We start from the raw sequence: 56,037 nt of genomic DNA on the forward strand, positions 1-56,037 counted from the left end.
CTGGTGGCGCTGCCGTTGCCCCAGGTGTCGGAGGACTTGGTGAAGACCTGGCCGGTGGCGTTGTCGGCGCAGCTCAGGCCGGGGCGGCCGGGGTCGCGCAGGGAGTAGGAGCTGCCGGAGCCGGTGGTGTTGATGGTCGGCGAGGGGCCGTTCCATTTGCTGTTGAGGGTGCCGGCCCGGACGTCGTCGTAGCTGTCGATGACCTCGCCGGTGGCGGCGTCGACGAAGACGTGCAGGGTGCTCGGAGCGGTCGCGGTGCGGCCGGTGAGCACGGTCTCCCAGGCGAGCCGGCCGCTGTCGCCGTCCTTGACGCGCACGACCAGGCGGCGGGACTCGACGGAGTCGACGACGGCGAGCTTGGTGCGCGCGGTCTTCTCGGCCTTCTGGGCGCTGATCCGGGCGCTGGTGGCACTGCCGATCCGGCCGGTGGCGGCGGACTGCAGGCCGCGGACCCTGCCCTGGGAGTCGGCGAGCACGACGGCGTCGCCGCCGACCACGGGCAGGCCGTGGTAGCTGCGCTCGTAGGCCACGGAGTAGAGCCCGCCGACCCAGGGGGTGACGTTGGTGCGCTCGTAGGTCTCGTCCGGGCCCTTGGCCAGCGCGTCCAGGCCGGCCGCGGCCGCGGCGTCGGCGGCGTTGACGGCGGCGGCCAGCGCGCTGGGCGGCGTCGGGGCGGGGGCGGCGGTGGCCGGGCCCGCGGTGGCGGCGATCGTGCCGGCCAGGACGGTCAGGGTGGTCGCGGCGGTCAGCAACCGGCCCGCGGTGGCACTGCGTTTCATCGAGGCTCCTAGCGTGTGGGGGTCCTCGATCGCGGAAGGAACGGCTCATGGCGCACCGCGGGGCCGTGTGTGGGGACGGCCGTGCGGGCCGTCCGCGCTCGGGTGCTCGAACCCTCACATGGCGTCATGCTCCGGTCAACGATTGGTGCGTGTGAGACGACGGGTTGGCAAGTTCCGTCAAGCCGCCGACCGGTGGCGCGCGGCTGCCCGAACGGGCCGGGGATTGGGGGTCCCGGACCGGCTGCCGGTAGCGTGAGCTGCGGGTTCGGCGGGATGCCGGGCCGGATCGCGGTGCGGGGGAGTCAGAGTGGGCGTGGAGACCGACGAGTTCGCCGGGATGCTGAGGGCGCTGAAGGAACGCTCGGGCCACAGCTACGGCGTGCTCGCGGCCCGGCTGCACACCAGCACCTCCACCCTGCACCGCTACTGCAACGGCGCGGCCGTCCCCACCGAGTACGCGCCGGTGGAGCGGTTCGCCCGGGCCTGCGGGGCGAAGGGCGAGGAACTGGTCGCGCTGCACCGCCACTGGATCGTGGCGGACGCGGCGCGGCGCCGGGAGGCGGGCACGGCGGCACCGAAGCCCCGGCCGGCTCCGCCCGCGCCCGCCCCGGCGACGGCACCGCCCGCCCCGGCGCCGGCGCCGGGACCGGTGCAGCCGCCGGGGCTTCCCGCGGCGCCCCGCCGACGCCGGGTCAGGGCGCTGCTCGGCGCGGTGCTCGCGGTCGTCCTGGTCGCCGCCGTCTCCGCGTTCGTCCTGCACGGCCGCGGCGGACCCGTCGCCCTCCCGCCCGCCGCCCCCGACACCCCGGCGGCCGAACCGTCCGCCACCCCGACCCCGTCCGCCACGCCGACCGCCACCCCGACCCCGAGCGCCACGCCGCCGGCCCCGGCCCCCGCCGCCCCGGCACCGGTCGAGGAGGCCCCCGCCCCCTTCCACGTCAACGTCCTGACCGACAACTGGGGCAGCCCCTGCGGCCAGTGGTTCCTCTCCGCCCGCTCCCCGTCCCAGGTCGCCGCGCCGCCGGACAACCCCGCCGACATCGACAGCTGGGCCGCCGCCCAGCAGGGCGTCCCCGGCGGGCACCTGCGGCTGCAACTGACCGCCCAGGGCGCCGGTGCCACGCCCGTCGTCCTGCACGCCGCGTACATCCAGGTCGTCAGTACCCGCCCGGCCTCCAAGGGCAACGCCTACACCCCCGGCGCCGGCTGTGGCGGCGGCCTCACCCCGGCGGCCTTCGCGGTGGACCTCGACTCCTCCGCGCCCCGGGCCACCCCGGTGCCGGGCCTGGACGACACCGGCAAGCGCACCCGCTCCGACTTCCCCTACCGGGTCTCCGCCACCGACCCGCAGGTCCTCGACATCGACGCCACCACCGTCTCCCAGGACGTCTCCTGGTACCTCGACCTGGTCTGGAGCAGCGGCGACCGCCAGGGCCGGCTCCGCGTCGACGACCACGGCCGCCCGTTCCGCACCACCGGCATCCGCGACGCGGCCGCCTGGTCCCACGACGGGAAGAGCTGGTCCCGGACCGAACCGGACCTCTGAGCGGAGCCGGGCGCCGCGCCGGCGTCCCGGGGCGACCGCGGTGGCCCACCCGAGGCTTGCCGGGCCGGGTGGGTGGGAAAGGACGGGCCAGGGGCCCGGGGCGGGCGGCGGGGCGCGGAACAGGGGGAGGGCGCGTGACGAGTCGTGGTGTCCGTGCGGCGCGGCGCGGAGCGGTGGGACTGGCGGCCTGGTGGCTGTGGATGCCGCTGCTCGCGCTCGTCGTCCGGCTGGTCAAGCACGTCGTGTTCGGCGGGTTCGGTCAGCAGGACCAGAGCTATGCGCTGCTGATCGAGCGGGAGTTCCTGCCGCACGGCGGCGTGCTGGACGCGGCGCCGCTGTTCTGGTTCTGGATCGCCGTCGGGCTCTGCGGCACGGTGTGGGCGGTCGTGGCCGTCGCGGAGGACGCCGGCGCCGACCTCGGCGGGTGGAAGGTGCGCCTGACGGTGGCGGTGGTGGCACTGGCGGTGGTGGGCTCGCTGGTGCGTGCCGGCACCGGGCTGTGGGACGACGACAAGGACGAGGGCCGCTTCTACGCGGCGGCGACCGTGCTCGACGTCCCGGCCACCGGCGCCGGCACCCCGCGCTCGGTGCTGCCGGTGACCGAGCACACCCGCCCGGGCGACGGCGGCCGCTGCGACCTGGTGGGCACGGCGGACGTACCGGCCTGCGTGAAGACCGCGCCGATGCCGGACTTCGACTTCGAGGCGCGCACCGCCTCCTACGCGGCGGCGACCAAGGCGCTCACCGACAGCGCGGGCCTGACCTCCGGCGTCCACCTGCTGGGCCGCAGCCTGCACTACCTGCCCGACGCCGCGCGCGGCGGCGGGGTGTGGACGGCGGTCCTGGACGGCTCCGGCGAGCAGCCGATGGAGGGCGTCGCCGTCTGGGACGGCCGCTCGAACTCGGTGTCCACCTGCGCCTTCGGCGGCGAGCACGCCTTCGGCCGGGCCTTCGCCGGGACGGGGGCCGTCAGCCTGCGCAACCTGCTGGCCGAGCGCTTCCCGGAGCTGGTCTACGGCGACAACGACATCCAGGGCTACTGCGACGGCGCCGAGCCCCGCACCGCCCGGCCGGTGGTGGTGATCTCGGTGTCGCGGCAGATCGGCTTCCGGCAGCGCACGGTGCGCGAGCCGGCCGGCGTGCTGGTGCTGCGCGGCTCCCCGGACGGGCGCCCGGACGTGACGTACCGGCCGACCGTGGCCCCGGGCGAACTGCCGACGGCGGTGTACCCGACCTCGGCGGTCCGCTCGCAGATCCACGAGGTGCAGTGGCTCGGCGGCCGCGGTGCCAAGGACGACCGGGGCTTCGGCTACGCGCACACCTCGGCGGCGACCAACGCCACCAACCCGGGCGAGTTCCTGCTGCGTTCGAAGGCGGACGGCCACCTGTACTACGTCACACCGCTGGTGCCGAGGGAGAGCTCCTCGCAGCTGGTGGTGGCGTTCGCCGTCGTCCAGGCCGACCGCGCCGGCGGGGGCCTCAACGACCTGCACGTCCATGTGCGCGGCGACGACGCCCCGTCGGTGAACCTGGACGTGCTGGCCAGCCGGATGGTGTCGTACATGGCGCAGCAGACGGCGATCACCATCAGCGCCGGGCCGGGCGGCGCGCTCCAGGAGATCATCCCGTTCGGCCGGGACATGTGGCGCGGCTTCGTGGACTTCAACGGGCAGACCCAGGACTACATCGACCTGTCGGGCGACGCCACGGTGACGCCGAACCTGGTGTCGCTGAACGGCAGCATCACCCCGCCCGGCAGCCAGCCGTCCCCGGCCCCGTCCCAGTCCCAGTCCCAGTCCCCGGGCCCGACTCAGTCCCCGGCCCAGCCCGTCCCACCGGCGGGCGGTTGCGGCGACGATCCGGCCCGGCTGACGACCGCACAACTCGCCGCCTGCGTCGCGGAGTTGTCCAAGACCCTGCAGGGGCGGGTCCAGGACCAGGCGAGCCCCCACCCCTGACCCGCCGCCGGCCCCCCCGGGGACGGTCCCGCCTCAGCGGCGGCGCCGTCCCCGGGGCGGCGCCGGATCCAGCGGGAGCCGGTCGCCGGTGGCGCCGACCTCCAGCCGTCCGTAGTCCGGGTGGTCCAGCCGGTGGTGGACGTAGATCTGATCGGCCCACGGCGGGTCGAACGGGGTGAACGCCCGCAGGCCCAGGACCCGTCCGATGGGCCGGTCGGGATGGGCGGCGTTGAAATCGGCGACCGCGGCGCCCTCGCCGATCCGCTCGACGGTGCCCGGCAGGTCGTCGAGGTAGCAGGTGACCCGGGGCAGCAGATGCCCGTGCGCGGGCCCCCGGAACAGACCGAGCGCCGTCGCCGTCGAGGAGCAGTAGTCCAGATCGAGGGCGATGAAGCCGACCGGATGGTCGCGCAGCACCTCGGCGTGCGCGTCCAGGTACGCGGGCAGCGTCCGCGCGAGGTCGCCGATCACCAGCTCGGTCGCCCCCAGCCGGGCGCGCAGCCGGTCGTGGTCCATCGGGTAGTAGCCGGGGGCGAACAGGTACGGAAGGTCCCGGGGGTCCGCGGCGGCGGGCAGCCCCGCCCCGCTGTCGAAGCCGACCACCCGCACCGCCACCCCGGTGGCGGCGGCGTAGTACCGGGCGTGCTCGGCGAGCGCCAGCAGCCCGTTGCCGCCGGCCACCCCGAACTCCACCACCGTGACGCCCCGGTGCCCCAGCCGCGCCGCCGACTCGGTGGCCCGCCGCACGCCGTACGCGTAGTGCGGCCGCTCGACCAGGCCGAACCGGTACGCCGACGCCGTCCCGACACCGGGCAGCCGGCGCAGCAGCCGGTTGCGCGCCGCGGTACGGGTACCGGACTTCGACCAGTCCCACAGCACGTCCGCCAGCCCTCCGGAGGGCCGCCGGCCGAACGGATGCCCCTTCTGGGCGGTCGTCCTCGAACCCCTGCTGCGCACCACGGTCCTCCCTCAGCGCGACGACGCGTTCGAAGCCATCCTTCCCTTCCGCGCCCCGCGCCGAATCGGACCTCCGGCCGTCCGCTCCGGGCCGGGCACCGGTCCGTCGGCGTTTCCGGGCAGCCTGTATGTTGATCACCCGCCGGTGCCCATCACCATCGTCAACACCGGCTCGCAGAACGCCTCGCTCCAAGGCGCGGCCCTGCCCTTCGTCCGCGCCGCCGACGGCGGTCTGCTGACCCTGCTGATCGACGGAAGCGGACGGATGAAGCTCCCCACCGGGGTCGTGGCTCCCGGCCAGGAGGTCACCAGTCTGACCGCGTACGCCCTGCCGGCCACCGCGGCCGACTCGTTCTCCGTCGAGTTCGCCTACGGCTCCGGCACACAGCGCAAGAACGTCGTCTGGTCCGGCCCGGCCGGCTGACCCGGCCCGCGGCGAGTGCCGACCCCGTCATGCCTCGTCAGCCCTCGTCAGCGGCTCGCGCGGTAGGACCGGAAGCACAGTCGATCATCCTTGTCCGGCGCCTCCGCGACCCCCCCAGACTCGACGTCCTCCACTCTCCCCGGCTCCGTGCTGCCCCGCGCGGCCGCCGGGAGGTGGCGTGGCAACGGACGAAGGGGGTTCAGGTGGATCAGGACGCGGTGCTGCGGGCGCGGATGCTGCTGCTCAGCACGGACCGGCGGGTGCTGCGGGGACCGCGGGGGCTGTGGGCCTCCCGGGTGCTGACGCAGGTCTCGCCCGAGGTGTGCGGATCGAAGTCGAAGCGGGTGCCGGTCGACGCGACGCGGTTCCCCGAGGTGAGCGGGCTGCCGCGGGCCCGCCTGGCGCTGCTGGAGGAGGCGGTCGCGACGGCCCGGGCGCGGGATCGGCAACCCGTTCCGCGACCGGGTGCTCGCCCTCGCGCCGGCGGCCCGCGAGGCGGAGCCCCGGGCCGCCGGGTAGCCCCGCCGCCCGGGCCGCACGGTCACCCGTCGGACGCGTGTCACCGGCCGGGCGGCCCGGTCGTGCGTAGCGTTGGTCCGGTGGTGATGAACGAGGTGATGGCGTGAGTTCCGACGGGCGGCCGGCCGGGTCACCGGACGAGGGGGAGCGGCCGGAGCTGCGGCTGGACCTGGGGGAGCAGCTGGAGGGCGTCGCCGTCCAGCTGCGCGCCCTGGCCAGGGCGAAGAACCGGCTGCAGGGGCTGCTGTCCGCGGTGCTGGCCATCGGCGGTGACCTGGACCTGCCCGTGGTGCTGCACCGCATCGTCACCACGGCCATGGACCTGGCCGGCGCCCACTACGGCGCGCTCGGCGTCCTCGCCCCTTCGGGTGACCACCTGGAGCGGTTCATCACCGTCGGCCTGACGGAGGAGGAGTACGCGGCGCTCGCCGGGATCGACTTCCCGCACGGGCGCGGCGTGCTCGGCCACCTGATCCGCCACCCCGAGCCGCTGCGGGTGGACGACATCCCCGCCCACCCGGCGTCGGTGGGCTTCCCGCCCGGCCACCCGCCGATGCGGACGCTGCTCGGCGTGGCGATCACCGTCCGCGGCGAGATCTACGGCGACCTCTACCTCGCCGAGCGCATCGACGGCCGGCCGTTCGACGAGGACGACGAGGAGATCGTCCGGGCCCTCGCGGGCGCGGCCGGCATCGCCATCGAGAACGCCCGCCTGTTCGGCTACATGCGTGACAGCGCGGAGCAGTTCCAGCGGCTGCTGCTGCCCACGCTGCCGGACCTGGTCCCGTTCTCCGGGGCCGCGGTCTACCGCACCGCCGCCGAGCCGGCCGGCGTCGGCGGCGACTGGTACGACGCCGCCGTCCTGCCCGACCGGGCCTGCGTGGCCGTCATCGGCGACGTGGTCGGCCACGACCTGCAGGCCGCCGCCGCGATGGCCCAGGCGCGCAACATGCTCCGCGCGCTGCTCTACGACCGCAGGACCCCGCCCAGCTCGGTGCTGACCCAGCTCGACCACACCGTGGGCGCCATCACCGACCTGCCCGTCACCACCGCGTGCCTGGCCCGGATCGAACCCGCCGCCGACGGCTGGACCCTCCACTGGAGCACCGCCGGCCACCCGCCGCCCCTGGTCCTCACCCCCGACGGGCGCGCCCGGTACGTGGAGGGCGAACCCGGCATCCCGCTGGGTGTCGACCCCGACCTCCACCGCCCCGACCACACCCACCCGCTGCCCTCCGGCAGCACCGTGGTGCTGTTCACCGACGGCCTCGTCGAACACCCGGAGCGCTCCCTCGACGAGGGCCTGGCCGCGCTGGCCGCGCTCGCCGCCGCCCACGCCGACCGGCCCCTGGACGACCTCGTCCGCATCCTCGCCGACCACCACCCGAGCGACGGCCACGACGACATGGCCATCCTCGCCATCCGCACACCCGTCCCCACCGCCACCCCCACCGTCACCCCCACCGAACAGCCCTGAGGGGCGGGAGGGCCGCCATGTCCGTGTCCCGTTCACGCGCCGTCGCCCGTGCCGTCGCCCGCGCCGCGACCGTCGCCGCCTCGGCCGCCGCCGCGCTCGCGCTGACCGCCGCGCCGGCCCTCGCGCACGTCGAGGTCGAGTCGGACGACGCCCGGGCCCTGGCGGCGAACGTCACGGTCACCTTCACCGGTGAGGCGGAGTCCGACACCGCGGGTCTCGCGAAGGTCCAGGTCGTCCTGCCGGAGGGGATCGCCCCCGGTGACGTGGCCCTCGCCGGCGCCCCCGCCGGCTGGACCTTCGCCGCCACCGCGGACGGCTACACGGTCGGCGGCCCCGCGCTGGCGGTGGGCCAGGACGCCGTGCACCGGATCACGGTCAGGCGGCTGCCCGACACGGACCGGCTGGTCTTCAGGACGCTGGAGACCTACGGCGACGGCCACGTCGACCGCTGGATCGAACCGCCGGGGGACGACGGCGTGGAGCCGGCCCACCCGGCACCCGTCCTGAGGCTCGCGCCGGCCGCGGCCGGTACCACCTCGCTGCCCCCGACCACGGCCGCGCCGAGCCTCCCGCCCGCCGCCGCCGGTGAGGGCGGCGGCTCGTCACCCGCGGTCCCCGTCGCCCTCGCCGTCGGCGCCGCCTTCGTGCTCGCCGCCGCCCTCGGCGTCCGGCGGTGGCGGCGCGCACACGGCCGGGGTCCGGCGGGCTGACCGGGTCGCCATGGCCGGGGGCCGTACCCGTCCGGACTCCCCGAGCGGCGTACGGCGGCCCGGCCTACCGTGGAAGGGGAGCCCGCCGTGGCCCGGCTCCACCGGGCCGGGGACGCGCCCGTGGAACGGGGGCCGCCGTGCATGAGCCCGTGATCGCCACCGCCCTGCTGATCGCCCTGACCGCCTGCTGCACGGTCCACTGCGTCCTCGGCGCCGTGGGCCGTGGCTGCCCGGACCGCCGGCTGGAGCCGAGCGAGATCGTCATGGCCCTCGCCATGGCCGGGATGATGGCACCGGCGTTCGACCCCCTGTCACCCGTCCTCTGGGCGGCGCTGCTCGCCGCCTCGGTGGTCCGGCCGGCACTCCTCCTGGCGGGGCGGCTGTGCCGCCGACCCCGCACGGCGTTCGCGGGCGCCTGGGGCCACTACCCCCACCACGTCCTCAGCGCGGCCGCGATGGCCGCGCTGGTGCTGTGGACGGAACCGGCGCACCGGCACGCCGGTGGCGCGGCCGCCCACGGCGCTGCCGCCTCCGCCGCGCCGCAGTGGGCGCTGCTCGCCCTGGCCGGGTACTTCCTGCTCTACGCCGTCCGGGCGGCCGGCTCGCTGCTGCCCCGGCCGGCCGCCGGCGCCCGGCTCACCCGGGTCGGTGAACCGGCCGTCCTGGCCTCCTCCGGCCTGGTCGCCGCCCGGCGCACGGTGATGGCGGTGGGCATGTTCTACATGCTGCTGGCCATGAGCTGACGGCGCTCCGGCCGCCGGCCGGGTCACGCGCCCTCGCGCCGCACCGCCAGGAAGCTCGCGGTCTGCCCGGCCGGCGCGCCCCCGTGGGGCTCCGCCCGCAGCACCGTCCCGGCGAGGACCACCCGCTGGCCGACACCGGCCTCCCAGTGGGGCAGGATGCCGCCGTCGTACTCGTAGTGGAAGTCCGCGATCGGCGGCCGGCCCCGGCCACTCAGGGTGAACGAGACCCGGGACGAGGCCGACGCCTTGCCGGTCACATCCATGACGATCAACGGCTGCTCGCCCGGATCCGAGAGGATCAGCTCGCCGCTCACCGTGCCGTCCGGTACGGCCGTCAGCTCCAGCTGGGCCTGCGCGAACCGGAGCCGGTTGAAGTCGTCGACGGGGTCCGGCAGGTCGAGGAAGCTCCGGTAGGTGTACGTACCGGTCAGATCGGTGACGTTCATGTCGTCCTCCTGGACGGGGGTGAGGGATCGGGCACCTCGCTCCAGACTCCTGCGGTCACCGGGTTCCGCCAGCGCTGCGCGTCCGGACAGCGCCCGCGGTTCACCCGCTCGAACGCTTGTCGGCGAAATGCCTTTGGGGCGGTCGCCGCCACCGGTACGAATCCGGGGCGCCCCCCGAGGGCGTCCCGCCCAAACCCAGGAGTGACATGTCGAACGGTACGTTCGTGCGACGAGACGCGAGCAAGATGACCGAATGGGACCCGGTGCTGTACTGGTACGCCCGGGCCGTGGGGAGGATGCAGCAGCGGGCCCTGCCCGACCCGACCGGCTGGGTCTTCCAGGGCTGCATCCACGGCGTCCCGCCCACCATCACCGAGACGAACGAGGCCTTCAGCCAGTGTCCGCACGGCGGCTGGTTCTTCCTGCCGTGGCACCGGGGCTACCTCTGGTACTTCGAGCGGATCGTCCGGGCCACCATCAAGCAGATCGCCGCCGAGGAGAACATCACCCCCGACCCCTCCGCCACCTGGGCGCTGCCCTACTGGAACTACGCGCTGGACGCCCCCAGCGGGATCCCGCCCATCAAGTTCACCTCGCGCGCGCTGCCGGCGGCCTTCCGCAACCCGAAGATGCCCGACCACCCGGGCAGCACCAACCTCACCGTCGACAACCCGCTCTTCCTGCGGGACGACCTGGAGCCGGCCACCGAGGACGACTTCTGGCAGACCCCGCACCGGGCCAAGGGGAAGAACTCCGCCTTCGAGGTCCTCCGCTACCCCGACCTCAACCCTTTCACGGCGATGAGCGAGACGATCTTCTCCTCCACGAAGAGCCGCTCGACCGTCCAGCCGACCTTCGGCAGCGAGATCAGCTACACCGTCATGCCCCACTTCCAGCGCGGCTTCGGCGAGCTGGAGAACGTCCCGCACAACCAGGTCCACGGCGGTGTGGGCGGCTGGATGGGCCGGGTGGAGGGCTCGGCCCGCGACCCGATCTTCTGGCTCCACCACGCCAACATCGACCGGCTCTGGTCGGGCTGGCTGGGCAAGGGCAACAAGAACCCGGACCACACGTCGTGGCTGGACCACGAGTTCATCTTCTTCGACGAGACCGGGCAGCAGAAGCGGACCACCGGCAAGGCGGTCCTGAACGACGCGGGCAACTACTCGTACGAGTCGCTGACCGAGGGGTCGGGCACCCGCGTGCTGCTCGCCCCGCCCGCCACGGCCCCGCAGCCGGGCTCCCGGGTCCTGGCGGCCTCCGCCGCCAACCCCCGCCGGCAGCTCGACGTCCAGGCCGCGACGACGGTGTCCCTGGAGCCGGGCGGGGTCCAGGAGGCCATGCGCTCGCTCGTCGCCGCCGACGAGCCGCAGACCAACCTCATCCTCACCGTGCACAACGTGCACACCAACCTGCCGCCCGGGACGCCGTTCCACGTCTTCCTCAACGGCCCCGAGGGCGACCTCGACCCGGAAGGCCCCTACTTCGTCGGCTGGATCTCCTTCTTCGGGATGTCCGGGGACGAAGGCCACGACGCGAGCTACGACGTCACCGAGCAGGTCCAGCGCCTGACGGAGCAGGGCCTGCTGCCCGACGGCCCCCTCACCGTCTCGATCGTGCCGTCCATCCCCCAGCCCCCGACCGCCGGCCCGAAGCCCGGCTTCGAGAGCGTCAGCCTCACCAGCATCTGAGCGACCGCCGGCCTGGTCGAAGGCTGGACGCCCGCCTCCCGATCGAGCTGTACCTGTGATTCCGGAGCCGGGTGCCGCAGGCCCGCGGCACCCGGCTCCGGAACGCGCCGCGGCTCAGCCCCCGGCGGGGGTGGGGACGCCGGGGCCGCTGCTCGGGGGCGTGGTCGGCCGGGGCATGCAGGGCTTGGTCGAGGTCGGGGCGGGCGAGCCCGGCGTGGGCGTGGGGAAGTCGCACTCGTTGGGGTACATCGGCCCGATCATCGAGACGCGCTGGACCTGGTAGGGGCCCTGCCCGTACCAGCCGTGGAAGGTGACGGTCACCTCGTGCACGTCGCCGATGACGAGGGTCGTGGCCAGGGACTTCGAGGCGGGTCCGTTGTCCCAGAGCGTCACCTCGCCGGTGTCCGTCCCGGTGCCGGAGACGGTGACGAAGGTGTACGCGCCGGACATGCGGGCCGAGAAGGCGTACCTGGTGCCGGGCACGACCGTGACTGTCTGCGTGCAGCCGGCGTAGTCCTGTCCGTCGGGACGGCCCTCGATGCCCTGGTCGGTCCGGACGAACTCGCCCCGGCAGGACCAGCCCCGCTCCAGCGGGCCGCTGAAATCGCCGTTCTTGATCCAGTCCAGGGGCGCCGGCTGGGCGGTGGCGGAGCCGTGCGCGGCGAGGGCGGCCGTGCCGGCCAGGACGACGGCGGTGAGGCCGGCGCCGAGCGGTGCGCCGCGGGCGTGACGCGGGCGGGGGCGGGATGAGCGCATGGCGTCTCCGAAGGTGGGGGAGTGTCCGGACGGTCCAGGGGGCGGCCGGCCGTCAGGGGATGTACGTGCGCCGGCAGCTGGGGGTCGGCGACGGGGTGCCGTTGCCGCCGGTCGGCGACGGCGGCCGGGTGCTCGGCTCGCCGCACGGGCTCGGCTCGTAGCCGGGCCCGATGAAGGACACCCGCCCCACGTCGTAGAACGCCTGCTCGTACCAGCCGTGGAAGTAGACGGTCAGATCGGTGGTGTCCGGCCCGGTGGTGACCTGCAGCGAGAGGCTGTTCCAACCGCTCTGGCTCGACCAGGTGTAGGCGCTCTCGCCGGCCGTGCCGGTGACGCCGACGAAGGCGAACGAGCCGCGCACCGTGGCGTACAGCGTGTAGCTGGAGTTCGGTTCGACCCGGACCCGCTGGGAGCACTTCGCGTTGCTGTCGGCGGTCGGAAGGCCGTGCACGTAGTGGTCGTGGGGGATGCTGCTGGGCCAGACGTTGGGCTCGCAGTTCCAGACCCACGGGAACGAGTCGAAGGCCCCGTTGACGATCAGGTCGACCCTGGGGAGCGGGTTCGCCGCCGTGGCGGCCAGTCCGACGGTGGAGGCGGCCGCGGTCAGCGCGGCGACGGCGAGGCCGACGGGCAGCCGGGAGCGTCGGCTCCGGTGGACGGGGCGGGGGCGGGCGGGTGCACGCATGCCATCTCCGGGTGGGGGAGTGCCGATGGGGGCAGCAGTGCGAGGGAGTGGTCCACACCATGGTGGACGCGCGCGCCACCGTCAAGGGTCCGGACCGCTACCGTCCGTCTGTGAAGTACGAGATGACGTCGCGTCAGATCGACGAGGCGCCCGATCGCGCCACGGCCGGCGGCCGCTCCTCGGCACCCCCGGTCACGCTTCTGCGAGGATCGATCCTCAACGGCGTGGATCCCGACACCGCCTGGGAGCGGATCGAGCGGGCTCGCGGGCTCGCCGTGCCGGACACGGCCGAACAGCGGGAGTGGACGGTGGGACTGCTCGCCCACGTGTGAGCCGGGTGCCACTCCCGCTGTTCGGCCGCCGTCGTCCGCCGGGTCAGTACGAACCCGATCCGATCTCCGCGACCGCGCCCGGCCGCTCCGGCCGCCAGCCGAGGGCGGTGCGGGCGGCGGCGCCGCTGACGCTCTGGTCGAGCGCGAGGGCGTCCGCGAAGAGCGGGCCGAAGATCTCGGCGGCCTGCTCCACGGGCACCGCGTGCGGGGCGACGGGCACCCCGGCCGCCTGGCCGGCGGCGCGGGCGAGCTCGCGCACCGGGACGGACGACTGGCCGACGCCGTGCCAGACGGTGCCGGCCTCGGCCCGTTCGACGGCGGCCACGAACAGCTCGGCCAGGTCGTCCACGTGGACGGTCGGCCAGCGCACGCCCTCCTCGCCGTAGTACTCGGGCGCCCCCTGCCGGCGTGCCCGGTCGACCAGGATGGCGGGGATGCCGCCGCCGCGGCCGTACACGATGCCGGGCCGCACGACGACCGCGCGCACGCCCTCGGCGGCCTCGGCCAGCACCCGCTGCTCGATCCGCGGCCGGTAGCCGACGATGCCGATCGGGTCGGTCGGGGTCTGCTCGCCGACCTCCTGGGCCTCGCCGGTGGCGCCGAGCACCCAGACGCCGCTGGTGTAGACGAAGGGGCGGCCGGTGCCGCGCAGGGGAGTGGCGAGTGCCTCGATCACGGCGGTGTCGACGTCGACGTCGCCGCTCGGGGGAGCGAGGTGGATCACGGCCTCGATGTCGGGGGTCACCGCGCCGGCCAGCGAGGCCGGGTCGGCGGTGTCGCCGACCAGCTGGGCGTGCCAGCCCCGGCCCGGCCGGGGCTCGGCGCCGCGGGTGAGCGCGACGACCTGGTGGCCGGCGGCGACGAGGTGTTCGGTGACGGCGGAACCGATGTAGCCGGTGGCGCCGGTGAGCAGGACCTTCATGAGAATCCCCCAATGTCAAAAATTTCGATGTCGAAATTATAGGCACGGGTGATCCGTCGCGTCAAATACTTCCACGTCGAAATGTTAGACTCCCCGCATGACGGAACAGCAGCCGCACCAGCACGACGGGGTCGACCGCATCACCGCGCAGTGGTACGCGGTCCGGCCCGACCTGGACACCTCGCCGATGGCCGTGATCGGCCGCGTCTCACGCGCCTCGCGTCTGCTGGAGCGCGGGATCAAGGAGAACCTGGCCCTCCACGGCATCGAACCCTGGGAGTTCGACGTGCTGGCCACCCTGCTCCGCTCCGGCCCGCCGCACGTGCTCACCGCCGGCGAGCTCAGCTCGGCCGCGATGGTCAGCTCCGCGGCGCTCACCAACCGCATCGACCACCTGGTGGAGAAGGGCCTGGTCGACCGGGCCGTCGACCCCGCCCACCGCCGCCGGGTGCTGATCTCCCTGACCGACGGCGGCCGGGAACTGGCCAACCGCCTCGTCGAACACCACCTCGCCGGCGAGGAACGCCAGCTCGCCGGGCTCACCGCCACCGAACGCGACCAGCTCGCCGGCCTGCTGCGCCGGGTCCTGGTCACCCTCGGCGACCACGTCGAGGACCCGGCCCGGCGGTAGTCCGGAAACCCGCGGTCGGCCGAGACGGCGACCACCGCCGCGCCGGGGGCGGCCCCTCCGGTGGCCGGAGCCGCCCGGGCGTGCTCGGCGGAGCTCCAGCAGGACCGCCGGGAGGGCGGCCTCCCGGCGGCCGTGCGGCGCACTGCGGGAACTCCTCGACGACCCGGGCCACCGGTTCTATGGCGGCCGTCCGGTCGCACCGGTCCGACATCTCGGCCCACCGTGCGCCCGGCTCCACCGGTGGAAAGGGAGGGCCGCGGTCCGAATGGTCCCGGAGCCGCATTCGATCATTGCTTCGGAGATCACCGGACTCGCGCACCCGACGCACCCTTGCCGGTATCCCTCCCGTGACTATCATGTTCACACACTGGATATCCGTGGCCAGGGGGGATGGACCATGTCCGATGGGTATGCGGCAGGGCCGACGTCGATCAACGGAAATGCCAACCTGTTGCTGGAGATCGCCGGCCTGCTGCGCGCCGGACGCCTCGACGGGGAGCTCGGGACGGCCGCGCGCCAGCCCCGGTCGCACGCCGAAGTCGCGGCCAAGGTCGAGGAGTTCGCCCGGTTCGCGGTCGACAACTACGACGACCTGGTGGTCCTGCTGGCCGCGCTGTCGACCGCCCTGAAAACCACCGGAAGCGGCTACACCCAGGTCGAGGCCGCCATCGCCGCCAATCTCGCGGAATTCGTCGACTCCTCCCGCTACACCCCGCCGACCTCGGTCGGGATGGTCTGACCGGTGACCTATTACGCGGACGTCAAATTCCTCGACTCCTGCAATGCGCCGCTCATCGAGCGCAATGCCGCGGAATTCAAGCGGATGTGCACGCTGCTGCACTCCGTGCGGCCGTCGGTGAAGAAGGCGAACGAGCTGCACTGGACCAGTGACCACCGGCCGCAGTTCGACGCCCGTCTCAAGGACGTGGAGGGCCTGGTCAACGGCCTGTACGCCGGCTTCGAGCTCGCCTACCACGCGCTGCTGGAGTACGCCGACGCCGTCGAGCTGGCGCAGGGTCACCTGAAGGCCGGCCAGGAGGCGTCGCGGCTCCTGGCCGGCGTCATCGCGCGCAAGGGCACCGCGGTGACCCGGGAGGCGCAGAAGGCCGAGCCGATGCGGCAGTGGGAGGACCTGCGCGCCACCACCGGGTTCCTCGACTTCCTCGCCGAGCTGACCGTCGACGTCGACGACATCAGGGACGAGGCGAACCGCCTGCACGACCAGGCCTCGGAGGCGTTCACCAGGGCCCGGGACGTCGAACTGGAGGCCCGCAGGACCTGCGTCCTCAATCTGAAGACCGCCCGCGAGGCCGTGCCGGACTTCCGCGTCACCTACCCGGACGCCAGGGCGCTGATGGAACGCGTGGACGCGCTGGTGGCCGCCGAGGTCGCGGAGGCGGGCGCGGACCCCAACGTCCGGCTGCCGGGCAGCGGACCGAAGAGCGACGTCATCCCCATGACGGGCCCGAACGTCGTGGTCAGCGCACAGCTGGCGCGGATCAACGCCCTCTGCGACGGGCTGCCGCCGGGCGTCAACAACAGCTACTGGCACACCACCACCTCGGACCAGGACCGCCAGGAGTGGATCAAGGCCAACAGCACGATCATCGCCGCGGCCGCCAGGCAGAGCGGGCTTCCCCCGGACATGCTCGCCGGGATCGCCTGGCAGGAGGTCGGCGGGAAGGGCCGGGTCTGGGACGATCTGGCGGGCGCGGGCAGGTACGTCGCCGACCAGCCCTGGTTCCCGGTGATCCCGGAGAACCTCCCGGGCCGGCTCGGCGGTGCCCCGGACACCACCTCGTACGGGCCGCTGTCCATCCAGGTCCGGCGGGCGGCGGAGGTGCTCGGCTACAACCCGGCGACCCTCAGCGACGACCAGCGCCACGAGGTGGTCAGGGCGCTGCAGAACCCGGCCACCAACATCTTCATCGCCTCCGGTTACCTGGCCCAGCTGAAGGCGGAGAGCCCGTTCGCCGACGTCCCCGCCGACCGGATGACCCCTGCCCAGTACCAGGAACTGGCGGCCCGCTACAACGGCGGTCCCTACTACGCGGGCGGCGACGCCCAGGCGTACGGCCGGGGGTTCATGAACGACCTCGACCGGGCCCGGGAGGCGATGAAGTGAGCCCGTCCCCCGGGAGGGCCCGGCGCGCTCCCTCGGCCGGCACCGTCACCAGCGCCGCCGTCCTCGGCCTGCTGCACCTGGGGGCGGCGTTCGGCGTGTACTCGGCGCTGGCGATGCGCCCGGCCGGGCCCTGGGACGACGACGTGCTGCTCGCCGTCGAGGTCGCGTCCTACCTGGCGATCGGGCTCGCCGTGCCCGCGCTCGCGCTCACCGCCCTGGCGGTGCGCCGGCGCTGGCTGCGGGCCTGGTGGTTCGTGCTCCCGGCCCTGCTGGTGGCGCTGGCGGCGGCCCGGCTGCTGTACGTCGACCGGACGTACCCGGCGGCCGCCGGACTGCTCCTGCCGGGCCGGGGCTGAGGGCGGACGGACGGGAACCCGGCCTCACCGTTCCCGGGGCAGGGCGCTGCCGGAGATCTCCGGGCGCCGGCCGGTGGCGGCCACCCGCGGGTGCAGGGTGAGCTTGACGGTCTGGGTGTCGGCGCGCCGGTGGTCGGCGTCGCCGCCGAGTTCGACCACCCAGAACCGCACCTTGGCCCCGGCCCGGCCCGAACTCTCGACCGCCACCGAGAGCTCCAGTTCGATGTCGCCCAGTTCGAACGCGAGGGTCTGGCCGACGGCGTCGGCCATGGCCTGTTCCAGCTGACCCCGCAGGTCACGGATGACATCCGACAGTTCGATCACTCAGTGCTCCCAGGACGGCTCGGGCGGTGGACGCGACCCCACTATAGGACTTCTCGAAGCCGCGCATGAGGCGCTGCGACGTTGGGCAACTCCGGGGCATGACCGTTGAGTTGAGACTCCATGGCGCCGCCGTCCGAGCGGCCTGGGCAGCGCGGTGACGGGGCTGCGCGGCGAGCGGGCCGCGGAAGTGATCGTCCGGCACGCGGGCGGCGGCGAGAGCCGCGGCTCCGGCTACCTGGTCCGCGAGGGGGTGGTGCTGACCGCCGCCCACGTGGTGCGGCGGGCCGCCGACGTCACGGTGCGCTTCGAGGCGGACCGCCCGGCGCAGTGGAGCGCCCCGGCACGCGTCCTGTGGTCGGACGCGCGGGCCGACGCGGCCCTGCTCACCCTGGAACCGGCCGACGGCGCGAGCGGGACGGGAAGCGGAGGCGGCGCCCGGGGCGCGCGCAGGAGCGCACGGCGCGTCAAGGCGGCGCGCTTCGCGGCGGTGCGCGAGCGCGACGCCGGCCTGCGCTCCAGCGCGCTCGGCTTCCCCTTCTTCAAACGGCGCGACGACCCCGACGGCCTCACCCGGTACCGCGACTCCTGTCACGCCCGCGGCGAGATCGCGCCGCTCGCCGACCGCCGCGAGGGCACCCTGGAACTGCGGGTCCAGGAACCCGACCGGGACCCGGACCCGGCCCGCTCGCCCTGGGAGGGCATGTCGGGATCGGCGGTCTGGGCGCACGGCCGGATCGTCGGGGTGGTCTCCCTGCACCGCCGCGAGGAGGGTCTGGGAACCCTGACCGTCAGCCGCGCCGACAGATGGGCCGAGTCGGCCGACGACGCCGGCCGCGAGGCGCTGCGCGGCGTCGGCGTCACCACCACGCTGCCACCGGCCGCACCCCGGTGGCGCGAACCCCGGCTGCTCCTGTGGTGCGGCGCCGGTGCGCTCGCCCTCACCCTGGCCGCCTGGTCCGCCACCGCCACCCTCACCGCGCGGCCGGCCCTGCGCTTCCGGGTCGTCGGCACCTGCGAACAGCCCGGGACGACACTGGAGAACGAGTCGTCCGGCTTCACCCCCGGCGGCCGCTACACCAACGAGATCCGCTCACCCGACGGAAACCTCTTCCCGCTCGGTACCCGCGACAGCAACGTGGTGACCGACCGCGGCTCGCTGCGCTGGCAGTGGCCGTGCGCCCGCACCGACAAGCCGGGCACCTACCTGGCCCGCGTCACCGACGAGACCACCCACCGGCGGACCGGCTGGACGCCGTTCACCGTCCGCCCCTTCGCCCCGTACGCGTGCGTGTTCCAGCAGGAGAAGGGCCTGTGGTTCGCCGGGATCAGCCGGACCACCATCACCCCCCTCCCGCCTCCGGTGGCCGGGACCTCCATGGACGAGGTCGCCGAGGCCCAGTGCCTCCTCCAGCGCCTGGGCTTCGACCTGGGGAAGGGGAAGGTCGACGGCTGGTACGGCGAGCGCACCCGGCAGGCCGTCGTCGATCTGCAGCGGCAGGCCGGCACCGACCAGGACGGCCTCATCGGGCCGACCACCTGGCAACTGCTGCGCACCCGCGCGCCCGTGACCGGATGAGGACCGCCGCCGGGACCGTTGCCGCCCGCTCAGCCGCGGGCGGTGAGGTGGCGGAGCTTCTCGGCGGTGTCGGTGCCGGGGAGCGGGTTGTAGAGGACGACGGTGAGGTCGGGGCGGGCGGGCAGCACGAGCTGGCTGCTCTCGAAGGCGAGGGTGCCGGCCACCGGGTGCTCGGCCTCCTTCACCAGGACGCCCGCGGTGGCGACGTCCCGCCGTTCCCAGAGCGTGCGGAACTCCTCACTGTCGGCGGAGAGTTCGTCGACCACTTCGCGGAAGCCCGGGTTCTCCGGGTACCGCCAGGCGGCGGCCCGGAAGCCCGCCACCACGGTGGGTGCGATCCGCTCCCAGGCTGCCCCGCGCCCCCGGTAGAGCGGGTCGCGGAAGAACGCCACCAGGCAGTTCCGCTCCGCCGTCCCCGCCCGCAGGGCGAGCCGGGCGGCCTCGTTGCCCGCGACGTAGTTCCAGCTCTCGTCCAGCAGGGTCGCGGGATTGGGCCCCCAGGACTCGATCAGGCGCTGCAGTTCGTCGCAGTACGTCTGCGGTGCCGCGGCGGCCGGGCCGGGCGGCGGGTTGAGGCCGGCCAGGGTGTAGAGGTGGCGCTGCTCGGCGCCGTCCAGCCGCAGGACGTCGGAGACGGCGTCCAGCACCTTCGCGGAGACCGTGATGTCCCGGCCCTGTTCGAGCCACTGGTACCAGGACGGGCTGACCCCGGCGAGGACGGCCACCTCCTCCCGGCGCAGTCCGGGGGTGCGCCGCCGGTCGGAGCCCGCGGGCAGGCCGACCAGGGCGGGGCTGATCCGCTGCCGCCGACTGGTCAGGAACGCCTGGAGCTCCTTGCGGCGGGCCCGTCCGAGGGTGTCCACAGTGTCGAGTTCCTTCCCGGGGGTCCGCGTAGCTGGTGGTGCGGCCACCAGGATAGGCTCTGGCTCCCCAACCCGGCCCCGGTGCAACCAGACTGACGCCATGACGACCACGTCCGACTCCCCGGCGGCACCCGGCACCGAGGGCGCGGCGAGCGCGCCCGACGCGGCGGGGGCGGCCCTGGCCGCCCGCGCCAAGCTCGTCCTGATCGTGCTCTGCGGCGCCCAGTTCATCATCGCCCTCGACTTCTCCATCCTGAACGTGGCCCTGCCGGTGCTCGGCCGCGACCTGGACATGGGACAGAGCGACCTGCAGTGGGCCGTGACGGCCTTCGCCCTGCCCTCCGGCGGCTTCCTGCTGTTCTTCGGCCGCGCCGCCGACGTGTACGGCCGGCGCTGGCTGTTCCTGGCCGGGCTGGCCGTGTTCACGCTCGCCTCGGTGCTCGCGGCGGTCGGCTGGAACCAGTTCTCCTTCCTGACCGCGCGTGCCGTGCAGGGGCTGGGGGCGGCGGTGGTCGTCCCGGTCGGCATGTCGCTGCTGACCACGATCTTCCCGGAGGGCCCGCAGCGGAACCGGGCGCTCGCGGTCAACGGGGCCCTGCTCTCCCTCGGCTACACCGTCGGCATGGTGCTCGGCGGCACGATGACCGACCTGCTCGGCTGGCGCTCCACGATGGGGATGCTCGCCGCGGCGGGCGCGCTGGCGGCGGTGGCCGCCGCGTCCCTGCTGGGCGCGGACATCCGTCCGGAGCGGCGTCCGCGGCTGGACGTGCCGGGTGCGGTGACGGTCACCGGCGGTCTGCTCGCGCTGATCTACGGCGCCTCGGTGTCCGCCGACCCGGCCACCCCGGCCGTTGAGGTGGTGGTGGCGCTGCTGCTGGCCGCCGTCCTGCTGACGGCGTTCGTGCTGATCGAGCGGCGGACCGCGGAGCCGCTGGTGTCGCTGTCCATGCTGCGGCTGCGCACGGTGGCCTGCGGCAACCTCGGCGGGCTGACGACCTTCGCGATGATGAGCGCGCTGATCTTCCTGCTGACCCTCTACCTCCAGCAGGCGGTGGGCCTGTCGACCTTCGAGACCGGGCTGTTCTTCGGCGCGCAGGGCCTGGTGCTGGCGGCAACCGGGATGTCCGCGTCCCGGCTGATCGGCCGGCTGGGCGCCCGTACGACGCTGGTCGCGGGGCTGTCGGTGCAGGCGGCGGGCACCCTCGGGCTGATCGTGCTCGGGGTGCGGACGCCGGTCTGGCTGACGCTGGCGATCCTGCTGTTCGCCTCGGTCGGCCACATGTCCGCGGTGGTCTCCTACGGGGTCAACGCGAGCGCCGGCCTGCCGGACGAGCAGCAGGGCCTGGCGGGCGGCCTGATCACCAGCGCCCAGCAGATCGGCATCACGGTGGGCATCCCGATCCTCAGCGCGGTGGCGACCGGCGGGCTGGCCGAGCGGGACGAGGCCGGCGACGGCTTCGCGGCGGCCCTGACGGACGGGGTGCGCTTCGGGATCGTCTGCGACGCCGTGGTGGTGGTCGCGGTGGCCGTCACGGTGGCCGTCGGCCTGACGGCCCGTCAGTCCGACAGGGCGTCAGTGAAGCTCTGAGCAGCCCGGATTGAACGCTTGATCGATTCCCGTCCCTCCTGGTGGACACCCGGGGCGCGGTGGCGGAGGAGTCTGTATGGTGTGGCGCTATGCGCGATTCCTCCACGCGAGTCCTCCTTCTTAGCCGCCGCGGCGAGAGCCTCTGACGGCCGGTCTCCTCGTCGCGGCGTGCGGGCCCCAACCGGCCTCCGTCCGAACCCTGTCCTGGAGGACACCCCCGATGCACCCGATGCCCCACCAGAACCACGACACCGCCGCACGGCCCGACTTCCCGCACCAGCTCCCCTCGGGGATGCCGTTCCAGCGGTACACGCCGTTCCGGCCGATCGACCTGCCGGACCGCACCTGGCCCGCCAAGACCATCACCCGGGCCCCGCAGTGGTGCGCGGTGGACCTGCGGGACGGCAATCAGGCGCTGATCGACCCGATGGGCCCCGACCGCAAGCTGCGGATGTTCGAGCTGCTGGTCGCCATGGGCTACAAGGAGATCGAGGTCGGCTTCCCGTCCGCCAGCCAGACCGACTTCGACTTCTGCCGCCAGATCATCGAGGAGGACCGGATCCCCGACGACGTGGCGATCCAGGTGCTCACCCCGGCCCGCGGGCCGCTGATCGAGCGGACCTTCGAGGCGGTGCGCGGGGCCGGCCGGGCGATCGTCCACCTCTACAACTCCACGTCCACCCTGCAGCGCCGGGTGGTCTTCGGGATGGAGCGCCCGGAGATCGTCGCGCTGGCCGTCAAGGGCGCGCGGATCTGCGCGGACCTGGCCGAGCGGATGCCGGACACCGGTGTCCGGCTGCAGTACTCCCCGGAGTCCTACAGCGGCACCGAGCTGGAGTTCGCCGCCGACATCTGCAACGCCGTCACCGCCGTGTGGCAGCCCACCCAGGACCGCCGCACCATCGTGAACCTGCCGGCCACCGTCGAGATGGCCACCCCGAACGTCTACGCCGACTCCATCGAGTGGATGAGCCGGCACCTGGACCGGCGTGACGCGGTGGTGCTGTCGGTGCACCCGCACAACGACCGGGGCACCGCGGTGGCGGCGGCCGAACTCGGCTACCTCGCGGGCGCCGACCGGATCGAGGGCTGCCTGTTCGGCAATGGCGAGCGCACCGGCAACGTCTGTCTGGTGACCCTGGGCCTGAACCTGTTCAGCCAGGGCATCGACCCGATGATCGACTTCTCCGACATCGACCGGATCCGCAGTTCGGTCGAGTACTGCAACCAGCTCCCGGTGCACCCCCGCCACCCCTACGGCGGCAGCCTGGTCTACACCGCGTTCTCCGGGTCGCACCAGGACGCGATCAAGAAGGGCTTCGACTGGCTGCAGCGGGACGCCCGGGCGGCCGGCACCCCGGTGGACGCGTTCACCTGGGCCGTGCCGTACCTGCCGATCGACCCGAAGGACGTCGGCCGCAGCTACGAGGCGGTCATCCGGGTCAACTCGCAGTCCGGCAAGGGCGGGGTGGCGCACCTGCTGCGCACCGAGCACCAGCTGGACCTGCCGCGCGGGCTGCAGATCGAGTTCTCCCGGGTGGTCCAGGCCCGCACCGACGCGGGCGGCGGCGAGGTGACCCCGGCCGAGCTGTGGGCGCTGTTCGCCGAGGAGTACCTGCCGGCCGGCTCGCCGGAGGCGGGGGAGGCCACCCGCACCGTGCCCGCCTGGGGCCGGGTGCACCTGGTCTCGCACCGGACCTCGGCGGTGGTGGACGAGAAGGACACGCTGGTCGTGGACGTCCGGCTGGACGGCGCCGAGCGGCGGCTGGAGGCGGTCGGCAGCGGTCCGATCGACGCCTTCGCGGCGGCGCTGGCCGGCCTGGGGATCGACGTCCAGGTCCGCGACTACGCCGAGCACGCGCTCGGCCAGGGCGGCGACGCGCGGGCCGCCGCGTACGTGGAGTGCGCGGTGAACGACCGGGTCTTCTGGGGCGTGGGCATCGACTCCAGCATCGTGTCGGCGTCGCTGAAGGCCGTGGTCTCGGCCGTCAACCGGGGTTTCCGGGACTGATCCCGGGCGCACCCCCCGCCCGTTCCGCGGCCGGCTCCCCTCACGGGGGGCCGGCCGTTGCCGTGCCGGCCGGTGGGGGAGCCGGCCGCGCCGGAAGGAAGGTCCACGGGCGAATACTTGTCCGGATTCTGAGACAAAAAGCCGAATGGGTAGCTGATGTCATCTGGGCTGTGCAGGATGACACGAGGGCGACAACAACCTGTGGTCCGCAGCTGCGCCGCCGCACCCCGGCGTGCGCCGGCGTGCGCCGAGCTCGGTCACCCCCTGTGTCTGCACCCGCGCCACTCCCCGGTTCACTCGGCCCGTGACGGAGGCAAGCACCCGTGTACGCCCGTGCGTTCGTTCACTTGGAAACGTCACCCCCGCTGCCCCCCGCCGGCGCATTTCCCGCAGCGGCGCGGAAGTGACGGAATGCCGACCGACATCGAATTCCACTTACCCTTCCCGGCCCCGCGCGCAGATTCCGACCAGCACGACCGGGCCGCCCGCCGCGGCGTCGACTGGGCCCGGGAATTCGGCCTCCTGGAACCGACCGAGAAAGCCCTCCGGTACTTTCTCGGCCTGCGGTTCGCGGACGTCGCCACCGGATTCGCCCCGGACGCCCGGGGCGCCGACCTCGACGTGATGACGGACCTGATCACCTGGACCGCCGTCTGCGACGACTTCTTCGACGGCCGCGCCGGGGACGACCCGGACCTCGCCGCCCGCACCGTCGCCGCCCTCACCGAGGTCACCCGCGGCGGCCGGCCCACCACCCCCGCGACGGCCCTCCCCGCCGCCCTCCGTCCACTGGCGGCCGCCACCGCCGACCTGTGGAACCGGTCGGCCGCCCCGATGTCGGAGCACTGGCGGGCCCGGGCCGGCCACGGCTGGCGGCGCTTCCTCCGCTCCTTCCTCGCCGAGGCCGAGACCCGCCGGCAGGGCCGCGTCCCCGGCCTCACCGCCTACCTGGCGCTGCGCCGCGAGACGATGGCGATGTACGTCTACCTCGACGGCGTCGAACGGGCCGACCGCTTCGAACTGCCCGCGCGCCTGCTCGCCGACCGCTACCTGCGCCGGATGGCCGAGCTCCAGATCGACATCCTGGCGCACTGCAACGACGTCCACTCGGTCGAGCACGAGGAGGCCCGCGGCGACACCCACAACCTCGTGCTGGTCCTGGAACGGCGCCGCGGCGGCCCCCGCGCCGAGGTGATCCGGGAGATCCAGCAGCGGGTCCGGCTGCTCTCCGAGGAGTTCCTGGCCGGCGCCGCCGGCCTGGACGCCCACGGCACCCGGCTCGGCTGCACCCCCACCGAACGCGCCGACCTGCGCCGCTATATCGCCGCCATGGCCCGCCAGCTGCGGGTCACCTACGACTGGTCCCTGGCGACCGTGCGCTACGCCGCCGGCCCCGGCCGGGACCTGCGGCCCGTCTACCTGAGCCCCGCCCACCCGCCGGCCGGTCCACTGCCGGCCCGGACCTGAGCAGGAGCCCCATGACCCTCACCCGGGAGGCGCGCCCCTACCCCGGCGCACTGCCGCTGCTCGGCCACGCCCTCCACCTGGCCCGCGACCCGCTCGGCTTCGTGGAACGGCTGCGCGACCACGGCCCCGTCACCGAGTTCCGGCTCGGCACCCGCCCCGCCCGCATGGTGGGCACCGGCGAGCTGGTCAAGGAGGTGCTGATCACCCAGCAGTCCGCCTTCGAGAAGGGCGGACCGCTCTTCGACCAGGCCACCCGGCTGCTCGGCAACGGCCTCGCCGCCGCCAACGGCGAGCTGCACCGGCGCCAGCGCCGGCTGCTGCAGCCCGCCTTCCACCACGGCCGGATGGCCCGCTACGCCGAGGCCGCCTCCGACTCCGCCGAGGCGCTGTCGGACCGCTGGCGGCACGGCGCCGTCGCCGACGTCGGGCGCGACCTGCACGACATGACCATGGACGTCCTCACCCGCACCGTCTTCTCGGCCGTCACCCCCACGACCGCCGCCGAGATCCGCAGCTGCATCCCCGCCCTGGTGGCCGGCGTCGCCCGGCGGGCCTTCGTGCCGATCGACGTCGTCCACCGGCTGCCGCTGCCGGTCAACCGGCGGGAGGCCGAACGCCTGGACCGCCTCTACCAGGTCGTCGACGGCCTGATCGCCGACTACCGGGCGCACCCGCCGGAGCAGGAGGACATGCTCGCGCTCCTGCTGGCCGCCCGCGACGAGACCACCGGCGAGGGCGTGGCCGACCGGCAGATCCACGACGAGATCCGCTCCATGATGGTGGCCGGCACCGAGACCTCGGCCACCGCCCTGCACTGGTCCTTCCAGGTCCTCGCCGCCCGGCCCGACCTCGAGCGCAAGCTGCACGCCGAGCTCGACGAGGTGCTCGGCGGCCGGCCCGTGGAGTACCCGGACCTGCCGAAACTGGAGTACCTCGGCCGGTTCGTCCAGGAGATCCTGCGGATGTTCCCGACCGGCTGGCTGCTCACCCGCCGCGCCGCCGCCGATGTCGACCTCGGCGGCCACCGGATCCCCGCCGGCGCCGACGTCTTCTTCAGCCCGTACGCCCTGCACCGCGACCCGGCGGTCTTCGCCGACCCCCACCGCTTCGACCCGGACCGCTGGCTGCCCGAGCGGGCCGCCGCCGTGCCCCGGCACGCCTACCTGCCGTTCGGCGCCGGCGTGCGCAAGTGCATCGGCGAGTCCTTCGCCTGGACCGAGATCGGCATGGCCCTCGCCACCCTGGCCGCCCGCTGGCGGCTGCGGTCGACCGAGGCCCGGCCGCCCCGCCCGGTGGCCGGCTCGACGCTGAGACCCAGCAGGTCCGTCCTTCGGACAGAGGCCCGAACCGGCTGACTCCATCCCCCCACAGGAGGCTGCACCATGGCTGCGTCACCTGCTCCCGCACCGTCCGAGCTGGACGACGGATCCGGACTGCGCTCCCTGCTGGAGCGGGTCGAGGAAGGCCTCACCGCCTTCCTCGCCCGCGAACGGGGCCGCCAGGAGACCGTCACCCCGCGCGAGGCCGACCCGGCCCGCGCCGTCGCCGAACTGGTCCGCTCCGGCGGCAAGCGGATCAGACCCCGCTTCCTGCTCAGCGGCTACCTCGCCGCCGGCGGCACCCCCGGAGAACGCCCGGTCCGCGCCGCGATGGCCCTCGAACTGCTCCACACCGCCGCCCTGCTGCACGACGACGTGATGGACGACGCCGCGCTGCGCCGCTCGGCCCGCAGCGCCCACGCCTGGCACGCCGACCTGCACCGCACCCGGGGCTGGCGCGGCGAGCCCCGCCGGTACGGCGAGTCGATGGCCGTCCTCGCGGGCGACCTGGCCTGGGCCTACGCCGACCACCTGATGGCGGACCTCTCGCCCGAGGTGAGCCGGGAGTGGTTCGAGCTGAAGACCGAGCTGATCGCCGGTCAGGCGATGGACGTCACGGCCTCGGCCGCCGCCCTCGCCGACGCGGAGCTCGCCCGGCGGATCGCGGTCCTCAAGTCCGGCCGCTACACCGTCCACCGGCCGCTGGTGCTCGGCGCCCTGCTGGCCGGGCGGACCGACCTCGCCCCCTGCTTCGCCGGGTACGGCGAGGCACTGGGGGAGGCCTTCCAGCTGCGGGACGACCTCATCGACGCGTTCGGCGACCCCGGATCCGCAGGGAAGCCCACCGGCGCGGACGCCCGGGCCGGGCGGACCACCCTGCTGATGGCGCTCGCGGTGCGCCGCGAGGCCCGCGGCCCGGGCCGGGTGACGGCCCGGCGGAGCGATCCCCCGGACCGGGGCCGGGCCGGCGCGACCGCGCACGCCGCGGTCGAGGCCCGGATCGCCGCCCTGGTGGCGCGCGCCCGGCAGTCCCTGGCGGACGCCCCGCTGAGCCCCGAGTGGCGCCACCGGCTCTCCGCGACGGCCGCCGCGGCGGCGTACCGGGACCACTGATTCCCCTTTCCGTAACATTGCGCGTCATTTTCACTCTTCTGCGCCCCGGCGCCATTCCGGTGTTCGGCGTGCCAGAATTCGGGCCGGATTCCCGGAAGAGGCACCCTTGATTTCCGTTCGACCGGCGTACATTCTGATTGCGGCTCACGAACCCTGCCCCTGCAGAATCCATCGGAGTTCCTCATGCGGGAAATCGACATGTTCACTCCGGGGCCCGCACAGATACCCGTCGGGGTGCGGCTGGCCTCCGTGTCCGCGCTCGTGCACCACCGCTCCGCGGAATTCCGCGAGTTGTACGCCCGCATTCAGGGCGGCCTGCAACGGCTGTTCCGCACCGCCGGCGACGTCCTGCTCCTGCCGTCCTCCGGCAGCGGCGCGATGGAGGCCGCCGTGCTGAACACGGTCGCCCCGGGGGACGACGTCCTGGTGCTGGCGGCCGGCAAGTACGGCCGCCGCTGGGCCGAGCTGTGCCGCACCTACGGCGCCCGGGTGCACCTCCACGAGGCACCCGACGGCCACACCTTCGACCCCGGGCTGGTCGAACGCGACCTCACCCGGTACCGGCCGCGCCACCTGTTCCTGACGCACTGCGAGACCTCCACCGGCGTCGGCCACGACGTCGAACGGCTGGCGGCCCTCGGCCGGGCGGCCGGCGCGACCGTCGTCGCCGACACCATGACGACCATCGGCGTCCAGCCCTTCGAGCAGGACGCCTGGGGGGTCGACCTCGCGGTCACCGCCTCCCACAAGGGCCTGATGAGCCCGCCCGGCGCGGCCTTCGTCGCCGTCCGCCCGGAGGCCTGGAGCCGGTTGCGCACCGACCTCGGCTACTCCTACTGGAACCTGCGGCACCTGCGCGAGAGCGGCCTGGACCACACGGTGCCCAACACCCCGCCGGTGGCGGCGCTGCTCGGGGTCGCCGCCGGGCTCGACCTGATCGAGGCGGAGGGCCTGGAACGGGTGTGGCAGCGCCACGCCCAGGCGTCCGCGGTCTGCCGCGCCGGGCTCGTCGCGCTCGGCCTGCCGCTCTACCCGCGCGCCGATCCGGCCGCCGCCCTCTCGGTCGCCCGGCTGCCCGACGACCCGCGGGCCCGCGGCCTGCTGGACGAGCTGACCGAGCGGTTCCGGCTGCGGATCGCCGCCGGCCAGGGCGAGCTGAAGGGCCGCATCCTGCGGATCGGCCACATCGGCGCGGTCCGCCCGCTGGACCTGCTGCCGGTCCTGACCGCCCTGGAGATCCTCCTCCTGGAGCGCGGCCTGGTCGACGAACCGGGCAGGGCCGCCCAGGCGATGGCGCAGAGCCTCTGGCACCTGACGGCCCCCGAGGCCGACACCCGGGAGCCGGTCGGCAGCGCGCGCTGAGGCACCCGCCACCCGCTCCGGCACACCCCCCAACTCCGCCGCACCACGACCCCCTTGGGAGAGAGCGTCCATGCTCAGTACCGACACGCTCCGCTTCACCGGCGCGTACACCACCCTGCTGACGCCCTTCGGGCCCTCCGGAGAGCTCGACGAGGCCGCCCTGCGCCGCCTGGTCGACTTCCAGATCGAGAACGGCGTCACCCGGCTGTGCCCCAACGGCGTGACCGGCGAGGCCGCCGCGCTGACCGACCGCGAGAAGGTGCGGATCACCGAGATCGTCGTCGAGCAGGCCGCCGGCCGGGCCCTGGTGCTGCCCGACATGGGCACCGAGAACCTCACCCGCACGCTCGAACTCGCCAAGGAGGCCGAGCGGCTGGGCGCCGACGCGGTGCTCGCCTTCACCCCCTACCTCGACCCGCCCACCGAGCGCGGCCTGGTCGCCTACTACCGCACCCTGGCCGACGCGATCTCGGTGCCGCTGCTGATGCACAACCTCCCCGGCCGCACCACCGTCGACATCAGCCCCGACCAGGTCGCCGAACTCGCCCAGCACCCCAACATCGCGGGCATCAAGGAGGGCAACCAGGACATCGTCCGGATGCGCCGGATGCTGCACCTCGTGCGGGACTCCGACTTCGTGGTGCTCTGCGGCAACGACTTCACCGCGCTGCCCACCCTGCTGCTCGGCGGCCACGGCCACATCTCGGTGGCCGCCAACGTGATGCCCCGCCAGAGCCGGTCCATCGTGGACGCCGCCCTCGCCGGCGACTTCGTCACCGCCCGCGACCTCTACCTGAAGTTCGCCGAGTTCTACCGCGCGATCTACTTCGCGACCAACCCGATCGCCCTCAAGAAGGCGTTCTCGATCGCCCACTTCGAGGTCGGCGACCCGCGCCTGCCGCTCACCCCGCTGGCCGAGGGCCGGGTCGCCGAACTCGAACAGATCATGAAGTCCTGCGAGCTGATCTGACGACCCGGACGGAACCGAGGAGGAACCGATGGACCCCATGATCGACGTCGCGGCGGTCACCCAGCCGGTCTACGGCGGTGACGTCGTCAGGTCGCTGCTCTTCGCCGCGGCCGACCACCCCGACCAGCGGGTCGTCCGGGTCGCGATGGCCAGCGCCGAACCCGGCCGGGGCGGCCAGCTGCACCACCACCCGGAGACCGACGAGTACTACTTCATCATCGCCGGCCGGGCCCGCCTGCACCTCAACGGCCAGGAGTACGCGCTCGAACCCGAGCACTGCGTCCGGATCCCGCGCGGCTCGAAGCACCGCATCGAGTCGGTCGGCGACGAGCGGCTGCGCTACCTCGCCTTCCACGTCGGCGCCGCCGACAACGACCGCCCGGTCGAACACGTGAAGGCCGGGTAGCGCCGATGGACATCGTCATCGTCGGCGCCGGGAAGGCGGGATCGCTGCACTACCGGGCGTACTCCCGGCTCGCCCGCTCCGGCCGGCTCGACCTGGCACGCATCCAGTTCGTCGACCGCACCGGCCGCCCCGGCGCCGAACTCGACCGGCTGCTGAGGGCGGACGGGTCGGCCGCGCCGATCGCCCGCGAGCGGGCCCTGCTCGCCCCGACGGCGCCCGCGAGCACCATCGTCGACCTGTGCCTGCCGAGCCGCAGCCTGGCCCCCGCGCTGATCGAGTGGTGGCAGGCCGGCTACCGCCGCTTCGTGGTGGAGAAGCCCTTCCTGGTCGCCCCCGAGCTGCGCGCCGAGGTCGGCCGGGTGCTCGCCGACTCCCGGGTCGTCCTGGTGCGCAACTACCTGCACTCCAAGGTGCACCGCACCGTGCGCGAACTCGTCGAGCAGTACGAGCTGGACCCCTCGCTGTGCGTCACCAACTTCTCCAAGGACCGCCGGGCGGACAACCTGCGCGGCCGCGGCGCCTCCGGGACCACCTCGCCGACCGTCTTCGAGGTCGAGCTGCCGCACCAGCTGTACATCGGCGCCGACCTGCTCGGCGAACCGGTCTCCGTCGAGCACGCCGAGGACCTCGACCCGATGGGCGGCGGCGAGCAGCCGATGCGGCTGGGCGAGGGGGTGGTCGTCGGCCGGGCCGCGGGCGGCGCCGCCTTCGTCCACTACTCCGACCTCCAGCACCCGACGACCGTCCGCACCCTCGACCTGCTCTGCCGCGAACGGCTCTCGGTGCACGCCACCTACGCCCCCATCTGCGAGGAACTCACCGACATCAAGGCCGGGGTGTTCCTCTGCCGGGGCGAGACCGTCCTCGCCAAGAGCCTGTTCACGGTGGACGACAACATGCTGGCGATGATCTCGACGGCGCACGCCGCGCTCACCTCGGACACCCCGGGGCCGCAGTCGCGGGTCGACCTCGACGAGGTGCTCCGGCCCTCGGAGCTGATCCACGCCGCGATCGCCGGACGCACCGGCGCCGCCCCCGTGACGGCCCGCCCCGGCACGGTGCGCAGCGACATCCTCCAGGAGTGGGTGGTCGACGCCTTCCGGCAGGGCCTGGCCACCGGCGTCGGCCGCGCCTTCCTGGCCTTCCTCGAACAGCGCCGGCGCGACCGGATGACCCGGCTGCTGCCCGCGCTCGACCCGGCCTTCGAGGCGCTCGCCCGGGCCGGCGCCACCGGAGAGGCGGTGGCGGTCTGATGGCGATCCGTACCGAAGCCCTGCTGCACGTCGCCGTCGTCACCCGCGACCTCGACCGCCTGTCGGCCTTCTACCAGGAGGTCCTCGGCGCCGAGCCGCTCAAGCGCCTGGAACTCTGCTCGCCCCGGTTCGCGGCCGGCGTGGGCGTCCCGGGGGCCGAGGCCACCACCGTCCACCTGCTCGTCCCCGGCGCGGAGACGGTCGTCGAGCTGACCGAGTACCGCCGGGGCGAGGACGGCTCGCCGAAGGCGCCGGCCAACGCCGAGGGCTGGCGCCACATCGCCTTCCGGGTGCCCGACCTGGCCGCCGCCGCCGAGGAGCTGCGCCGGCTCGGCCTGCCGATCGAGGGCGAGGGCCCGGTCGTCGTCGACCTGCCGGTCGAGGCCGCCGGCACCGGATTCCTGTACTTCCGCGACCCGGACGGCAACATCATCGAGCTCATCGAGCCGCCGAAACCGGGCACCTCCCGCACACCACCGCCACCGCACGCAGAAGGAGTTCACGCATGAGGCTCGGAAACGTCCAGCGCGTCACCACCGACGGCACGATGGAGCTGTCCGTCACCGTGACGAGCGAGGACGGCGCGTCCGCCGACCGCCTCTGGTACCGCTTCCCGGAGCGGTTCGCCGACCGGGTCACCGACGCCCTGGACCCGTTCGTCATCGCCGCCCTGTTCGCCTCGATCCGCCGCGGCGAGGACCTGCACGCCGCCGGACCGGTCACCGCCACCCTGCTGGACAACCTGGAGGAGTTCCAGGCCGCCTGGGCCCAGTGGCGCCCGGGCCGCTACACCCCGATCCGGGTCACCGCCGACCAGGAGCTGCCCGACCGCGAGGGCCCCGACGACCGCTCGGCGATCCAGACCTTCTCCGGCGGCGTCGACAGCGCCTTCACCACCGTGCGCCACGTCCGCCGGACGGCCGGGCGCTCCGCCCTCAACCTGACCGGCGCGGTCATGGTGCACGGCTTCGACATCCCGCTCACCGACACCGAGGCCTACGAGTCGCTGCAGCGCCGCAGCACCCCGCTGCTGGCCACCGTCGGCGTCGAGCTGATCCCAGTGGCCACCAACTTCCGCGAGCTGTGGCACAGCGACCTCGCCGACTGGGAGGACGCCTTCGGCACCGGCATGGTCTCGGTGCTCACCCTCTTCAGCGGCTGGTACCGGCACGGCCTGATCGCCAGCTCGGAGCCGTACGGCTCGCTGCTGCTGCCCTGGGGCTCCAACCCGATGTCCGACTGGATGCTCTCCGGCGGGCGGCTGCGGGTGCACCACGACGCGGCCGGCGTGGACCGCAGCGACAAGGTCGCCGGGCTGTCCGTGGCGTGGCCGGAGGGCGCCGACAACCTGCGGGTCTGCTGGCAGGGCGAGCACAAGGACCGCAACTGCGGGCGCTGCGAGAAGTGCATCCGGACGATCCTCAACTTCCGGGTGGCCGGCCGTCCGCTGCCCAAGGCGTTCGGCCAGGACGTGACCGACGAGCAGATCCGCAGCCTGCGCGGCCTGTCCGAGGCGCACATCAACCCGCTGCGCCAGATCCTCGCCACCGCCCGGGAGAAGGGCGTCAAGGACGACTGGACCGTCGCCCTGGAGGAGGCCGTCCGGGCGAACGAGGACGAGCTGGCCCGGGGCGTCTCCTACGCGGGCGGGTTCCCCCAGCTCGCCACCGGCCCCGCCGCCGCGTAGCCCCGCCCCGCGACCGAGGAGGACGACCGTGTACGCAGTCGTGGCCCGCTTCGACCTGACCCCGGAGGGCGTCGAGGGGTTCGACGCCCTCGCCGCCTGGCGGATCTCGGAGGCCGCGCACGAGCCCGGCCTGGTCGGCTACGCGGTGCACCGCGTCGACGACGAGCCGCTGGCCCGGGTCTTCTACGAGATCTACCGCGACCGGGCGGCGTTCCTGGAGCACCGGGCGACCGCCCAGACCGCGGAGTTCGGCGCCCGCTACGGGCGGTTCGCCCAGGGCCCGCCGCGCATCGAGTTCCTGGACGTCCTCCACTCCGCCGCCGGCCTCTCCGCCCCCGGGGCGGCCGGCGGCCCCGCCCGGCCGACCACCACCCAGCCCACGACTCCCCAGGGAGAGCACCGATGACCATCAGGTTCGTCCCGCACCACACCGCGCTGACCGTCGGGGACCTCGACGCGTCGAAGTCCTTCTACGGCTGGTTCGGCTTCCGGCTGATCGCCGAGTGGTCGAAGGCCGACAAGTCGCTGACCATCTCCCACCTGCAGCTCGACGAGGGCTGGGTGCTGGAGCTGTTCCACTACGCCGGCGACGGCGGCCAGGAGCCGCCGACCTTCACCCCCGGCAACAACCTGCCCGTCACGGGCGTCAAGCACATCGCCTTCACCGTGGACGACCTCGCGGCGGCCCGCGAGGAGATCGTCCGGGCCGGCATCGGCGAGGTGACCGAGATCGCCCGCGGGCGCACCCTGGTCGACTACTTCTTCGTCCGCGACCCCGACGGCATGTACGTGGAGTTCGTCAACGACTCCCGGGGAGCCTCCGCGGACGACCCGCTGATCCTCAACGAAGCCGGCTAGGAAGGCCCGTCCCGATGCCCGTCTCCTCCTTCATGGTGCCGATCGGCACCCCCGCCCCCGAGTTCGCGCTGCCGTCCCTGGACGGCAAGACCGTCCGCAGCGGCGACTTCGCCGCCGCGCCCGCGCTGCTGGTGGCCTTCCTGTCCAACCACTGCCCGTTCGTGCGGCACATCGAGGCCGGCCTCGGGGCGCTCGCCCGGGACCTCCCGCAGCTGGCCGTGGTCGCGATCTGCAGCAACGACACCGGCGTCGCCCCGGACGACGACCTGGCCGGCCTGCGCGGCCAGCTCGACCGCACCGGCTGGACGTTCCCCTACCTGGTGGACGCCGACCAGTCGGTGGCCCGGGCCCACCGGGCGGCCTGCACCCCGGACTTCTTCCTCTACGACGCCCAGCGCCGGCTCGCCTACCGGGGAGCGCTGGACGCCGCCCGGCCGGGCAACGAGGAGCCGGTGGACGGCGCGCTGCTGCGCGCGGCGGTCGCCGAGGTGCTGGCCGGCCGGCCCGTCCCCGAGCCGCACCGCGCCAGCATCGGCTGCTCGATCAAGTGGGCGCCCGGCACCGAGTAGGGCTTGTCCCGGACAAGCCCTGGCCCGCGCCGCGCCGCAGACCGGATCCCCGAGGAGTCAACCCGTGGCACTGACAGGCTCGATCCAGGACGCGCGGAGCGAGATCGCCGAGCGCATGAACCGCCTCCCGCTGACCCGCACCCACCGCCGTGTGGTCCTGGTCGTGGGTGTCGCGCTGTTCTTCGACATGTTCGAGATCTTCATGTCGGGGGTGCTCGGCACCGTCATGCGGGAGGAGTACCACCTCAACCGCACCGAGGTGTCGGCGGTCATCGCCTCGGTGTTCGTCGGCATGTCGATCGGCGTGCTGGCGATGGGCCGGCTCGCCGACCGGCTGGGCCGCCGCCGGGCCCTGCTGGTGTCCGTCGCCGTGTACTCGGTGTTCTCCGCGCTGGGCGGGCTCAGTCACGGGATGCCGATGCTGGTGGCGGCCCGGCTGCTGGCGGGGCTGGGCATCGGCCCGGTGCTGCCGCTCGCCGACGCCTACCTCAGCGACCTGCTGCCGGCCCGGCTGCGCGGCCGCTGGACGGCGCTGGCGTACACCATCGCCTTCCTCGGGGTGCCCGCGGTCGGGCTGACGGCGCGCTGGCTGGTGCCGCTCAGCCCGCTCGGGGTGGACGGCTGGCGCTGGCTGTTCCTGACCGGCGCGGTGGGCGGCTTCGCGGTGCTGGCGGCCCGCCGGCTGTTCATCGAGTCGCCGCGCTGGCTGGAGTCGGCGGGGCGGACGGCCGAGGCGGACGCCATCCTCACCCGGCTGGAGCGCGAGGCCGGCGCGGCCGCCCCTGCGTCCGCCGCGCGGATCCCGGAGCAAGCCGCGGCCCCGGAACCCGTCGCGGAGCCGGTGAAGCGGGCCGCCGTGCCCGCGGCGCCGGAGCACGGCGGCGGGGCACACGGCGGCGACGCGCAGGGCGACCCGGAGTCGGAGTCCGCCCGGGCCAGGCCGGCGCTGGGGGCGGTGCACCGAAGACGCGTCACGATGATGACCATCTTCCACCTGCTGCAGGCCTTCGGCGGCTACGGCTTCGGCACGATGGCACCGCTGGTGCTCGCCGCCAAGGGCTACTCGGTGGTCAACTCGCTGCTCTTCAGCGCGCTCTCCTTCGCCGGCTACCCGCTCGGCTCGCTCTTCTCGGTACCGCTGATCGAACGGGTGGAGCGCAAGTACCTGATCGTCGGCTCCTCGCTGGCGATGGCCTCCTTCGGGCTGCTCTTCGGGTACGCCTCCGTCAACACCACGATCGTGCTGGCCGGTGTCGCCTACACGGCCGTCAGCAATGTCTTCTCCAACGCCTACCACGTCTACCAGGTCGAGATCTTCCCGACCACGCACCGGGTGGCGGCGGTGAGCTGGACGTACTCGCTGTCCCGGATCACCACCGCCGCCATGCCCTTCGTCCTGGTGCCGCTGCTCTCCCGGTACGGCCCCAACGCGCTGTTCGGCGTGGTGGCGGCCACCCTGGTGGCGATCGCCGTGGACATCGGGGTGCTCGGCCCGCGCTCCAACGGCTCCACCCTGGAGGACCTCAACGAGCGGCTGGCGCCGGTCAGGAGGCCAGGTTGAGCCAGCGCAGCAGGGCCGCGACCGCCGCCGCGCCGAGCACCACGACCAGGAACGGCGCCCGCAGCCGCAGCAGGACGGCCGCCACCACCAGTCCGGCCAACCGGGCGTCGACGACCAGCCGGTGGTCGCTGACGAAGGTCTGGGTGGCGATCAGCGCCGCCAGCAGGGCCACCGGAATGGCCTCCGACACCCGGGCGACCGCCGGGGCGGCCAGCACCCGGGCCGGGATGAGCAGGCCGGCCAGCTTCAGCACGAAGCAGGCCGCGGCCGCGACGGCGATCCAGGTCCAGCTCAACGGTGCTCTCCTCGCTTCTCGGTACGGACGGACCGCTGCCCGGTCCGCTCGGGCGGGCTCCCGGCCGGACCCGGGAGCACCGGGTGGACCGGGTCGGGGCCGCGGCTCGGCTCGGGGGCGGCGGCGCGGGCGCGCCCGGTGGGCAGGAACAGCACCCCGAGCGCGGTCAGCCCGGCCAGGACGACCGGGAGCCCGGAGCCGGCCACCACCGAGCAGCCCACGGCGACCAGGCCGGCCGCCAGGAACACCGCCTGGTTGCCGCGCTCGCGCAGCCGCGGGGCGACCAGGGCGAGGAAGGCGGCGGAGGACGCCGCGTCCAGGCCGAGCGCGGCCGGATCGTCCAGCACGGAGCCGACCAGCGCCCCGATCAGGGTCGCGGCGTTCCAGCAGAGGAACACCGCCAGCCCGGTCGCCCAGTAGGCGTAGCGGGCCGTCGCGGGCGTTCGGCGGCCGGCCGCCATGGCCGCGCTCTCGTCGCTCATCAGGTGGGCCATCGGCACCAGTTCGCGCCGTCGGGGGCGCAGCATCCTGGCCATGCTGACGCCGTAGAAGAGGTTGCGGACGCCGAGCAGGGCGGCGGTGGTCCCGGCGGCCGCGCCGGTTCCGCCGGAGGCGAGCACCCCGACCAGCGCGAGCTGCGAGGATCCGCCGTACATCAGCAGGGACAGCGCCTGCGCCTGCCAGACGGAGAGCCCCGCCGCGGTGGCGAGGGCGCCGTAGGACAGGCCGTAGGCGCCGACGGCCAGGGCGATGCCGCCGGCGGCCCGGAGCACGGCCGGCCTGTCCTCCTCTGCGGTTCCCCGTGGTGACGGACTGTCAGTGGCCATGGCTGGATTCCACCCTCTCCGGAGCACTCGCGCGACCAAATATTGAGATCGCTCTTGCCATGTCAATTGGACCACCTAGGATGCTAGTCGCAAGTCAACTAAGGGAGTCAAGATGACAAGTTCAGAGACCTACGGAGACCTGCAGTACGGCTGGGAGAAGGCCTACCAGGACCAGAGCGAGGGCCCGCTCTGGCAGGAGGACCCGATCCCCGTCATCCCCGCCGCCATCGAGGCGCTGAGCAAGCGCCAGATCGGCACCGTCGTGGACCTCGGCTGCGGCGACGGGCGCAACCTCGCGGCGCTCGCCGCGGCCGGCTTCAACGCCCTCGGCGTGGACATCGCGCCGACCGGCCTCGCCCACGCCCGCCGGATCATCCAGCGCCGCTCGTTCCTGCTGCGCTCCGACGCCACCACCCTGCCGCTGATCGACTCCTCGGTCGACGCGGTCACCTGCTTCGACGTCTTCGGGCAGATCCAGGACCCGACCGACCTCGTCGCCGAGGCCCGCCGCATCGTCACCCCGGGCGGCCTCTTCGTCACCAACGCCTTCACCACCACCGACGGCACCTACGGTGAGGGCGAGGAGATCGGCAAGCACACCTTCGCCTACAAGGACACGCTCTTCCGGTACTACGAGGAGGAGGACATCCGGGCGCTGTTCGCCGACTGGACGATCGTCGAGCTCGACCGCGTCTCCTGGGACGACCCGCCGCACGGCGACTTCCGTCCCTACCCGCACACCCACGACAACTGGGTCGTGTACGCCACCGTCGAGAAGTCGGCGTGACGACGTCCCCGTGAGCCCCTGATGTTACGCACCGGGAGTACAACTGCCATGCTCTTCGGACAACACCTCGACCGCTTCCAGACGTTACTGGGGCTCACCCCGGTCAAGACGGTGACCATCGAGGTCCTCGGACGGCCCCGGAGGATCCACCTCAAGCTGGAGGGCCACAACCTCACCGGCTCGGTCAAGGCCCGTACCGCGTACGGACTGGTGCGCGGGCTGGCCGAGGAGGGCCGGCTCCGGCCCGGGGTGGAGCTCCTGGAGTCGACCTCCGGGAACCTCGGGGTGGCACTCGCGAGCATGGCGCGCTACCTGGGCGTCGGCTTCTCGGCCGTGGTCGATCCCATGATCACGGCCGAGTGCCGGGACCGGCTCGGCGAACTCGGCGCCACCGTCATCGAGGTCGACCGGCCGGACCCGGTCGGCGGCTACCTGCTCTCCCGGCTCGCCAGGGTCGAGGAGCTGCTGGCCTCGGACGAGCGGTACGTCTGGGCCAACCAGTACGAGAACCGGCGCAACCCGGAGATCCACCGGACCATGACCGGCCCGGAGATCCTCGGCCAGTTCGGCGCCAACCCGCCCGACGCGCTGTTCGCCGCCGTCTCCACCGGCGGCACCTACGCCGGCCTCGCCGAGTGCTTCCGCGAGCACAGCCCGCGGACCCGCCTGGTGGCCGTCGACATCAAGGGCTCGGTGGCGCTCGGCGGCCCGCCCGGCACCCGGCACCTGTCGGGCATCGGCGCCAGCCGCCAGTCCTCCTTCGTGGAACCGCACATGATCGACCATCTGGCGTTCGCCGACATCGGGGAAGCGGCGTACTACTGCCGGCTCGTGCTGAAGGAGGCGGGCATCCACCTCGGCGGCTCCTCCGGCGCGGTGGTCGCCGCCTGCGTGCGCCACCTCGCGGAGCACCCCGAGATCACCGACCCGCTGTGCATCTGCGCCGACGGCGGGGAGAAGTACCAGAGCACGATCTACAGCGACGAATGGCTCGAATCCATCGGCGAATCGATGACACCGCTGAGCGCGTGCCAGCCGTACTGTACGGCCGGTATGGGATAGACAGTGGTCGGCCTCCCACCAGGAGGGCCGGAGCCAGCCGATGAGGAAGACCAGATGCACGTACTGCCCGAGATCTACCGAGCGCTCGAAGCCTACGCCGACGGCAACGGCCCCCGCCCCGGCCTGGAGGAGCTCAGCCGCCTCTCCGGCCCCGGGCTCGTCCAGGCGGACGAGCACGCGGTGGCCCGCACCCTGCTGCTGGCGGCCCTGTGCGGCCGGCTCGACGGCAACGGCTCGGTCGCCGACGGGCTGCTCGCCGTGGCCCGGACCTACGAGGAGGACTCGTTCCTGCACACCGGCCGGATCATGCCGCGGTTCAAGGAGCTGATCGGGCTCCTGGACCGCGCCGTGGACGACCGTGACCCGCGCACGCTCGTGGAGGTCGCGGACCACCTCAGCCAGGGGTGGTCCGCCTACCCCGACTCGGTGTTCCCCACCGCCCTCGCCCGCCTGGCGGCCGAACTCGGCTTCGCCGGCGGGATCGAGCCGTTCACCACGAGCTCCTTCAGCGTCTGGTGCGAGGCGCTCGACGCGGCCGCCGACGACCGGGCCGAGCTGGCCGAGCCGCTGTTCCGGGACTCCCTGGACCGCTACCGTGCCTACCGCTACCACGCCGACGCCTCCTGGCTGTTCACCGACATCGTGATCGTGCAGCTGACCCTGGGCCAGGACGACGAGGCCGCCGCGACGGTGGAGGAGCAGCGCCAGTACGTCTCCGAGGTGCTCGCGCGCTACCCGCTGGCCGAGGACGCCGAACCCGTCTTCCAGCTCGGTGACGTCCAGAGCGGCGACTACAGCACCTTCGTCGAGTCGGTGACGCTCCGGCCGCAGGCCCTGACCGAGCAGGACCGCGCGATACTCCAGCGCTATCTGCGCACCAGCGAACTGCTGCTCTCCGCCTGCAAGTACCGGGCCCGGCACGACTTCGTCGCCGCGCTGGACCTCTTCTCCTTCGGCTGGATGTCCTTCCCCGCCTCGCCCTACCCGTACATCTTCCAGCTGCTCGCCCGCCGCCTCGGCGACCTGGCGCGGGACTGGAACGCCCAGCTGACCGCGTACGCGGGCTGGCACCGGATGCTGCGCGCCAGCCCGGTCGGTCCGACGTCGCAGCACCTGATCGGTTCCGCGCTGGACCTCTACGAGCGGCTCGGGCGCTGCGGGCTCGGCCGGCAGGGCGACATCGCGTTGCTGGACGCCGCGATCATCCATGCCCGGCTGCACGGCAAGGCGCCGACGGTGGAGTGGATCGGCCGCTACACGAAGCAGCTGCGCGGGAAGGTCCCGGACCTGCTGCGGGCCGCGGTGGACTGCCTGCAGAGCGGTGTCGACGAGCCGGTGCCGGCCGACGAGGCGTCACGCCGCGCGCTCGCGCACTACATGGGGCTGCGCTCGCGCTACGCCGTGCCGGCGCCGATCCTGGAGCGTCCGCTCGCGAAGCTGCCGGACCAGCCGGTTCATGTGGAAGTGGCCCTGTACGGGCGGTTGCTGTCGATCGAGGGGATCACCGTCTACGAGCAGACGCCCGATCCGCTGAGCGACATCCTGCGGGTGCTGGGGGAGGAGTTCACCCGCAGCCGCAGCGAGGGCCGTGATGTGCCGCTGCTGTCCGCGGCGGAGCTGTCGGTGCGCACGGGGCGCACCTCGGCGGCGCTGGCGCAGAGCGTGCGGCGCTTCCGGGGTGTGGCGCAGGAGCGCTTCCGGCAGGCGACGACGTTCACCTTCGACCCCGGCACGGTCATCCAGGGCCGCCCCGGCTACCGGATCAACCCGGCGGTCGTGGAGTCCTTCCTGCGTTTCCCGGCGGCCCGCTGGACCTCCGTCCGCTCCCCGTCCGCCCCACCCCATCTCAACTGACCGTCCCCTTCCCCCTACCGACCTTCTTCCCCACCGTTTCGCCGATTGAGAAAGCGCACCGTCATGCACCAGCTCGACTCCCTCCTCGTGGACCCCGCCGCCGTCGACACCCGCTTCAAGTTCGTGGTGGCGCTGAAGGCGAAGCTGCCTCCGGGTGTGGCCGCCAACGCCGCCTCGCACATGTGCCTGGCGCTGACCGCCCGGGCCGCCGTCGAACGGCCCGACCTGCTCGCCGACATGTCGTTCCTCGCCTACGTCGACGGCGACGGCGGCCGGCACGCGCCGGTGTCCGGGCTGTCCCTGGTGGTCCTGGAGGGGCGGCCGGCGTGGCTGCGGAAGCTGCGCGACGAGGCTGCGGCGGCGGAGCTGCTGTTCACCGACTTCACCGGGGAGATGACCGGCGGCGACTTCGCCGACCAGCTGGAGCGCATGAAGGCCACCTCCGAGGAGTCGCTCGACTACTACGGGGTCGCGCTGTTCGGGCCGCGCGAGCTGATCGACCCGCTGACCAAGAAGTTCTCACTCCTGCGCTGATCCGTCCCTGTCCGTCCGTCGTCACCGAGGAGCACCCTTGAACGCCGTACCGTCGAACGCCGAGCTGTCGAGCGCCGAGCCGGACCCCGTGCACGGCCTGAGTGTGCTGCCCCGGGCCGTGGTGGACACCGCGCTCGCCGGCCTGGCCCGGGAGTCCCGGGCCGTGGTCGAGGAGGTGTACATCCACGCCGCGCAGGGGAGGCTGGTCAACCCGGACAGCCTCTTCCTGCGCCCGGACCCCGACCCGGCGCGCCGTGAGCGGATCATCGCGCTGCCGGCGTACGTGCCGGGGGAGAACCCGGCGATGGGGATCAAGTGGATCTCCAGCTTCCCCGGCAACCTCGACCTGGGCCTGCCCCGGGCGTCCGCGCTGATCGTGCTCAACGACCTGCGCACGGGCTTCCCGACGGCGGTGATCGAGGGCGCGCGGATCAGCGGCTACCGTACGGCGCTGTCCGCGGTGGTCGGCGCGCACGCGCTGAGCGGCGGGGAGCGGCGGGCGGGCCGGCTGGCGGTGGTCGGCACGGGCTACATCGCGGCGACCACGGTGCGGGAACTGCTGGCCGACGGCTGGAAGTTCGACTCGATCGCGGTCCACGACCTGTTCCCCGAGCGGGCCGCCTCGTTCGCGGCGGGCTTCGCGGACGGGGCGGGCGAGGTGGTCGCCGTCGGCAGCACCCGCGAGGCCCTGGCCGGCGCCGACCTGGTCCTGCTCGCGACCACGGCCGTGCAGCCGCACCTGGCCGACCCGTCCTGGTTCGCGCCGGGCGCGGTGGTGCTCCACATGTCGCTGCGCGACCTGACCGCGGAGGCGATGGCGGGCGCCGTCCACGTCGTCGACGAGGTCTCGCACGCACTGCGCGAGCGCACCTCGCTGGGCCTGGCCGTGGACGCGGGCCTGGTCGAGTACGCCGACATCCGCCCGGTCGGCGACTACCTCCTCGGCAACGCCCGCCCCGACCGCTCCCGGCTCGCCGTCTACTCGCCCTTCGGCCTCGGCTCCCTGGACATCGCCGTCGCCCGCCTCGTCCTCGACCACACCCGCGGCGCCGAGGGCATCACCACCGTCCCCTCCTTCACCGCCTGACCGAGCTCCGACCCGGGCGGCGCGGCCCGCGGTACCCCCCGCGCCCGCGCCGCCCACCGGACCTCCGCGCGGCCGGCTACTCCAGCGCGCGCAGGGCGTTGACGATGCCGAAGCCGTAGAAGCCGTTGACGCGCTCGCCACCCGTGCAGACGGCGCCCCCGCTTCCCCCGCCGTCCGGGTCGTTCGGGCCGGGCGGGCACCCGGGGTTGTCCGCCCGGGCCTTGAGCAGCTGCTGCAGCTGGGCCGGGGTGGCGTTCGGGTGGGCGGACTTCAGCAGCGCGGCCACGCCGGAGGCGTGCGGCACGGCCATGGACGTGCCCTGGTGGTAGCCGTACTGGTTGTCCGGCAGCGTCGACAGGATGCCGCCCTCCCCGGACGGCGTGTCCGAGGCCTGGTACTGGTCGCCGCCCGGCGCCGCGACGTCGATGACGCCCAAGCCGTAGCTGGAGTAGTAGGACTTCGCGCGCGTGGCGCCGGTCGCGCCGACCGTGACGACGCCCGGCAGCTGCGCTGGCAGCTGCCGGCACCTGTGCGGGTCGATCGTCCGGTTCGCGGGGGTGGAGTCGTTGGGGCTGACCCGGTCGGTGATGGCCTGGGCGGCCAGGTCGTGGTTGGAGTTGCCGGCCCCGGCGAGATTGAGGGTGCCCTTGCGCTGCGCGTAGCGCTGGGCGCGGTCGACCGCGTCGACGATGGCCTTCTGATCGGGGTCGTCCAGGCAGTTGTACTGCCACGGGTCCACGTAGTAGCTGTTGTTGGTGATCTGCACACCGTGGTCCGCGGCGAACACGAAGGCGCAGACGACGCTCTCGGCGTGGATCAGCTGGCGCGGGATGGGCTGGGAGACCCTGATACCGGCGATCCGTACGCCGGGTGCCACGCCCGCGATGCCGACGCCGTTGCGGGCCGCGGCTATGGTGCCCGCCACGTGTGTGCCGTGGAAGTGGCTCGGGTCCGCCGGCCGCCAGGAGCCGTAGGCGGTGTCGGCCTTACCGCTGACACAGCTCGCGGACTGCGCCGGGGAGAAGTTCACGGCGAGGTCCGGGTGGGTGTCGTCGACGCCGGTGTCTATCACGGCGACCGTGACGTCGCTGCTGCCCGGGTCGATCGCCGCGGCCTTGTCCGCGCCGATCGCCCGCAGGCCCCACTGCTCGGCCTCCAGGGGTTCACCGCCGCCGACGGCGGACGCCTGCTCGATCCTCGCGGCGCCGGCCTCGCCGAGGTGGCGCGCCGGACCCTCACCGGCCGTCCCCGCCGCGCTGAGCGGCGCGGTCCGCGTGGCACCCGCCGACCGCACCCCGCGCACCGCGCGCAGCCGCTCGGCGAAACCGGGGACCGCCGAGTGGGCGACGATGACGCCGATCTTCTCGTAGCTGACCACGACGGTGCCGCCGGCCGCGGTGACGGCCCGCTCCACCCGTGCGATCGTGTGACGGTCGGTCTCGGTGTTGACGACGTACGCCTGGGGGAGCGCGTCCCCGGCGGGCGCGGTGGCCTGCGCGGCGACCGGTTCGCGGGGCGTCGCCGAGGCCGACGCGGGCAGGGATCCGAGCGAGGCGGCCAGTGCCAGCACGAGCGGCACGGCCGGGGCGAGCCGGAGTAAGGAACCTCGTCGAGCCATGGGGTCTCCACATCATCCGGGTGCGGTACCGCCCGTCACCCGGAGCGGGCGCACCGGAGGGGCAGGTACATGACGGGTGGTGCGGGAGTGAAGCTATCCCGCCGCCTCGCCGACCGGCAATGCCTGGCTGATCGCCGGGGTGCTGCTGGAGCACGTCGGGGTGCGCCAAACCGCGCCCACCGCCGGTGCCCCGGCCCCGCGCACCGCCGTCTCTCCGGAGCTGCGGCCCACCCCGTGACACTATGCGGATCCCGGCGGCCCGCCTCCGCCGTCGGGCGACCGCCACGGCCCGCTCGCCTGACGGCCACCGGTTCGCCCGGCAGGCCGGCAGGCTCCGCCGGTTCCGGTTCCCTAAGGTGGTGTGGTGAGTGGCGTCGTCCTGAGGGCGCCGACGCCGGATGAACCGGAGGACAGCCCGTGCGGATCAATCTGACCAGCGTCTTCGTCGACGACCAGGCGAAGGCCCTGCGCTTCTACACGGAGCTGCTCGGATTCGTGCCGAAGCACGACGTCCCGCTCGGCGAGGACCGGTGGCTGACCGTGGTCTCGCCCGAGCAGCCCGACGGTACGGAACTGCTCCTCGAGCCCGACGGCCACCGCGCCGTCGGGCCCTACAAGCGGGCGTTGGTCGAGGACGGGATCCCCGCCGCCTCGTTCGCCGTGGACGACGTGCGGGCCGAGTTCGAGCGGCTGCGCGGACTCGGCGTGCGCTTCACCCAGGAGCCCGTGGAGATGGGGCCGGTCACCACGGCGGTCCTCGACGACACCTGCGGCAACCTCGTCCAGCTCACCCAGGAGCACTGACGGCCCCTCCGGCGGAGGAGCCCCCCGGACTCAGCCCTCGGCTCCGCCGTGGTCCGCGGACCGCCGCCGGGCGCGGCTGAACTCGCCGGTGCCGACCCGGGCGGCCAGGGTGTCGCCGGGGCCGGAGAGCAGCGAGCCGTAGCCGGTGGCGGCCCAGAGGCTGCGGTCGGCGGGCAGCTCGAAGTAGGGGACCGTACGCCCCTGGTCCCGGACGGCGAGCACCTGGGGTGCGCGGCGGGCGCGCAGGGCCTGGGCACAGTCCTCGCAGACGGCGACGTCGACGCGTTCCCGGCGGCCGAGCGGGCGCCAGGTGGTGCGGCGGACGGCAGAGCCGTGCCGGGGGTCGAAGAAGCACAGCGGAAGCCGCGGTTCGGCGGCGAGGGCGGAGCGTCCTTCGGCGGCCAGGGCGAGCACGCCCGCCAGATCGGGGATGCCGCGGGCGGCGTCCAGGACCCGGCCGGCCGCGTCGTAGGCGTCCAGGGCGCGGCCCAGGCCGGGCGTGGCGGCCCCGTCGGCGCCGTCGACGGCCTCGCCGAGGGCGATCACCTCGGCGGCGGCCTGCCGGCGCAGCCCGGCCTCGTCGGCGGCCTGATCGGCGGCGAAGACGGCGTCGGGGAAGGTGAAGGCGGTGTGCCGGGGCGAGCGGCGGCGGCGCAGCAGGAAGGCGGCGCCGACGGCGGCGGCGAGGACCAGCGCCGCGCCGACCACGAGCGGAGTCCCCGAGCCACCGGGGGAGGAGTCGGTGGCCTTCTCCTTCACCGTGGGGCGGGCCGAGCGCTCGCGGTCCGCCCGTGCGGACTCGGCCTTGAAGACCTCGGTGCCCTGGCCGGTGCTGATCAGGTCGACGGCCCGGCCCACGCGGGCGGCCAGTCCGGCGTCCTTGAGTTCCTTGAGCATGCCGACGGCCATGGCCGCGTCGCGGGCCTGGTGGGTGTCGTCCGGCCACTCGGTGCCCCTGAGCCAGCTCCCGTACTGGTCGTTGGTGAGCAGGATCAGCTGTGGCCGGCCGAGGCGTTCCCGGACCACCGCGGCCAGGGAATCGGCGCTGCCGTCGAACGCGTCGCCCTTCTTCAGCGGCACCAGCACCACCTTGATCGGCAGGCCGGTCGCGGCGATCCGGTCGGCGAGCTCCCGCTGCTGGGAGGCGGTGACGGCGGCCGCGAAGGACGGGTCGACGTAGACCGGGGAGGTGGCCAGCGCCTCGGCGATCGCCGTGGCGGTCGCTCCGGTGCCCGGGCTGTCCGCGCGGGCGGGGACACCGGTGCCGAGCAGCGCCGCGCAGGCCATCAGCAGAGCGGCGAACAGCCCTCCGAGCAGGCGCCGGTCGGGGCCGGCGGAGGGGTGGCGGACGGTCGGGCGGTCACTGGACACTGGCGGACTCCCTGGCCCTGAGGATGAGTGCTTCGAGCCCTTCGCGGGCGGCCGGCAGGATCTGCCCGGCCTCGTCCCAGGCGGTCCGGGCGCGGTCGTCCGCCCCGGGCAGGCGCAGCAGCCGGTCGCGGGCCTGGCCGGCCCGGTCGGCTCCGCCGCTGCGGAGGGCGTCCCGGCAGTCGGTGCACAACCGCGCGGACCGGGGGCCGATGCCGAGTTCCTCGAACCATGCCGGCACCCGGCCGCCGGTGGCCTCGCCGTGCAGCGGGTTGAGCCGGCAGACGGCGGGGTGGGGGTGGCCCCGGAGGGCGGCGAGCCCGGCCCGGGCGAGCACCACGACGGCGGCCAGGTCGCCCGCCTCGGCCGGCTCGTCGGGGCGCTGCCCGCCGCTGTCGGCGAGGAGCTGGGCGGCGTCCAGGCAGTCCCAGGCGCGGGTGCGGCCGGGCGCGTCCTGGTCGGCGGCGGCCAGCTGCGCGGCGAGTTCGCGGACGTCCTCGCCGGCCCAGGCGCGCAGGTGCCGCAGGGACGGCAGCGGGGTGCTGTGCCGGGGCCTGGTCTGCTGCGGCGGGGAGCCGGTCGCGCGGTCGCGCCGGGAGCGGATCACGGCCCGGACGGTGGCGGGTGCGGCCCAGGCCAGCAACAGCAGGACACCGAGCAGCATCACGCCGAGCCCGACGCCGGCCCCGAAGTCGTTGCTGAACAGGGCGGGCAGCCGGTTGTCGTGCAGCGGGGGCAGCGTGGTGCGGCGTTCCGCCGGGTCGTAGCCGGGTTTCGGCTCGGCGGCGGCGACGGCGTCCAGCACCTGGTCCAGCCGCGGCGCCGCGCTCAGCCCCTTGGCGCCCCCGTACGCGTACCTGACCTCGGCCGGCACCCGCGAGAAGCGGCGCCGGGTGTCCTGGCCGGTGCCGTAGCTGTCGAGGCCGATCACGCCGGTCAGCGGGTCGACGAGGATGTAGACGCCGTCGCGGCCGGTGCGTTCGTGGATCAGCGCGAGCAGCAGGTCGCCGTCGTGGTCGGTCTCGTCGTCGCTGCCGGTGGGGGTCACCACGATGTGCACCGGGCCCTTGGGGGCGAGTTCGGTGAGCCGCTGCCGGATCGCGGGCAGCTCGGCGGCGGTCAGCGCGTCGGGACCGGACGGGTCCTGGTAGACCGGGTCGGCCGTGAGTCCGGCGGCGATTTCGTCGACGCGGGCGTCCAGGTCCGCCTGGGTGACGTTCAGCTGGGGGCTGTCGACGACCTGGGGGAAGGCGGTGGGCGCGTAGTGCACCACGCCGAACACGGCGGCGGCCGTCGCCAGCAGCGTCACCGGCAGCAGGCCGAGGCGTCGCCGCCCGGAGCCCGGGCGCCGGGCAGCGCGGGGCGCCTGCGGCTCCTTGTCCAGGCTGACGGTGGGCTTGGGGCCGCTCCCGCGGCCGGGGGCGGCGCCGGAGGAGCGGCTCCGGCGGAGGGAGAGGCGAAGGCCGAGGGCCAGGACCAGGCCGGGGATCACCACCACGGCCAGCCCGAGCAGCAGATTCTGGTTCTGCCGGTCGGTGGAGCTGATGTACAGGCGCTTCCGGTCGCTGTCGTGGTACCGGTCGTACACCTCCTGGGCCTTGGCGGCGGCCCGGTCCTTGCCGGAGGCTACGGCGTCGACGAAGCTCTTGAACGCGGCGAGCGGCTCGGCCCCGTACGGGGTGCCGTACAGGGAGATCCGGCGGGCGTCGTCCACCGGGACGTCGACGCCGAACGCGGAGGCGGTGATGTGGCCGTAGTCGCCGATCAGCACGTAGAGGCCGTCCGCGCCGAGCCGGTCGTGCACCAGGGCGAGCAGCGCGGCGTCGCCGTCCGGAAGCGCCAGCACGTAGGTGGGCACGCCGGTGCGTTCGGCGACGGCGGCGATCTCCGGGGCGAGTGAACGCGGCAGCCTGCGCGGCTGGGCGGCCGAGACGTAGACCGGGCTCCTGCGCAGTTCCTCGGCCAGCCGCTCGGACCGGGTCGTGCCATCGGTGGGCCGACCGGCCGGCGCGGCGGCGGTGGTCGCCGCAGGGCTCGGCGCGGCGCTCGGGTCTGCTGCGACGGCCGTTCCGGCACTGCCGAGCAGGAGGAGCGCCGCGAGCGCCGTGCCCGCCCGCGCCCCGAGTGTCCCGGCTCGTCTCCGTATCCCTGTCGGTGTCCGCATCGGCGCCCTTCCTGGTGGTTCGGCTGGTCACCTTACCCATGCCCGGTCCCGACGGGTGCGGACTCCCCTGGTCCGGGGCGCGCACGCGGGGCGCCGGGGACGCGGTGGTGACGGCGAATCGGTAGGTGACGTTCCGCCCGGTGACCCGGTGACCCGGTGACCCGGTGACCCGGCGACCGGGACCCGGACGCCGCCACCCGCCGCCCAACACCGTCTCGGGCACCCGGAGCAAGATCTACGCCGGCGACTACCTCCAGCCCGACCGCCTCCTCGGCCTCCTCGGGCGCCACCGCGACGTCTTCCTCTCCAGCGGCCACACCCACTGGGACCTCACCCTCTCCGACTGGTACGTGCGCCGCGTCGTCCCGGGCACCGCCAACCTCGACGGCTTCTCGGAGATCAACACGGGTGCCGTGCAGACCGGCTTCGCCGACAACGGACAGGGCGGCGAGGCCACCGTCCCGGTGGATCACGGTGCCGCTCTCCACCCGGATCTGACCCACCGCACGGCCGTCCTCCCGTCGTCGTACCGGTCCGCCCCCGTGGACCGGTGCGACGGCGGGGCCTCGCACGGCCGCGGCACCTCGCCCGCCACGGGATCCGGAGTTCCAGGGCCCGCCGAGCGCGGCAGCCAGGACCCGGAGGCCTCAATCCGCCGGTGGCGCGGGCGATGACGGGTGGCCGGTGGGCGGCCGGTCGTCGAGGAGGGCCTGGCCGAGCGGGGTGAGGGTGTGGCGGACGCCGGGGCCGGTGCGTTCGGTGGTGAGCAGGCCGGCGGCGCGCAGGACGGCGGCGTGGTGGCTCGCGGTGGCGGGTGAGCAGCCGGTGCGGCGGGCGAGTTCGACGGTGCCCGCCGGATCGGCCGCCGCGTGCAGGGTGCGGGCGCGGGTGGTGCCGAGCAGGGCGACGAGCGCGCCGTCCGGCCCGTCCGCGGCGGCCGAGGACCAGACCGCGCGGTAGGTGGCGAGGTCGGGGGCGAGCGGGTAGTGCAGGACGAGCGGGTGGTCGAGGCCGCGGTTGTCGGTGAGCGCCATCGGGTCGGGCCAGAAGAAGGTGGGGACGAGCATGACGCCGGCGCCGCGCAGCCGCAGGTCGGTGTCGACGGGGGAGGGCAGCGTCAGAACCGGTGACTCCCAGCGGATGCCGGGGTGGAGAGTGCCGAGCAGTCCGTCGAGGCCGCGGTCGGCGGCGAGGCTGGCCCGCCGGCCGCGGTCGGTGTGCGCGGCGGCCAGCAGCTGCGACCAGTACGGCGCGACCGCGAAGGCGTGGTACTCGCGGAGCCGGCGGTCGACCAGTTCGCGCCACTCGCGTGCGCCCCGGTGCAGTTCGTAGACCCAGCGGGGCGCCCGGGGGCGCGTCCCGCTGAGGGCGCGCAGGTCGGCGCTCCACCGCCGGCAGGGCAGCGACCAGGTCTGGTCCAGGCTCTCCGGCAGGGTGTGGCTGCCGGCGTGCAGGAACGCTTCCGCGGCCTCCGCCGCCCCGACCGGCGTCGCCAGGTCGAACAGCACCCGCAGTTCGGGCCGGATGCTCCCGCGGGTCCGACTGCGCCACCCCTCCAACGCCACGCCGCCGACCTCGCGGGTCTGCACCAGCGACAGGCTCAGGACCGTCTCGGCGAGCGGGTCGGGTGCCCGCGCGATCCGCACCCTGGTCAGGTCGTCGTGGGTGAAGTGGATCCGCAGCAATCCCGCCCCTTCCGTCGAACACCGACAGGGGTGCCGCGGCGTCCCGGCCCCACCCCCTGCGGCCTTGCGACCACCGTAAGCGGATCGGCGCGGCGGGATCGGGGCGTTGCCCGGTTCTGACCGGATCGTTCCACGGCACGGACATTCCGTGTCCGAACCCGGAGGCGAGGGCGACGGCGGCGCCGCCCCGCCGGGACGGGTCCGCTACTCCTGTTCACCGATGGAGACGGCGGGCGAGGACGTGGCGCGCGCCGAGGTCGCCGTCGGCGGAGGCCCGCCGCTGGCCTGAGCGTGCTCTCCGGTTCCTGACGAGGGGTGTGACGGGGTGGGCCCGCCTGCCGGTTGTCACGGGCGCGGGCAGGCCCGGGTGGACCTTGGGGCAGACGCGCCCGGCCGGACGGCCGTTACCCGCCGGTCGCTGGTGACGAACCGTCAAGTCGGCGGCGAAGCTTGGGGCGAGGGCCCGGCACCGGTGGACGTCGGGAGCCGTCGTCCGCTGCCCCCGGTCGACCGGGCCCTCGCACGCCATCTCGCGCCCGCCGTACGGGCGGACCGGTCATCGGGAGGTCAGTGGTGAGGACGAAGAGGTTGGGGAGGGCCGCCGCGTCGGTGGTCGCCGTCGCCGCGGCGCTGGCGGGGACGGTCGTCGCGACGGCGGGCACCGCCGACGCCGCCTCGCTGGAGGTGATCAGGCTCTGGTACTGCGACAAGCCGACGGTCTCGGTCGAGAAGCTCAACGGTAGGAACGGCCACTTCCTCTGCGGGGGCGGGTTCGGCCGGGAGATGCCGGTCTACACCTTCGACGACGGGACGGTGCAGACGTTCTTCATCGGCGCGGACTACGCGGTGTGGACCTACTGGACCAACCCCGACGACACGCGGAGCCCGCTGGTCTCGCTCGGCGGCCGCGTCACGGGCGACGTCCGGGTCAACGCCCACAACGGTGCCTTCGTGCAGCTGGAAGTGATCGGCACGGACTCCCGGCACTGGTTCAACAACCGGGCGGCGAACGGCGCCTGGAGCGGTTGGTTCCGGTGACCGACGGCCTCGCCGCCCACCCCTTCCGTCGGCCGACCGGCTGACGGAAGGAGCGGTTGACGTGAGAGCCACGTCGGACGCCGGCCCCGGTCACTCAAGGTGAGTGACCGGGGCCGGCCTCTGTCTCGGAGGTCTGTGCTGCGGAATCCCGTCGAGGGGAACCGCCGTGACGGGATCAGTAAATCTTGATCCAGGTGATCTTGTGGATGGACGGCTGGCCCGGGTTCCACTGGCTCCACTTGTTGAGGGTGAAGCTCTCCAGGCGCGGGTCGTTCAGATTGCGCTGGAACTCGATCTTCACGACGTTGTTCCCGGACTCGACCCAGTTGACGCCGTAGATCGCGACGCCGGCCTCGCCGGCGTTGGCGAAGCAGAGGGTGTCGCGGCCGCTGTTGTTGTGGATCTCGAGGTAGTCGTTCTGGTTGCAGTCCGTGCGGTTGAGCGTGATGCGGCTGGTCGAGGTGGACGCGGCGGTCGCCGGGACGGCCGCGGCCCCGAACACGGCGAGGGACGCGGCGGCGACCCCGAGGTAGCGGCGCACGGGCAGGCTCATGATGATCTCCCTTATTCCATTCCTGGGGAACCGGATCTCCACCGTCACCCGGTCGGCGGCGATCTCGTGAGGCCGTTCTCGGCCACATTCGTATGCCGATCGACCGTGTCGGGAGAATGCGTGATTCCAGATCCCGGGGCGGCAATTCCCGACCGTCCGGAACAATTCTCCGGGAGCAGCGCGGGAATGCTCTCGGGTGGATTCGAGGGGAGGCTTCCGTGAAAGTGTGGGGAGGGCGGGTGCGGTTCACGGGGCGGCGATCGGTGACGTTCGGTGACATCTCGGGCGGCTCGCCGCCGTCCGGAGGGCGCGACGGGCCGTACCGCATTGCGGGCGCCCGCCTCGGGTGGGAGCGCGAGGTGGCCGAGGGTACTCGTCCGCTTGTGTCCCTCGCGGTGTGCGGGAAACAGAACGCCCGCACGGAAACGCGGCCGTCGGAGGGCGGACGGCCCGGCCCCGTTCATGAGGCGCGGCGCCGGCCCTCGCAGGCGCCGGCCGTGGGAACGGTGCTGCTGCGCGGCCGGAACGGTGGCGCGCCGGACGGGCGCCGGTCGGCCGGAGCGGGGTTGACCGGCGGGGATGACGAAACTGCGGGTTCGCCGGGATTCGCCGGTTGCGAGCCCCTTTTGGCCGATGTCGGACGGTAGGGGGCCCTGGTCCGCAAGTGAACGCGCTCGAAATGACCGCCATGACGTGGGGCGCACGCGCCGCCGGCGCTCGCCGCTCCGCCACTTCGACGGCGGTGCCCGAAGGAGCGGTTCCACCCGTACCCGACGGCTCCGGTGGGTGGATGAACCGGCGATCGTGGAGTAGGAAGTCGACCGGGCCGACTTCCTGTGCGCGCGGCGCGCTGCCCCGGCGCCGACCGGCGGCAGGCCGTCCACGAGTACGCCTCCCTCCGCCGCCGGGGGAGTGGACGGCGGGAGAGACGGCGACGCCCATGGCAGGGGAGCCGGGCGTGGGTGATGGCGGAGCGGCCGCAATGCCCGGGCCGGTGGCACGTTCGTGGCCTGGGACCGAGCAGCCCTCCGGCGGGCCACGACGACGCGGTCGTGGCCCGCCGGAGGGCTGGGTGGACGGAGGGTCAGATGGCTCCGCCGTAGTAGCTGCCGATCGTGCGGTGGTAGTCCGGGTCGGAGGTGTGCCGGTCCTTGTCGTACTCCGGGGAGTTCTTGACCTCGTCCTTGGTCCGGTTCACCCACACCGTCCGCTCACCGGTGTCCACGCGCCGGATCGTGCCCGCCGGGAGCAACACTTCGCGGCCGAAGATCCACGGGCCGGTGTCGACCACGATGTGCGCGGAGTCGACGTCCTCGGTGTGCCGGTCGATCTTCCCGATGTGTCCGTCCTCGGCCTCGACGCGGTAACCCGTCAGATCCGTGCCCGGGGCGTAGCCGTCGGCCTTGCCGTAGTCCCACATTCCGCTGGTCACACGAGCCTCCTCGGTCGGTGGTCCATGGTCGTCGTGCGGCTGCCGACTTCCCCGGGCCGCCCGGAGCATGCATCCGGATCGGTGTCTTCTGTCCGGAACGGCGCCGAGGGCTCGAACGACCGGGCCGGGGTTCGCGGGTCGGGGCGCGGGGGGTTTGAAAAGGGCGGCACGGTGAAGACGAGCGCTGACACCGGCCGTACTCATCGAGGTAGGAGTAGCACATGGGCGTCATCGCCTGGATCCTGATCGGACTGTTCGCGGGCCTCATCGCGAAGGCACTGATGCCGGGCAAGGACCCGGGAGGCGTCATCATCACGATCCTGCTGGGGATCGGGGGCGGCCTGCTGGGCGGTTGGCTCGGCAAGGTGGTCTTCGGCGTCGACTCCATCGACGGTTTCTTCGATCTCTCCACCTGGATCGCCGCCATCGTCGGCTCGGTCATCATCCTCGCCGCCTACCGGCTGATCACCGGGAACAAGCCCCGTCGCCACGCCTGAGGCTGCGGCCTCCGGCAGGCCCGCAACGGCTCCCCTCTCCCCGGAGAGGGGAGCCGTTCGGCTGTCCGGCCCCGCGCAGGGCTTCGGTGCGGTCGGCTGATGTCCATGGTGTGACCACCCGAGGGCGAGGAGGGCAAGCGGCGTAGTCCTCCGCGAACGTGGTGTCCCGGACAGGGTGCAGCGCCCGACGTTCCAGTCGCGGCGGAAGCGCCGGGCGCTCGGCGGAGACGCCGGGCAACCGCTGGCGAGCCGACAGTCGTCAATTCCGGGGTGTTGAACGGGCGTGAGCCGGCGTCGAGTACCGGCTCCTTGCGGCGGTCGGCCCTCAGGACGCCGCGCGGTGCGGGCGGCCTGCCGCCTCAAGGGCGTGCTGGAGTTGGTCGCGGGTCATGGTGGAGCGGCCTGGAATGTCGAGGTCGGTGGCGCGCTCGTACAGCTCGGTCTTGGTGAGCTGGGACAGCTGACGCTTGCCGGTGGCGCTGACGCGCTTCGGGGTGCTCGTGCCGCCGGCCGCCTTGGTGGAGGTGGTCTTCTTGCCACCGGCCGCCTTGGGGGAGCGGCCGGTGCGGGCGGGCGTGGTCCGGCCGGCGGGCTTCTTCGGCTGTTCGGACGCCCCTTCGTCGGCGGGTTTGCGGGCGCCTTCCACGCTGCGGCGCAGGGCGTCCATGAGGTCGATGACGTTGGTGGCCTCGGGGGCCGGGCCGGTGGAGACGGCGATCTCACGGCCGGCGAGCTTGTCCTCGATGAGCTTCTTCACCTGTTCCTCGTAGGTGTCGTGCCAGTCCTCGGGCTTCCACTCGATCGCGAGCATGCCGATCAGCTGCTCGGCGGTCTTGATCTCCTGGGTGGAGAGCTTGACCTTCTCCGGCAGGTCGCCGACCTCGGTGCGGGCGTCGCGGACCTCGTCGGCGAAGTGCATGGTGTGCAGCTCCAGCATCCCCTGCTCGGAGCGCACGGCGGTCAGGTACTCCTTGCCGCGCATCGCGAACATCGCCAGCCCGACGCGCTCGGAGCGGGCGAGGGCCTCGACGAGGAGCGCGTAGATCTTCTGGTACTCCGTGCCGCGCGGGCCGAGGTAGTAGGTCTTGTCGAAGAAGATCGGGTCGACGTCGGAGAGGTCCACGAAGCCGGCGATGTCGATGGTGCGGGAGCGGCCGGGGGAGATCTGCTCCAGTTCCTCCGGCTCGACGATCACGTACTCGCCCTCGGCGACCTCGTAGCCCTTCACGATCTCCGCGAACCCGACCTCCTTGCCGGTGCGCTCGTTGACCCGCCTGTTCCGGACCCGGTCCGAGGTCCCGCGCTCCAGCTGGTGGAAGCGCACGTCGTGCGACGAGGTCGCGGTGTAGAGGGCGACCGGTACGGTGACCAGCCCGAAGCTGAGCACCCCGGTCCACACGGGTCGGGCCATCACGGCCTCCCTTCCTCGTCTCGCGCCGCACCACCGGCGGCGGACGGCTCACCGCCAGAGTCGCCGCCGGGGCGGCGCCGCGCACGTGGGACTGGGCCGACGGGCGTCGCCGCCCTGCTGGGCCCCGCTCGGAGGCAGCGACGACGCCCTACCCGAGCGCCTGCACCACCGGGCGCCCGCCAAACCCCGCAGCCGGCGCCGGCCCCGAACGGTCGCCTACCGCTCCCGCCGACCGCCGGACTCCAGCTCGTGCAGCCTCCCGGCCGCCGCCAGGGCGGCCTCGCTCGCCCGCGATGCCACCTCCCGGGCCTGCCCGGCCTCCTCCCGGGCGGCGAGCACCTGCTCCTCGGCTCGGGCGAGGTCCGCCCTGGCGCGCTCCTCGCGCCGCTCGGCGGCGGAGAGCGCCCGGCGGGCCTGCTCCGCCTCGTCCCGGGCCTGCCGCCGGGCGGACTCGGCGTCGGCGAGCACCCGCTCGGCGGCATCACGCCGGCCGGCCGCCTCCCGCCCGGCCACCTCCGCCGCCCCCGCCTCCTGGCGCGCCTGCTCCCGCGCTTGCTCCCGTTCCCGCTCCCGCTCGCGCCGCGGGGGTTCGGCCTCGGCCCGCTTCGCCGTGCCGCCAGCTCCCACGGCCGACCGGGACGGCAACCGGGCGCCGCGCACCCGCGCCGACCTCTCCCGTCCCGGAATCGCCGATCCGCCCGCGGCCTGCCCCGCTCCGTCAGCCGTAGCGTCGGACGCCGTGCCCGGCCATGCCACCGGCTCCAGCGGCACGACGAGCCGCCCGGCGGCGAAGGCCTCGGCGGCCCGCGGGTCCGCGAGCGCGGCACTCAGCGTCCGCTCCACCCCGTCGACGGCCTCCGTACCCAGTGGGTGCCCGGCCTCGGCCGCCGCTCGCTGAGCCCGGACCAGCAGCTCCCGCACCAGCTGCCGGCGTCGCTCGCCGAGCATCCGGAGCCGGTCGCCGGCCAACTGCTCCTGGGCGGCCCGCAGCTCCTGCCCGAGGGCCAGGAGGTCGGCGACGAAGTCCCCGTGGTGGC

At 73.9% G+C, this 56,037-nt stretch carries 55 protein-coding genes and 1 pseudogene (1 of these 56 only partly in view); 38 read left to right on the forward strand and 18 right to left on the reverse strand.

Translation table 11 applies throughout. The features are described from left to right. On the reverse strand, positions 1-779 hold a 779-nt coding region (locus ABTX81_RS35120; protein WP_350554138.1), incomplete at its 3' end, for a PepSY domain-containing protein. 313 nt (positions 780-1,092) lie between these two features. Here ABTX81_RS35120 and ABTX81_RS35125 point away from each other — a divergent pair. Both ABTX81_RS35125 and ABTX81_RS35130 read left to right on the forward strand, forming a co-directional pair. Further along, positions 1,093-2,325: a helix-turn-helix domain-containing protein gene (locus ABTX81_RS35125; RefSeq protein ID WP_350554140.1), complete on the forward strand. Its 1,233-nt coding sequence runs from the start codon at positions 1,093-1,095 to the stop codon at positions 2,323-2,325. Between the two features lie 134 nt (positions 2,326-2,459). Next, a complete protein-coding gene (locus tag ABTX81_RS35130) occupies positions 2,460-4,283 on the forward strand; it encodes a hypothetical protein (RefSeq protein WP_350554142.1) in 1,824 nt (607 codons plus the stop codon). A 33-nt stretch (positions 4,284-4,316) separates the two neighbouring features. On the opposite strand, the gene ABTX81_RS35135 is transcribed toward ABTX81_RS35130, so the two are convergent. Next, positions 4,317-5,243, reverse strand: a complete 927-nt coding sequence (locus ABTX81_RS35135) for a hypothetical protein (RefSeq protein WP_350554144.1) — start codon at positions 5,241-5,243, stop codon at positions 4,317-4,319. A 142-nt stretch (positions 5,244-5,385) separates the two neighbouring features. Here ABTX81_RS35135 and ABTX81_RS35140 point away from each other — a divergent pair, with 142 nt between their 5' ends. From ABTX81_RS35140 to ABTX81_RS35155, 4 genes are all read left to right on the forward strand, one after another. Further along, a complete protein-coding gene (locus tag ABTX81_RS35140) occupies positions 5,386-5,664 on the forward strand; it encodes a hypothetical protein (RefSeq protein ID WP_350554146.1) in 279 nt (92 codons plus the stop codon). A 622-nt stretch (positions 5,665-6,286) separates the two neighbouring features. Continuing rightward, the gene (locus ABTX81_RS35145) at positions 6,287-7,660 is read left to right on the forward strand and encodes a PP2C family protein-serine/threonine phosphatase (protein WP_502892926.1); all 1,374 of its coding nucleotides are present in this window, start codon (positions 6,287-6,289) and stop codon (positions 7,658-7,660) included. Between the two features lie 17 nt (positions 7,661-7,677). Then, positions 7,678-8,370, forward strand: a complete 693-nt coding sequence (locus ABTX81_RS35150; RefSeq protein WP_350554148.1) for a DUF1775 domain-containing protein — start codon at positions 7,678-7,680, stop codon at positions 8,368-8,370. Positions 8,371-8,507: 137 nt separating this feature from the next. Continuing rightward, positions 8,508-9,113 carry a DUF5134 domain-containing protein gene (locus ABTX81_RS35155; RefSeq protein ID WP_350554150.1) on the forward strand — a complete coding sequence of 202 codons (606 nt, stop codon included), beginning with the start codon at positions 8,508-8,510 and terminating at the stop codon, positions 9,111-9,113. 23 nt (positions 9,114-9,136) lie between these two features. On the opposite strand, the gene ABTX81_RS35160 is transcribed toward ABTX81_RS35155, so the two are convergent. Then, positions 9,137-9,559: a hypothetical protein gene (locus ABTX81_RS35160; RefSeq protein WP_350554152.1), complete on the reverse strand. Its 423-nt coding sequence runs from the start codon at positions 9,557-9,559 to the stop codon at positions 9,137-9,139. A 206-nt stretch (positions 9,560-9,765) separates the two neighbouring features. Here ABTX81_RS35160 and ABTX81_RS35165 point away from each other — a divergent pair, with 206 nt between their 5' ends. Next, the gene (locus ABTX81_RS35165; RefSeq protein ID WP_350554154.1) at positions 9,766-11,250 is read left to right on the forward strand and encodes a tyrosinase family protein; all 1,485 of its coding nucleotides are present in this window, start codon (positions 9,766-9,768) and stop codon (positions 11,248-11,250) included. 114 nt (positions 11,251-11,364) lie between these two features. Here the strand turns inward: ABTX81_RS35165 and ABTX81_RS35170 are convergent, their stop codons facing one another. After that, the gene (locus ABTX81_RS35170) at positions 11,365-12,006 is read right to left on the reverse strand and encodes a carbohydrate binding domain-containing protein (protein WP_350554156.1); all 642 of its coding nucleotides are present in this window, start codon (positions 12,004-12,006) and stop codon (positions 11,365-11,367) included. A 52-nt stretch (positions 12,007-12,058) separates the two neighbouring features. Continuing rightward, the gene (locus ABTX81_RS35175; RefSeq protein WP_350554158.1) at positions 12,059-12,691 is read right to left on the reverse strand and encodes a carbohydrate binding domain-containing protein; all 633 of its coding nucleotides are present in this window, start codon (positions 12,689-12,691) and stop codon (positions 12,059-12,061) included. Positions 12,692-12,750: 59 nt separating this feature from the next. On the opposite strand from ABTX81_RS35175, the gene ABTX81_RS35180 reads away from it, so the two are divergent. Next, positions 12,751-13,023, forward strand: coding sequence for a hypothetical protein (locus tag ABTX81_RS35180; protein ID WP_350554160.1), 273 nt, complete (start codon positions 12,751-12,753; stop codon positions 13,021-13,023). Positions 13,024-13,066: 43 nt separating this feature from the next. Here ABTX81_RS35180 and ABTX81_RS35185 read toward each other — a convergent pair whose 3' ends face one another. Continuing rightward, a complete protein-coding gene (locus tag ABTX81_RS35185) occupies positions 13,067-13,945 on the reverse strand; it encodes an NAD-dependent epimerase/dehydratase family protein (protein ID WP_350554162.1) in 879 nt (292 codons plus the stop codon). 97 nt (positions 13,946-14,042) lie between these two features. Between ABTX81_RS35185 and ABTX81_RS35190 the strand changes: the two genes are divergently transcribed. From ABTX81_RS35190 to ABTX81_RS35205, 4 genes are all read left to right on the forward strand, one after another. Beyond that, complete coding sequence (locus ABTX81_RS35190) at positions 14,043-14,576, forward strand: MarR family winged helix-turn-helix transcriptional regulator (protein ID WP_350554164.1); 534 nt, start codon at positions 14,043-14,045, stop codon at positions 14,574-14,576. A gap of 397 nt (positions 14,577-14,973) precedes the next feature. Beyond that, positions 14,974-15,315, forward strand: a complete 342-nt coding sequence (locus ABTX81_RS35195) for a hypothetical protein (protein WP_350554166.1) — start codon at positions 14,974-14,976, stop codon at positions 15,313-15,315. A gap of 3 nt (positions 15,316-15,318) precedes the next feature. After that, complete coding sequence (locus tag ABTX81_RS35200) at positions 15,319-16,701, forward strand: hypothetical protein (protein WP_350554168.1); 1,383 nt, start codon at positions 15,319-15,321, stop codon at positions 16,699-16,701. Continuing rightward, on the forward strand, positions 16,698-17,057 hold the full coding sequence (locus ABTX81_RS35205; protein WP_350554170.1) for a hypothetical protein: 360 nt from the start codon (positions 16,698-16,700) through the stop codon (positions 17,055-17,057). The genes ABTX81_RS35200 and ABTX81_RS35205 overlap by 4 nt, the downstream gene beginning before the upstream one ends. Positions 17,058-17,081: 24 nt before the next feature. Here ABTX81_RS35205 and ABTX81_RS35210 read toward each other — a convergent pair whose 3' ends face one another. Next, complete coding sequence (locus ABTX81_RS35210) at positions 17,082-17,381, reverse strand: trypco2 family protein (RefSeq protein WP_350554172.1); 300 nt, start codon at positions 17,379-17,381, stop codon at positions 17,082-17,084. A gap of 154 nt (positions 17,382-17,535) precedes the next feature. Between ABTX81_RS35210 and ABTX81_RS35215 the strand changes: the two genes are divergently transcribed. Next, positions 17,536-18,957 (forward strand): peptidoglycan-binding protein, encoded by a 1,422-nt coding sequence (locus ABTX81_RS35215; protein WP_350554174.1) that lies wholly within the window; start codon positions 17,536-17,538, stop codon positions 18,955-18,957. Positions 18,958-18,986: 29 nt separating this feature from the next. Here ABTX81_RS35215 and ABTX81_RS35220 read toward each other — a convergent pair whose 3' ends face one another. Continuing rightward, entirely contained in the window at positions 18,987-19,820 is an 834-nt protein-coding gene (locus tag ABTX81_RS35220; protein ID WP_350554176.1) for a helix-turn-helix transcriptional regulator, read from the reverse strand. Between the two features lie 100 nt (positions 19,821-19,920). On the opposite strand from ABTX81_RS35220, the gene ABTX81_RS35225 reads away from it, so the two are divergent. The 15 genes from ABTX81_RS35225 (at position 19,921) to ABTX81_RS35295 (ending at position 35,984) form a co-directional block, all read left to right on the forward strand. Continuing rightward, the gene (locus ABTX81_RS35225; RefSeq protein WP_350554178.1) at positions 19,921-21,408 is read left to right on the forward strand and encodes an MFS transporter; all 1,488 of its coding nucleotides are present in this window, start codon (positions 19,921-19,923) and stop codon (positions 21,406-21,408) included. Between the two features lie 220 nt (positions 21,409-21,628). After that, entirely contained in the window at positions 21,629-23,419 is a 1,791-nt protein-coding gene (gene leuA / locus ABTX81_RS35230; RefSeq protein ID WP_502892927.1) for a 2-isopropylmalate synthase, read from the forward strand. A 411-nt stretch (positions 23,420-23,830) separates the two neighbouring features. After that, positions 23,831-24,886: a terpene synthase family protein gene (locus tag ABTX81_RS35235; protein ID WP_350554180.1), complete on the forward strand. Its 1,056-nt coding sequence runs from the start codon at positions 23,831-23,833 to the stop codon at positions 24,884-24,886. An 11-nt stretch (positions 24,887-24,897) separates the two neighbouring features. Then, positions 24,898-26,241: a cytochrome P450 gene (locus ABTX81_RS35240; RefSeq protein ID WP_350554182.1), complete on the forward strand. Its 1,344-nt coding sequence runs from the start codon at positions 24,898-24,900 to the stop codon at positions 26,239-26,241. Between the two features lie 27 nt (positions 26,242-26,268). Continuing rightward, on the forward strand, positions 26,269-27,318 hold the full coding sequence (locus tag ABTX81_RS35245; protein ID WP_350554184.1) for a polyprenyl synthetase family protein: 1,050 nt from the start codon (positions 26,269-26,271) through the stop codon (positions 27,316-27,318). Between the two features lie 183 nt (positions 27,319-27,501). Further along, on the forward strand, positions 27,502-28,680 hold the full coding sequence (locus ABTX81_RS35250) for a pyridoxal-phosphate-dependent aminotransferase family protein (protein WP_350554186.1): 1,179 nt from the start codon (positions 27,502-27,504) through the stop codon (positions 28,678-28,680). Between the two features lie 70 nt (positions 28,681-28,750). Beyond that, a complete protein-coding gene (dapA, locus tag ABTX81_RS35255; protein ID WP_350554188.1) occupies positions 28,751-29,650 on the forward strand; it encodes a 4-hydroxy-tetrahydrodipicolinate synthase in 900 nt (299 codons plus the stop codon). A 28-nt stretch (positions 29,651-29,678) separates the two neighbouring features. Next, positions 29,679-30,056 (forward strand): cupin domain-containing protein, encoded by a 378-nt coding sequence (locus ABTX81_RS35260; RefSeq protein ID WP_350554190.1) that lies wholly within the window; start codon positions 29,679-29,681, stop codon positions 30,054-30,056. 5 nt (positions 30,057-30,061) lie between these two features. Continuing rightward, positions 30,062-31,309, forward strand: coding sequence for a hypothetical protein (locus ABTX81_RS35265; RefSeq protein WP_350554192.1), 1,248 nt, complete (start codon positions 30,062-30,064; stop codon positions 31,307-31,309). After that, positions 31,309-31,818, forward strand: a complete 510-nt coding sequence (locus ABTX81_RS35270) for a VOC family protein (RefSeq protein ID WP_350554194.1) — start codon at positions 31,309-31,311, stop codon at positions 31,816-31,818. Before ABTX81_RS35265 ends, ABTX81_RS35270 begins: the two co-directional genes overlap by 1 nt. Then, entirely contained in the window at positions 31,815-32,996 is a 1,182-nt protein-coding gene (locus ABTX81_RS35275; RefSeq protein WP_350554196.1) for a hypothetical protein, read from the forward strand. The genes ABTX81_RS35270 and ABTX81_RS35275 overlap by 4 nt, the downstream gene beginning before the upstream one ends. A gap of 28 nt (positions 32,997-33,024) precedes the next feature. Next, positions 33,025-33,402 (forward strand): putative quinol monooxygenase, encoded by a 378-nt coding sequence (locus ABTX81_RS35280; RefSeq protein ID WP_350554198.1) that lies wholly within the window; start codon positions 33,025-33,027, stop codon positions 33,400-33,402. Beyond that, positions 33,399-33,854, forward strand: coding sequence for a VOC family protein (locus tag ABTX81_RS35285; RefSeq protein WP_350554200.1), 456 nt, complete (start codon positions 33,399-33,401; stop codon positions 33,852-33,854). The genes ABTX81_RS35280 and ABTX81_RS35285 overlap by 4 nt, the downstream gene beginning before the upstream one ends. 14 nt (positions 33,855-33,868) lie before the next feature. Next, the gene (locus ABTX81_RS35290) at positions 33,869-34,423 is read left to right on the forward strand and encodes a thioredoxin family protein (RefSeq protein WP_350554202.1); all 555 of its coding nucleotides are present in this window, start codon (positions 33,869-33,871) and stop codon (positions 34,421-34,423) included. Positions 34,424-34,487: 64 nt separating this feature from the next. Continuing rightward, positions 34,488-35,984 carry an MFS transporter gene (locus ABTX81_RS35295; RefSeq protein ID WP_350554204.1) on the forward strand — a complete coding sequence of 499 codons (1,497 nt, stop codon included), beginning with the start codon at positions 34,488-34,490 and terminating at the stop codon, positions 35,982-35,984. Here ABTX81_RS35295 and ABTX81_RS35300 read toward each other — a convergent pair. Next, the gene (locus tag ABTX81_RS35300; RefSeq protein ID WP_350554206.1) at positions 35,968-36,279 is read right to left on the reverse strand and encodes an AzlD domain-containing protein; all 312 of its coding nucleotides are present in this window, start codon (positions 36,277-36,279) and stop codon (positions 35,968-35,970) included. The genes ABTX81_RS35295 and ABTX81_RS35300 overlap by 17 nt on opposite strands. Further along, a complete protein-coding gene (locus tag ABTX81_RS35305; RefSeq protein ID WP_350554208.1) occupies positions 36,276-37,052 on the reverse strand; it encodes an AzlC family ABC transporter permease in 777 nt (258 codons plus the stop codon). The genes ABTX81_RS35300 and ABTX81_RS35305 overlap by 4 nt, the downstream gene beginning before the upstream one ends. 166 nt (positions 37,053-37,218) lie before the next feature. Here ABTX81_RS35305 and ABTX81_RS35310 point away from each other — a divergent pair, with 166 nt between their 5' ends. The 5 genes from ABTX81_RS35310 to ABTX81_RS35330 are packed head-to-tail and all read left to right on the forward strand — an operon-like array spanning position 37,219 to position 42,430. After that, on the forward strand, positions 37,219-37,893 hold the full coding sequence (locus tag ABTX81_RS35310) for a class I SAM-dependent methyltransferase (RefSeq protein WP_350554210.1): 675 nt from the start codon (positions 37,219-37,221) through the stop codon (positions 37,891-37,893). A gap of 48 nt (positions 37,894-37,941) precedes the next feature. Beyond that, positions 37,942-38,955, forward strand: a complete 1,014-nt coding sequence (locus ABTX81_RS35315) for a pyridoxal-phosphate dependent enzyme (RefSeq protein WP_350554212.1) — start codon at positions 37,942-37,944, stop codon at positions 38,953-38,955. A 54-nt stretch (positions 38,956-39,009) separates the two neighbouring features. Further along, a complete protein-coding gene (locus ABTX81_RS35320; protein ID WP_350554214.1) occupies positions 39,010-40,809 on the forward strand; it encodes a hypothetical protein in 1,800 nt (599 codons plus the stop codon). Between the two features lie 45 nt (positions 40,810-40,854). Further along, positions 40,855-41,343: a DUF2000 domain-containing protein gene (locus tag ABTX81_RS35325; RefSeq protein ID WP_350554216.1), complete on the forward strand. Its 489-nt coding sequence runs from the start codon at positions 40,855-40,857 to the stop codon at positions 41,341-41,343. Between the two features lie 37 nt (positions 41,344-41,380). Beyond that, positions 41,381-42,430, forward strand: a complete 1,050-nt coding sequence (locus tag ABTX81_RS35330) for a 2,3-diaminopropionate biosynthesis protein SbnB (protein WP_350554219.1) — start codon at positions 41,381-41,383, stop codon at positions 42,428-42,430. Positions 42,431-42,506: 76 nt separating this feature from the next. Here ABTX81_RS35330 and ABTX81_RS35335 read toward each other — a convergent pair whose 3' ends face one another. Further along, a complete protein-coding gene (locus ABTX81_RS35335) occupies positions 42,507-44,048 on the reverse strand; it encodes a S8 family serine peptidase (RefSeq protein ID WP_350554221.1) in 1,542 nt (513 codons plus the stop codon). A 417-nt stretch (positions 44,049-44,465) separates the two neighbouring features. On the opposite strand from ABTX81_RS35335, the gene ABTX81_RS35340 reads away from it, so the two are divergent. Beyond that, entirely contained in the window at positions 44,466-44,852 is a 387-nt protein-coding gene (locus ABTX81_RS35340) for a VOC family protein (protein ID WP_350554223.1), read from the forward strand. 30 nt (positions 44,853-44,882) lie between these two features. Here ABTX81_RS35340 and ABTX81_RS35345 read toward each other — a convergent pair whose 3' ends face one another. Further along, positions 44,883-46,223, reverse strand: coding sequence for a hypothetical protein (locus tag ABTX81_RS35345; RefSeq protein ID WP_350554225.1), 1,341 nt, complete (start codon positions 46,221-46,223; stop codon positions 44,883-44,885). Continuing rightward, the gene (locus tag ABTX81_RS35350; protein WP_350554227.1) at positions 46,213-48,384 is read right to left on the reverse strand and encodes a hypothetical protein; all 2,172 of its coding nucleotides are present in this window, start codon (positions 48,382-48,384) and stop codon (positions 46,213-46,215) included. The genes ABTX81_RS35345 and ABTX81_RS35350 overlap by 11 nt, the downstream gene beginning before the upstream one ends. A gap of 194 nt (positions 48,385-48,578) precedes the next feature. On the opposite strand from ABTX81_RS35350, the pseudogene ABTX81_RS35355 reads away from it, so the two are divergent. Continuing rightward, a pseudogene (locus ABTX81_RS35355) lies at positions 48,579-48,845 on the forward strand (phosphohydrolase); the annotation flags it as partial. Between the two features lie 186 nt (positions 48,846-49,031). On the opposite strand, the gene ABTX81_RS35360 reads toward ABTX81_RS35355, so the two are convergent. Then, positions 49,032-50,069: an ArsR/SmtB family transcription factor gene (locus tag ABTX81_RS35360; RefSeq protein ID WP_350554228.1), complete on the reverse strand. Its 1,038-nt coding sequence runs from the start codon at positions 50,067-50,069 to the stop codon at positions 49,032-49,034. A gap of 148 nt (positions 50,070-50,217) precedes the next feature. Here ABTX81_RS35360 and ABTX81_RS35365 point away from each other — a divergent pair, with 148 nt between their 5' ends. Next, positions 50,218-50,358 (forward strand): hypothetical protein, encoded by a 141-nt coding sequence (locus ABTX81_RS35365; RefSeq protein ID WP_350554230.1) that lies wholly within the window; start codon positions 50,218-50,220, stop codon positions 50,356-50,358. A gap of 299 nt (positions 50,359-50,657) precedes the next feature. Beyond that, positions 50,658-51,107, forward strand: coding sequence for a PLL family lectin (locus tag ABTX81_RS35370; protein WP_350554232.1), 450 nt, complete (start codon positions 50,658-50,660; stop codon positions 51,105-51,107). A gap of 175 nt (positions 51,108-51,282) precedes the next feature. On the opposite strand, the gene ABTX81_RS35375 is transcribed toward ABTX81_RS35370, so the two are convergent. Both ABTX81_RS35375 and ABTX81_RS35380 read right to left on the reverse strand, forming a co-directional pair. Beyond that, entirely contained in the window at positions 51,283-51,660 is a 378-nt protein-coding gene (locus tag ABTX81_RS35375) for a beta/gamma crystallin domain-containing protein (RefSeq protein ID WP_350554234.1), read from the reverse strand. 1,084 nt (positions 51,661-52,744) lie between these two features. Continuing rightward, complete coding sequence (locus ABTX81_RS35380; RefSeq protein ID WP_350554236.1) at positions 52,745-53,092, reverse strand: PRC-barrel domain containing protein; 348 nt, start codon at positions 53,090-53,092, stop codon at positions 52,745-52,747. A gap of 221 nt (positions 53,093-53,313) precedes the next feature. Between ABTX81_RS35380 and ABTX81_RS35385 the strand changes: the two genes are divergently transcribed. Continuing rightward, positions 53,314-53,589 carry a GlsB/YeaQ/YmgE family stress response membrane protein gene (locus tag ABTX81_RS35385; RefSeq protein WP_350554238.1) on the forward strand — a complete coding sequence of 92 codons (276 nt, stop codon included), beginning with the start codon at positions 53,314-53,316 and terminating at the stop codon, positions 53,587-53,589. Between the two features lie 325 nt (positions 53,590-53,914). Here the strand turns inward: ABTX81_RS35385 and ku are convergent, their stop codons facing one another. Together ku and ABTX81_RS35395 are read right to left on the reverse strand one after the other, a co-directional pair. Continuing rightward, positions 53,915-55,000: a non-homologous end joining protein Ku gene (ku, locus tag ABTX81_RS35390; RefSeq protein WP_350554240.1), complete on the reverse strand. Its 1,086-nt coding sequence runs from the start codon at positions 54,998-55,000 to the stop codon at positions 53,915-53,917. Between the two features lie 216 nt (positions 55,001-55,216). Then, a protein-coding gene (locus ABTX81_RS35395) for a hypothetical protein (RefSeq protein ID WP_350554242.1) crosses the window boundary here: on the reverse strand, positions 55,217-56,037 show its 3' portion. It continues 184 nt past the right edge of the window; the window shows 821 of its 1,005 coding nt (coding positions 185-1,005); its start codon lies beyond the right edge, outside the window — the gene reads right to left on this strand; it ends in the stop codon at positions 55,217-55,219.

The sequence above is a fragment of the Kitasatospora sp. NPDC097605 genome (genome assembly GCF_040302725.1).
In the GTDB taxonomy this organism is placed as follows: Bacteria; Actinomycetota; Actinomycetes; order Streptomycetales; family Streptomycetaceae; genus Kitasatospora.

Bases quoted from the DNA above. Each gene is read 5' to 3' on its own strand.
- ABTX81_RS35150 (WP_350554148.1), top strand. From the start codon at position 7,678: ATGTCCGTGTCCCGTTCACGCGCCGTCGCCCGTGCCGTCGCCCGCGCC.
- ABTX81_RS35160 (WP_350554152.1), bottom strand. From the start codon at position 9,559: ATGAACGTCACCGATCTGACCGGTACGTACACCTACCGGAGCTTCCTC.
- ABTX81_RS35165 (WP_350554154.1), top strand. From the start codon at position 9,766: ATGTCGAACGGTACGTTCGTGCGACGAGACGCGAGCAAGATGACCGAA.
- ABTX81_RS35170 (WP_350554156.1), bottom strand. From the start codon at position 12,006: ATGCGCTCATCCCGCCCCCGCCCGCGTCACGCCCGCGGCGCACCGCTC.
- ABTX81_RS35175 (WP_350554158.1), bottom strand. From the start codon at position 12,691: ATGCGTGCACCCGCCCGCCCCCGCCCCGTCCACCGGAGCCGACGCTCC.
- ABTX81_RS35180 (WP_350554160.1), top strand. From the start codon at position 12,751: ATGGTGGACGCGCGCGCCACCGTCAAGGGTCCGGACCGCTACCGTCCG.
- ABTX81_RS35185 (WP_350554162.1), bottom strand. From the start codon at position 13,945: ATGAAGGTCCTGCTCACCGGCGCCACCGGCTACATCGGTTCCGCCGTC.
- ABTX81_RS35190 (WP_350554164.1), top strand. From the start codon at position 14,043: ATGACGGAACAGCAGCCGCACCAGCACGACGGGGTCGACCGCATCACC.
- ABTX81_RS35195 (WP_350554166.1), top strand. From the start codon at position 14,974: ATGTCCGATGGGTATGCGGCAGGGCCGACGTCGATCAACGGAAATGCC.
- ABTX81_RS35225 (WP_350554178.1), top strand. From the start codon at position 19,921: ATGACGACCACGTCCGACTCCCCGGCGGCACCCGGCACCGAGGGCGCG.
- leuA (WP_502892927.1), top strand. From the start codon at position 21,629: ATGCACCCGATGCCCCACCAGAACCACGACACCGCCGCACGGCCCGAC.
- ABTX81_RS35235 (WP_350554180.1), top strand. From the start codon at position 23,831: ATGCCGACCGACATCGAATTCCACTTACCCTTCCCGGCCCCGCGCGCA.
- ABTX81_RS35240 (WP_350554182.1), top strand. From the start codon at position 24,898: ATGACCCTCACCCGGGAGGCGCGCCCCTACCCCGGCGCACTGCCGCTG.
- ABTX81_RS35245 (WP_350554184.1), top strand. From the start codon at position 26,269: ATGGCTGCGTCACCTGCTCCCGCACCGTCCGAGCTGGACGACGGATCC.
- ABTX81_RS35250 (WP_350554186.1), top strand. From the start codon at position 27,502: ATGCGGGAAATCGACATGTTCACTCCGGGGCCCGCACAGATACCCGTC.
- dapA (WP_350554188.1), top strand. From the start codon at position 28,751: ATGCTCAGTACCGACACGCTCCGCTTCACCGGCGCGTACACCACCCTG.
- ABTX81_RS35260 (WP_350554190.1), top strand. From the start codon at position 29,679: ATGGACCCCATGATCGACGTCGCGGCGGTCACCCAGCCGGTCTACGGC.
- ABTX81_RS35265 (WP_350554192.1), top strand. From the start codon at position 30,062: ATGGACATCGTCATCGTCGGCGCCGGGAAGGCGGGATCGCTGCACTAC.
- ABTX81_RS35270 (WP_350554194.1), top strand. From the start codon at position 31,309: ATGGCGATCCGTACCGAAGCCCTGCTGCACGTCGCCGTCGTCACCCGC.
- ABTX81_RS35275 (WP_350554196.1), top strand. From the start codon at position 31,815: ATGAGGCTCGGAAACGTCCAGCGCGTCACCACCGACGGCACGATGGAG.
- ABTX81_RS35285 (WP_350554200.1), top strand. From the start codon at position 33,399: ATGACCATCAGGTTCGTCCCGCACCACACCGCGCTGACCGTCGGGGAC.
- ABTX81_RS35290 (WP_350554202.1), top strand. From the start codon at position 33,869: ATGCCCGTCTCCTCCTTCATGGTGCCGATCGGCACCCCCGCCCCCGAG.
- ABTX81_RS35310 (WP_350554210.1), top strand. From the start codon at position 37,219: ATGACAAGTTCAGAGACCTACGGAGACCTGCAGTACGGCTGGGAGAAG.
- ABTX81_RS35315 (WP_350554212.1), top strand. From the start codon at position 37,942: ATGCTCTTCGGACAACACCTCGACCGCTTCCAGACGTTACTGGGGCTC.
- ABTX81_RS35320 (WP_350554214.1), top strand. From the start codon at position 39,010: ATGCACGTACTGCCCGAGATCTACCGAGCGCTCGAAGCCTACGCCGAC.
- ABTX81_RS35335 (WP_350554221.1), bottom strand. From the start codon at position 44,048: ATGGCTCGACGAGGTTCCTTACTCCGGCTCGCCCCGGCCGTGCCGCTC.
- ABTX81_RS35350 (WP_350554227.1), bottom strand. From the start codon at position 48,384: ATGCGGACACCGACAGGGATACGGAGACGAGCCGGGACACTCGGGGCG.
- ABTX81_RS35375 (WP_350554234.1), bottom strand. From the start codon at position 51,660: ATGAGCCTGCCCGTGCGCCGCTACCTCGGGGTCGCCGCCGCGTCCCTC.
- ABTX81_RS35385 (WP_350554238.1), top strand. From the start codon at position 53,314: ATGGGCGTCATCGCCTGGATCCTGATCGGACTGTTCGCGGGCCTCATC.
- ku (WP_350554240.1), bottom strand. From the start codon at position 55,000: ATGGCCCGACCCGTGTGGACCGGGGTGCTCAGCTTCGGGCTGGTCACC.